This window comes from Hymenobacter sp. HD11105, assembly GCF_054051685.1.
The window spans coordinates 1,029,864-1,087,534 of the sequence record NZ_JBSWBR010000001.1; the positions used below are offsets into that span (position 1 = coordinate 1,029,864).

Annotated in this window: 43 protein-coding genes and 1 tRNA gene (2 of these 44 cut by a window edge); 22 read left to right on the top strand and 22 right to left on the bottom strand. The window is 54.5% G+C overall.

Annotated features, from left to right (window positions below; translation table 11 throughout):
• Window positions 1-1,522 carry the 3' portion of a TonB-dependent receptor domain-containing protein gene (locus tag ACW9KT_RS04615; protein ID WP_457078193.1) on the top strand. The gene continues 950 nt to the left of window position 1, outside the view, so the window shows 1,522 of its 2,472 coding nt (coding positions 951-2,472); its start codon lies off the left edge, out of view; the stop codon is at window positions 1,520-1,522.
• 102 nt (window positions 1,523-1,624) lie between these two features.
• Here the strand turns inward: ACW9KT_RS04615 and rlmB are convergent, their stop codons facing one another.
• The 5 genes from rlmB to ACW9KT_RS04640 form a co-directional block, all read right to left on the bottom strand.
• Window positions 1,625-2,551 (bottom strand): 23S rRNA (guanosine(2251)-2'-O)-methyltransferase RlmB, encoded by a 927-nt coding sequence (gene rlmB, locus ACW9KT_RS04620; RefSeq protein ID WP_457078194.1) that lies wholly within the window; start codon window positions 2,549-2,551, stop codon window positions 1,625-1,627.
• Window positions 2,512-3,726, bottom strand: a complete 1,215-nt coding sequence (locus tag ACW9KT_RS04625) for a GWxTD domain-containing protein (protein ID WP_457078195.1) — start codon at window positions 3,724-3,726, stop codon at window positions 2,512-2,514. Before ACW9KT_RS04625 ends, rlmB begins: the two co-directional genes overlap by 40 nt.
• Window positions 3,727-3,897: 171 nt before the next feature.
• The gene (locus tag ACW9KT_RS04630; RefSeq protein WP_457078196.1) at window positions 3,898-6,882 is read right to left on the bottom strand and encodes a glycosyltransferase family 117 protein; all 2,985 of its coding nucleotides are present in this window, start codon (window positions 6,880-6,882) and stop codon (window positions 3,898-3,900) included.
• A 167-nt stretch (window positions 6,883-7,049) separates the two neighbouring features.
• Window positions 7,050-7,637 carry a T9SS type A sorting domain-containing protein gene (locus ACW9KT_RS04635; protein ID WP_457078197.1) on the bottom strand — a complete coding sequence of 196 codons (588 nt, stop codon included), beginning with the start codon at window positions 7,635-7,637 and terminating at the stop codon, window positions 7,050-7,052.
• A gap of 295 nt (window positions 7,638-7,932) precedes the next feature.
• Window positions 7,933-8,697: a biotin--[acetyl-CoA-carboxylase] ligase gene (locus ACW9KT_RS04640; RefSeq protein WP_457078198.1), complete on the bottom strand. Its 765-nt coding sequence runs from the start codon at window positions 8,695-8,697 to the stop codon at window positions 7,933-7,935.
• A gap of 44 nt (window positions 8,698-8,741) precedes the next feature.
• On the opposite strand from ACW9KT_RS04640, the gene rsfS reads away from it, so the two are divergent.
• Window positions 8,742-9,152 (top strand): ribosome silencing factor, encoded by a 411-nt coding sequence (gene rsfS / locus ACW9KT_RS04645; RefSeq protein WP_457078199.1) that lies wholly within the window; start codon window positions 8,742-8,744, stop codon window positions 9,150-9,152.
• Between the two features lie 47 nt (window positions 9,153-9,199).
• Window positions 9,200-11,311, top strand: coding sequence for an ATP-dependent zinc metalloprotease FtsH (gene ftsH, locus ACW9KT_RS04650; RefSeq protein WP_457078200.1), 2,112 nt, complete (start codon window positions 9,200-9,202; stop codon window positions 11,309-11,311).
• Between the two features lie 100 nt (window positions 11,312-11,411).
• Here the strand turns inward: ftsH and ACW9KT_RS04655 are convergent, their stop codons facing one another.
• Both ACW9KT_RS04655 and ACW9KT_RS04660 read right to left on the bottom strand, forming a co-directional pair.
• The gene (locus tag ACW9KT_RS04655) at window positions 11,412-12,500 is read right to left on the bottom strand and encodes a hypothetical protein (RefSeq protein ID WP_457078201.1); all 1,089 of its coding nucleotides are present in this window, start codon (window positions 12,498-12,500) and stop codon (window positions 11,412-11,414) included.
• Window positions 12,501-12,611: 111 nt separating this feature from the next.
• Window positions 12,612-13,595, bottom strand: coding sequence for a sulfatase-like hydrolase/transferase (locus ACW9KT_RS04660; protein ID WP_457078202.1), 984 nt, complete (start codon window positions 13,593-13,595; stop codon window positions 12,612-12,614).
• Window positions 13,596-13,751: 156 nt separating this feature from the next.
• Between ACW9KT_RS04660 and ACW9KT_RS04665 the strand changes: the two genes are divergently transcribed.
• From ACW9KT_RS04665 to ACW9KT_RS04685, 5 genes are all read left to right on the top strand, one after another.
• Window positions 13,752-14,405 (top strand): LutC/YkgG family protein, encoded by a 654-nt coding sequence (locus tag ACW9KT_RS04665; protein ID WP_457078203.1) that lies wholly within the window; start codon window positions 13,752-13,754, stop codon window positions 14,403-14,405.
• Window positions 14,380-15,162: a UDP-2,3-diacylglucosamine diphosphatase gene (locus ACW9KT_RS04670; protein WP_457078204.1), complete on the top strand. Its 783-nt coding sequence runs from the start codon at window positions 14,380-14,382 to the stop codon at window positions 15,160-15,162. Before ACW9KT_RS04665 ends, ACW9KT_RS04670 begins: the two co-directional genes overlap by 26 nt.
• On the top strand, window positions 15,122-16,078 hold the full coding sequence (locus ACW9KT_RS04675) for a hypothetical protein (protein WP_457078205.1): 957 nt from the start codon (window positions 15,122-15,124) through the stop codon (window positions 16,076-16,078). The genes ACW9KT_RS04670 and ACW9KT_RS04675 overlap by 41 nt, the downstream gene beginning before the upstream one ends.
• 188 nt (window positions 16,079-16,266) lie before the next feature.
• Window positions 16,267-17,427, top strand: coding sequence for a zinc-dependent alcohol dehydrogenase (locus ACW9KT_RS04680; protein WP_457078206.1), 1,161 nt, complete (start codon window positions 16,267-16,269; stop codon window positions 17,425-17,427).
• 271 nt (window positions 17,428-17,698) lie between these two features.
• Window positions 17,699-20,365, top strand: a complete 2,667-nt coding sequence (locus tag ACW9KT_RS04685) for a S8 family serine peptidase (RefSeq protein WP_457078207.1) — start codon at window positions 17,699-17,701, stop codon at window positions 20,363-20,365.
• A gap of 138 nt (window positions 20,366-20,503) precedes the next feature.
• Here ACW9KT_RS04685 and ACW9KT_RS04690 read toward each other — a convergent pair whose 3' ends face one another.
• Window positions 20,504-21,316 carry a M57 family metalloprotease gene (locus ACW9KT_RS04690; RefSeq protein WP_457078208.1) on the bottom strand — a complete coding sequence of 271 codons (813 nt, stop codon included), beginning with the start codon at window positions 21,314-21,316 and terminating at the stop codon, window positions 20,504-20,506.
• Between the two features lie 993 nt (window positions 21,317-22,309).
• On the opposite strand from ACW9KT_RS04690, the gene ricT reads away from it, so the two are divergent.
• Both ricT and ACW9KT_RS04700 read left to right on the top strand, forming a co-directional pair.
• The gene (gene ricT / locus ACW9KT_RS04695; protein ID WP_457078209.1) at window positions 22,310-23,911 is read left to right on the top strand and encodes a regulatory iron-sulfur-containing complex subunit RicT; all 1,602 of its coding nucleotides are present in this window, start codon (window positions 22,310-22,312) and stop codon (window positions 23,909-23,911) included.
• A 3-nt stretch (window positions 23,912-23,914) separates the two neighbouring features.
• Window positions 23,915-24,394 carry a gliding motility lipoprotein GldH gene (locus ACW9KT_RS04700; RefSeq protein WP_457078210.1) on the top strand — a complete coding sequence of 160 codons (480 nt, stop codon included), beginning with the start codon at window positions 23,915-23,917 and terminating at the stop codon, window positions 24,392-24,394.
• A 170-nt stretch (window positions 24,395-24,564) separates the two neighbouring features.
• Here ACW9KT_RS04700 and ACW9KT_RS04705 read toward each other — a convergent pair whose 3' ends face one another.
• Both ACW9KT_RS04705 and ACW9KT_RS04710 read right to left on the bottom strand, forming a co-directional pair.
• Window positions 24,565-24,759, bottom strand: coding sequence for a cold-shock protein (locus ACW9KT_RS04705; protein WP_084446316.1), 195 nt, complete (start codon window positions 24,757-24,759; stop codon window positions 24,565-24,567).
• Between the two features lie 219 nt (window positions 24,760-24,978).
• Window positions 24,979-25,170, bottom strand: a complete 192-nt coding sequence (locus ACW9KT_RS04710; RefSeq protein WP_133271788.1) for a cold-shock protein — start codon at window positions 25,168-25,170, stop codon at window positions 24,979-24,981.
• A gap of 286 nt (window positions 25,171-25,456) precedes the next feature.
• Here ACW9KT_RS04710 and ACW9KT_RS04715 point away from each other — a divergent pair, with 286 nt between their 5' ends.
• Together ACW9KT_RS04715 and ACW9KT_RS04720 are read left to right on the top strand one after the other, a co-directional pair.
• Window positions 25,457-25,720, top strand: coding sequence for a hypothetical protein (locus ACW9KT_RS04715; RefSeq protein WP_457078211.1), 264 nt, complete (start codon window positions 25,457-25,459; stop codon window positions 25,718-25,720).
• Window positions 25,721-25,781: 61 nt separating this feature from the next.
• On the top strand, window positions 25,782-26,903 hold the full coding sequence (locus ACW9KT_RS04720) for a hypothetical protein (protein WP_457078212.1): 1,122 nt from the start codon (window positions 25,782-25,784) through the stop codon (window positions 26,901-26,903).
• Between the two features lie 76 nt (window positions 26,904-26,979).
• Here ACW9KT_RS04720 and ACW9KT_RS04725 read toward each other — a convergent pair whose 3' ends face one another.
• Window positions 26,980-27,861 carry an SDR family oxidoreductase gene (locus ACW9KT_RS04725; protein WP_457078213.1) on the bottom strand — a complete coding sequence of 294 codons (882 nt, stop codon included), beginning with the start codon at window positions 27,859-27,861 and terminating at the stop codon, window positions 26,980-26,982.
• Window positions 27,862-27,934: 73 nt separating this feature from the next.
• Window positions 27,935-28,807 carry a hypothetical protein gene (locus tag ACW9KT_RS04730; RefSeq protein ID WP_457078214.1) on the bottom strand — a complete coding sequence of 291 codons (873 nt, stop codon included), beginning with the start codon at window positions 28,805-28,807 and terminating at the stop codon, window positions 27,935-27,937.
• A 167-nt stretch (window positions 28,808-28,974) separates the two neighbouring features.
• Here ACW9KT_RS04730 and ACW9KT_RS04735 point away from each other — a divergent pair, with 167 nt between their 5' ends.
• Window positions 28,975-29,781 (top strand): phosphatase PAP2 family protein, encoded by an 807-nt coding sequence (locus tag ACW9KT_RS04735; RefSeq protein WP_457078215.1) that lies wholly within the window; start codon window positions 28,975-28,977, stop codon window positions 29,779-29,781.
• 36 nt (window positions 29,782-29,817) lie between these two features.
• Here the strand turns inward: ACW9KT_RS04735 and ACW9KT_RS04740 are convergent, their stop codons facing one another.
• Window positions 29,818-30,813 carry a ComEA family DNA-binding protein gene (locus tag ACW9KT_RS04740; RefSeq protein ID WP_457078216.1) on the bottom strand — a complete coding sequence of 332 codons (996 nt, stop codon included), beginning with the start codon at window positions 30,811-30,813 and terminating at the stop codon, window positions 29,818-29,820.
• Between the two features lie 203 nt (window positions 30,814-31,016).
• Between ACW9KT_RS04740 and ACW9KT_RS04745 the strand changes: the two genes are divergently transcribed.
• Window positions 31,017-31,625: a DinB family protein gene (locus tag ACW9KT_RS04745; protein WP_457078217.1), complete on the top strand. Its 609-nt coding sequence runs from the start codon at window positions 31,017-31,019 to the stop codon at window positions 31,623-31,625.
• A 3-nt stretch (window positions 31,626-31,628) separates the two neighbouring features.
• Here ACW9KT_RS04745 and ACW9KT_RS04750 read toward each other — a convergent pair whose 3' ends face one another.
• Window positions 31,629-32,387 (bottom strand): fatty acid desaturase, encoded by a 759-nt coding sequence (locus ACW9KT_RS04750; RefSeq protein ID WP_457078218.1) that lies wholly within the window; start codon window positions 32,385-32,387, stop codon window positions 31,629-31,631.
• A 348-nt stretch (window positions 32,388-32,735) separates the two neighbouring features.
• Here ACW9KT_RS04750 and ACW9KT_RS04755 point away from each other — a divergent pair, with 348 nt between their 5' ends.
• Complete coding sequence (locus ACW9KT_RS04755; protein ID WP_457078219.1) at window positions 32,736-38,942, top strand: alpha-2-macroglobulin family protein; 6,207 nt, start codon at window positions 32,736-32,738, stop codon at window positions 38,940-38,942.
• A 151-nt stretch (window positions 38,943-39,093) separates the two neighbouring features.
• On the top strand, window positions 39,094-39,516 hold the full coding sequence (locus ACW9KT_RS04760; RefSeq protein ID WP_457078220.1) for a hypothetical protein: 423 nt from the start codon (window positions 39,094-39,096) through the stop codon (window positions 39,514-39,516).
• A 128-nt stretch (window positions 39,517-39,644) separates the two neighbouring features.
• On the opposite strand, the gene ACW9KT_RS04765 is transcribed toward ACW9KT_RS04760, so the two are convergent.
• From ACW9KT_RS04765 to ACW9KT_RS04790, 6 genes are all read right to left on the bottom strand, one after another.
• Entirely contained in the window at window positions 39,645-39,974 is a 330-nt protein-coding gene (locus ACW9KT_RS04765) for a 2Fe-2S iron-sulfur cluster-binding protein (RefSeq protein WP_457078221.1), read from the bottom strand.
• A gap of 202 nt (window positions 39,975-40,176) precedes the next feature.
• Window positions 40,177-41,193 carry an NAD(P)/FAD-dependent oxidoreductase gene (locus ACW9KT_RS04770; RefSeq protein WP_457078222.1) on the bottom strand — a complete coding sequence of 339 codons (1,017 nt, stop codon included), beginning with the start codon at window positions 41,191-41,193 and terminating at the stop codon, window positions 40,177-40,179.
• Window positions 41,194-41,426: 233 nt separating this feature from the next.
• Complete coding sequence (locus ACW9KT_RS04775) at window positions 41,427-44,114, bottom strand: FG-GAP-like repeat-containing protein (RefSeq protein ID WP_457078223.1); 2,688 nt, start codon at window positions 44,112-44,114, stop codon at window positions 41,427-41,429.
• 423 nt (window positions 44,115-44,537) lie between these two features.
• Window positions 44,538-44,611, bottom strand: a tRNA-Arg gene (locus ACW9KT_RS04780).
• A gap of 115 nt (window positions 44,612-44,726) precedes the next feature.
• Window positions 44,727-45,446 (bottom strand): TVP38/TMEM64 family protein, encoded by a 720-nt coding sequence (locus ACW9KT_RS04785; RefSeq protein WP_457078224.1) that lies wholly within the window; start codon window positions 45,444-45,446, stop codon window positions 44,727-44,729.
• Between the two features lie 69 nt (window positions 45,447-45,515).
• The gene (locus tag ACW9KT_RS04790) at window positions 45,516-46,451 is read right to left on the bottom strand and encodes a DUF2167 domain-containing protein (protein WP_457078225.1); all 936 of its coding nucleotides are present in this window, start codon (window positions 46,449-46,451) and stop codon (window positions 45,516-45,518) included.
• A gap of 168 nt (window positions 46,452-46,619) precedes the next feature.
• Here ACW9KT_RS04790 and ACW9KT_RS04795 point away from each other — a divergent pair, with 168 nt between their 5' ends.
• Window positions 46,620-47,822: a cystathionine gamma-synthase gene (locus tag ACW9KT_RS04795; RefSeq protein ID WP_457078226.1), complete on the top strand. Its 1,203-nt coding sequence runs from the start codon at window positions 46,620-46,622 to the stop codon at window positions 47,820-47,822.
• Window positions 47,823-47,916: 94 nt separating this feature from the next.
• On the opposite strand, the gene ACW9KT_RS04800 is transcribed toward ACW9KT_RS04795, so the two are convergent.
• Complete coding sequence (locus ACW9KT_RS04800) at window positions 47,917-48,972, bottom strand: hypothetical protein (protein WP_457078227.1); 1,056 nt, start codon at window positions 48,970-48,972, stop codon at window positions 47,917-47,919.
• 1,064 nt (window positions 48,973-50,036) lie between these two features.
• Between ACW9KT_RS04800 and ACW9KT_RS04805 the strand changes: the two genes are divergently transcribed.
• Both ACW9KT_RS04805 and ACW9KT_RS04810 read left to right on the top strand, forming a co-directional pair.
• Window positions 50,037-52,862 carry a TonB-dependent receptor gene (locus ACW9KT_RS04805; RefSeq protein ID WP_457078228.1) on the top strand — a complete coding sequence of 942 codons (2,826 nt, stop codon included), beginning with the start codon at window positions 50,037-50,039 and terminating at the stop codon, window positions 52,860-52,862.
• Between the two features lie 116 nt (window positions 52,863-52,978).
• Window positions 52,979-53,494, top strand: a complete 516-nt coding sequence (locus ACW9KT_RS04810; protein ID WP_457078229.1) for a hypothetical protein — start codon at window positions 52,979-52,981, stop codon at window positions 53,492-53,494.
• Between the two features lie 71 nt (window positions 53,495-53,565).
• Here ACW9KT_RS04810 and ACW9KT_RS04815 read toward each other — a convergent pair whose 3' ends face one another.
• Entirely contained in the window at window positions 53,566-54,558 is a 993-nt protein-coding gene (locus ACW9KT_RS04815) for an OmpA family protein (RefSeq protein WP_457078230.1), read from the bottom strand.
• A gap of 172 nt (window positions 54,559-54,730) precedes the next feature.
• On the opposite strand from ACW9KT_RS04815, the gene ACW9KT_RS04820 reads away from it, so the two are divergent.
• From ACW9KT_RS04820 to ACW9KT_RS04830, 3 genes are all read left to right on the top strand, one after another.
• Entirely contained in the window at window positions 54,731-55,780 is a 1,050-nt protein-coding gene (locus ACW9KT_RS04820) for a class I fructose-bisphosphate aldolase (RefSeq protein WP_457078231.1), read from the top strand.
• Between the two features lie 162 nt (window positions 55,781-55,942).
• Window positions 55,943-56,851 carry an acetyl-CoA carboxylase, carboxyltransferase subunit beta gene (accD, locus tag ACW9KT_RS04825; RefSeq protein WP_457078232.1) on the top strand — a complete coding sequence of 303 codons (909 nt, stop codon included), beginning with the start codon at window positions 55,943-55,945 and terminating at the stop codon, window positions 56,849-56,851.
• A gap of 211 nt (window positions 56,852-57,062) precedes the next feature.
• Window positions 57,063-57,671, top strand: partial view of an OmpA family protein gene (locus ACW9KT_RS04830; protein WP_457078233.1) — the 5' portion only. Its footprint extends 138 nt past the window's final position; only the first 609 of its 747 coding nucleotides appear in the window; the start codon lies at window positions 57,063-57,065; its stop codon lies beyond the right edge, outside the window.

Genomic DNA, 57,671 nt, shown 5'->3' on the forward strand with positions numbered 1-57,671 from the left:
TGCCTTTGTCCAACTTGGCCTCGACTACGACCTGACGCCCAAAGATGTATTCAACGTGAGTGCGCGGGGCAACGTGTTTGGCTACACCAATGAGCGGGGGCAGTTTACGTCCTATATCACGCCGCAGCTAGCGGATATCTACAGCCGAGATATTACGACCAAGGAAGGCGACAAAAACATGGATTTGAACGCCGGCTACACCAAAACGCTGCCTGGCCGTAGCGGACACGAACTGAGCGTGTTGGCCCTATACAGCGTAAACAAGGGAAACGTAGACTACGACCTGGATCAACAGCGCGCCGAGCGCCGCAACGACTATCGCGAAACCAGTTTCAACGACAGCCGCAACCGCGAAGCCACTTTGCAGACCGACTACGTGCTACCGATGGATAGTACGCGCACCGTGGAGCTGGGGGGCAAAATTATTCTGCGCACAGTTAGCAGCGACTATTTGATAGAGGCCGATAGCTTGGACGGACGCGGTCTGGTAGCCGTGCCAGAGCGCTCCAACGAGTTTCGCTACGACCAGGACGTGTACGCGGGCTACGCTAGCTATGGCTTTGCTATGGGCCGTAAGCTGACGGCTAAACTCGGCGCCCGCATGGAATACACGCGCATCAACGGCGACTTTATCACCAACAACCTGCGCTTACAGACCGATTATTCCAACTTCATTCCGAGTGCGCTGCTGGCTTACGATTTAGGTGAGAATCAGAAGTTGAAATTCAGCTACACCCGCCGGCTGTTGCGCCCCAGCATTTACTATCTGAACCCTTACATCAATACCAGCGACCGCCGCAATATCTCGGCCGGCAACCCCACACTCGACCCGGAACTAACCGACGCCTACGAAATTGGTTACAACACTTTCATCAACAAAAGCGCCATTACGCTAACCGGCTACTGGCGCCAAACCAACAACGCCATCGAAAGCCTGGCGCGCCTGGTGCCCGGCAGTCAGCTGCTGCCCACCGATGATACAACCCGAGTGCTCTTTACCACTTATCAGAATCTGGCCCGCAATGCCACGTACGGAATCAGCGCTTTTGGCTCAACTAAGCTTACTCCTAAGTGGAATTTGAGCAGTAATATCGACGTGTATTATATGCGTTTGACGAGCCCAGCTCTCAATCTGAGCAACGGCGGCGCCATGTACAACATCAACTTCAACTCAGGCTGGCAACTCGAAAAAGGCTGGAGCCTCCAGATGACGGGCTTGTTTCGCTCGCGGCGCGTGGAGCTGCAGGGCCGAGCAGCTGGTTACCGCACGTATAATATTGCCGTGCGTAAAGAACTGTTCGACAAGAAAGGCAGCCTGACGGTGGGCGTGAACAACCTGTTCAATCGGCAGCTAGTATTCCGCAACGACTTCGCCACCGACCGCTTCGAGTTTGCCAGTGACTCTTATTTCTACAACCGTACGGTGCGTGTAGCCTTCAACTACCGCTTCGGTAAGCTCGAAAACCGACCCGCTCGACCTAAGAAAAGCATCAGTAATGATGACCAGAAAGCAGGAGGCTAATACATATGCCTTTCGCAAAGGGCGGATGATATATCTAAAGCAACAAGCCCGTTGTCTACTGTTGAGGTAGGCAACGGGCTTGCTCTTAAGAAGGGCTCTGCTCTATTTGGTTTGCAGACGCTGACGCAGCACTTCAAACAACATAATGCCACTGGCCACCGACACATTCAGAGAGCCGATCTGGCCGGCCATCGGAATGCGAACTTTGTGGTCAGCCAGCCTTAGATATTCGGGCGAAATACCATCTTCTTCGCTACCCATCAGCACAGCTACGGGGCCAGTAAAGTCTACGGCGGCAGATTCGAGGCTGGTGTCGGCTTTTTCGGTACAAGCCACTACCTGCACGCCTGACTGCTGCAGAAAAGTGATGGTTTCCTTCAGGTTAGGCTCCCGACACACCGGAATCAGGTTGAGTGCGCCAGCCGAGGTTTTGAGCGCGTCACCGTTGATTTGGGCGGCGCCACGGCTTGGTACCACAATGGCATGCACGCCCAAGCATTCGGCATTGCGGGCAATGGCTCCGAAGTTCCGCACGTCCGTTACGCGGTCAAGTAAGAGCAGCAAAGGGGTTTTTCCAGCCTCAAATAAGCCTGCCAGGATACTATCGAGCGGGGCATAATCTATGGGCGAAACGAAGGCTACGGCGCCTTGGTGGTTTTTGCGGGTCAGGTCGTTAAGCTTCTCTAGCGGCACTAGCGACACGGGAATATTCGCGGCTTTGGCTAGCTCGGTTATTTCCTGAGTGATGCTGTTTTTGGTACCGCGCAGCAAGTATATCTTCTCTAGCGTCCGGCCCGCACTTAGTGCTTCCTGAATAGGGCGCAGCCCAAACAGCATATCAATGCTACGGTCGGCGGCCGGGCGGTGCGGGTAGCGCGGCTTATAGTCGGGCTTGCCCGCTGGGCTGCCTCCCCGACCGGCATCGGGCCGGTCACGGCGGGGCTCATGGCGGGTGCCATGTTCATCATAAAAAGTACGGCGCTGCTCGTTCAGCGGCCGGGACGGACGGTCGTCGGGGCTTTTCTCCATTGCTCCACGGCGGCATACCAAAGCATTTCGTGCTCAGGTCGGCGCACCAATTCATAGTGTTCGGGGGCAAAGGTACTGGGTTTGGCGCGGAACACATATGTGCTGGTGCCAACCTCTGGCTGACGGTAAAGCCACCGCTCCTCCGCACCCGTCCGATATACGACGTCGGGTGGCCCCATTACCACGTAAAGCATGCCCCGGTCGGTCATCCAACCTGCTTTATAACTCGAAAAAAGTCGGTTGGCGGCGGCCACCCGGCCGTAGTACGTGCGAATAAGCTGGCGCGCAGTCGCTTGTTGCCCATTGGCGGCGTCGAGCCAAAATTGATCTACGGCTTTCTTAGGAGAGGGCGCGTTGTACAGTTTTTTTCGCTCGATGGAAGAAGTAAGGTAGATAAGCGGCTGAATGAGGTCGGCGGCCGTGGTTACCTCCGGAAAGTTGTTTTCCTCTACCAGTAAGCTGCTCGCTGGCCCGCCGGCTCCGCTGGTGAGCAAGTACAAGCCCGCTCGCCCCAGGGCCACTAGCTGTACGGCCTGGAAGGTAAGTGAATCGCGGACGGCCAAGGTGCGTGCGGCCGGTGGCTGCCCGGCCGGATTGGTCATGGGGGGCAAAGCGGCGGAGAAATTGCTGTCGTAGCGCCGTAGTAGGCAGGGCTGTTCTAGGCCGTAAGTGCTTACTTCAAAGCCTTCGCCCGCGTGTACGTAGCGCCGGAGTAGCGGCACACCCACGGAGTCAACCAGCACAAAGGGCCGGGCCATGCGTTCATCCGTGAGTAAAATCCAGGCTTCATGGCCCGTATCATCGGCATCGGGGCCGGGCTGAATACTGAGCACTTGCCCGCTTCGCAGCTTGGCCATGGGTAGGCAAAATTCCAGGGAAGTCGTTATGCCTTCGCGCTTGGTGCGGCGGGCCAGTTGGGGAATGGTATCCTGCCAGAGCGGCTGTTGGGCGTCGTAGCTTGCCCAAGCCCGAATGCGTACGGGCTGCGCTGGACTCAGCACGTTGCCATCGGGAAAGCTTAGATACAGACGCAAGCTATCGGCTTCGCGGCGCGTATCAACGACTACCCGGCGGCCCGGCCGATACTGCCCGCTAAAGTCGCGGCGGGGCGCGGCGGGCCGGCCCGCTAATAGGCAAACAAGAATGAAAAGCAGCAAGTAAGAGCGTTTATTCATAGAAGTCGGCGTGGATTAACTTAACCAGCTTAAACGGATTTTGCTGGTGTGGACGCCATTGGTTTAACGGCTGAGCCTCGGTTTTAATTGGGAGATACTAAAAATGCCCCCCAGGTTGAGTCTGGGGGGCATTTTATACAGAAACGCTGCTTAATTCAAACGCGGGCTCGGTTAGCGCGGATAGTACTGGTTCAGCAGTTCCACCGCTTTGCTGGCGCGAGCCTGGTCGCCAATCTGCTCGGCGGCCTGATACACGCTTTGCAGGGTAAGCAGGTTGGTTTGAATCTCCATCTCAAACAAGCTGCTGTTATTGCGGGAGTAGTAGGCCAGCGCTTGCTGCGAGCGATTAGTCATCGTATCCAGAATGTCGGTGGCCTTTTTCCGCTCGCCCAGCGCTACCAACGGCCCCACAAACTGCGGCGTATAATAGTCGTAAGGAATAGACTTGTCAGGCATACTGGAGAAGGCCTTATCCAGCACCTGCTTGGCTTTTACTTTGTCGCCGGCCTCAAGATAGGCTTGTGTCAGGCGCGAGAACTTCTCGCGGTAGTTAGCTGGAAAGCGCAGGCTGTTCTCGTCGTAATAAACGTTCGGGTTATCAAGATTTCGGAAGGCAAACTTCTTCATCATGTTTTCGAACATGAGATCTTTCGCCACATACCCTTCATTGCCGCGCGGATCATAATCGGGGTCGCGCGCAGGCAGGATGCGATAGGCCATTCCTTCAAGCTGAAAGTAAGGCTGCAAGTTCATCATGTCGGAAGGCACGACGGTACTGGAGAAGTAAATGGGGCGCTGCCAGTTGTTGCTAGCCAGCATATCCAGAATCACCAGGTTTTTCTTCTCGATAGCGCCGCCGCCCATGCTCCACTCCATAGTGGAAACAAGCTGCTTGCGACGCTCAGCCGGAATGATGCCCGAGCGCATGACAGCCGCCGTATCGATAGGCAGGAAGAACTTCTTCGTGGGGAAAGACAGCAATGAGCGTCCGCTCTGCGTCTGTACTTGCAGTAACTGGCTATTCTCGTCAACAAGCTCAATGAACTCCTTCAGATTGACTTGCTGCACCGCCGGATTTTCCACGTAAGGCAGATAATCATTTGTGCCCTGCACGTAGTTCTGCGGCTTCATCGAAATAGGCAGCGGCTGCGACTTGTAAGCGCGGCGGCGCATCTGCTCAATGTACCAATCGGTGTTCAGATAGCTCAATACAGCCACACGCACGTCGGTTCGGATGCCTTCTACTTCCTGAGCGTACCAAAGCGGGAAAGTGTCATTGTCGCCGTTGGTGAACAAGATAGCATTAGGCGCCAATGAATTGAGTAGGTTTTTGGCCGAGTCTACAGAGCTATACCGGTCAGAGCGGTCGTGGTCGTCCCAGCCTTGGGCAGCCATGATGCCCGGGGCCAACAGGCCTATAGCCAAGGCTACACCCGCCCGCACCGTATCGGCTTTCAAAATGTTGCGCAACAGCTCAGCCAAGCCAATTACACCCAAGCCAATCCAGATAGCAAAAGCGTAGGTGGAGCCCGTGAATGTATAGTCACGCTCCCGCGGCTCGATGGGTGGCTGATTCAGGTACAGCACAATAGCTAAACCTGTGAACAGGAACAGCAAGCCAACGATAAACGCATTGCGACCGTCGCGCTGCGCGTGAAAGAATAAGCCAATCAAACCTAAAATTAGGGGAATGGCGAGGAAGTTATTGTGGGCTTTGCTATTGCCGATGCGAACCGGCAGTTCACTAGCGGGCGCGCTCGTTGGCCACACTACGCCGGCCTGCTGCACGTCGCTTTCGCGGCCCACAAAGTTCCAGAGGAAATAGCGCCAATACATGTGGCCCATCTGATAGCGGAACAAGAAAGCTAGGTTCTGACCCATGGTAGGCTTCACATCTTTCTGCACATCCACCCACTTTTGGTAGTAGCGAATGTGGTCAGGCTGGGGGCTGTAGAGGCGGGGCAAAAGCATTTTGTCCTCCGCCCGATAAATCGTCTCAAGGCGGCGCTCCGCAATTACATACTTGTCGCCCTCACGCACGTAGCGGGGTGCACCTTCAGTCTGGTCGATGGGTTGGGCGCTGAACTGCGGGCCGTAGAGCAAGGGCCGGTCGCCGTACTGCTCGCGCTTGAGGTAGCTCACGAAGGAAAGTACATCGTCGGGCTTGTTCTCGTCAATAGTCGGATTGAAACCAGAGCGAATCGGGACAATCAAATAGGAAGAGTAGCCAATGAGGATGAACACGAATACCAGCATACCCGTGTTTACAAGCTTGCTGCCTGTGCGGAAAGAGTAGCGAAAGCCAGCGTAAATAAAGCCTAGTAGCAGCAGCACGAAAATGATAACTCCCCAATTAAAGGGTAGCCCCACGGAGTTCACGAAGAACACCTCGAAGCCGCCAGCAATTGTGGGCAGGCCCGGTATAATACCTGCCAGGATAGAGCCGACAATGATCATGCTGATCGTCAGTGTCAAAATGCCCCCCAGCAACGTGGGATTAGTTGTGCGGCGGTAATAGTAGATAAAGCCTAGTGCCGGCAATGCCAACAGGTTGAGTAAGTGAACCCCAATTGACAGACCGATGATGTAGGCAATTAGAATCAGCCATTTATCGGAATCGGCCTGATGCGCGCGGTTTTCCCACTTCAGCATTATCCAGACGACGACAGCCGTACACAGTGACGACATGGCGTATACTTCGCCTTCCACAGCGTTAAACCAAAACGAATCGGAGAAGGCAAAGGCTAAGGCGCCTACCACACCCGCGCCGAGAATCAGCAGCGTCTGGCCAAAGGTGGGCTCCGAGTTGGGCTCTAAATTAGGAAGAGCACGGTGCAGCACTAGCTTCTTGGCTAGCATCGTGATGGTCCAGAACAGAAACAGCACCGTAAATGAGCTGCTCAATGCCGAGAGTGCATTCACCAGCACCGCTACTTTGGTCACGTCGCCGAAGGAAAACAGCGAGAAAATGCGGCCCAAAAGCAGGAAGGTGGGGGCTCCAGGAGGGTGCGGTACTAGTAGCTTGTACGAACAGGCAATGAACTCGCCGCAATCCCAGTAACTGGCCGTCGGCTCTAGGGTAATCAGGTAAGTAAGCGTGGCAATGGCGAATACGAGCCAGCCAACTAGGTTATTCAGACTTTTATAACGGTACATACTTGCTTGGTCAGAGAAGGGCCAAAAGTAGATAATAAATCCGGCCGCACCGCAGATTTGCCCCCCAACGTGCCTACAGTGGGTTTTAATGGACACAAAAAAAGCAGCTGAATAATTCAGCTGCTTTTGCCATAAAGCAATATCAGGGCTTGCGAACGACTACAGAGTTAGTTCTGCAATACCAGTCGCTTGGTGCTCACTACTTTATCGTTTACGACTAAGCTGTAGAAATACATGCCTGCCGGTAGATCAGAAAGATTCATTGCAATGCCAGAAGTGGCCAAATCGGGGCGCAGGGGTAGGGTGCGAACTTCGCGCCCGATGATGTTGCTGAGGCGTAGTTTGGAGTCGGGGGCCGGAGGCTGCGATAAGCTCACCATCACCATGCCACGCGCCGGATTAGGGTATACGCTGAGCGTGGGCATATTAAGCCGACTGTCCTGGGCGGGTGCGGCCGGCGTGCTTACAGCCTGTGCTGCCGATTTCTTGTTTGAGCCAGAAAACGGGCTGCGAAAGGCAAAAATGGTAGGTGCTGGTAGATTGCTAAAGGGGGTATGACGGAAAATACTAGTCGAGAACTCCGTGCGCAAGGGGGTAGTGAGGCGAGCCGTGCGGCTGCCTAAGCCCATCTGCAACTGCTGGCGTCCGCTATCGGCGGGTGGCTGGTAGAGGGGTGGGTGCACCGAAGTGGCCACCGCCGATAGCTGCGCCAAAACTAGCGTCAGCACTAATAACAAACGAGTAGAGATATACATGTTGAAGTAGCTAAATTGAGTACGGCCTCTAATAGAAGCCGTGCGACGATACAGAGGTAAAATGCCTCCTAGACTGTGTTTTGACTGCTTAAGACAAGCACCATGCCTGCTTCTGAATGCTGCCAATAGTTCAGCCATAGAGATACCACCTTAGATGCAAAGGTTGCAGGAAGGTTTATTGTTCAAATAAATTATTTCAATATAATCAAAAAAATAGATATTGTAGCTATTGAGAGTATTACTGCGTATTTATCTCACTAAATCATTTATAATCACTTTATTTGCTTTGGTGGGCTTAGGAAGGCAGGTATTTTATTTCCTGTAAACTGAACTGCCGAAGCTCTCCTGCTATTTCAACTTCAAGTTGGCCGGCATCATTTACTCCCCTTATCTGGCCCAGAATACGCCGTCCATCTACCTCGTAGGGGCATAAGGCTTGGGACCGGTACAAGGCGCTTAAGTAGGCTTGGCGCAGGCTAGCTACCTGCCCGGCCCGCAGTTGCAGATAGCGTCGCTCGAGGCATTCCAGCAAGTGAGAAGCCAAGGCCGGCAGGCCGTATTGGCGACCAGTCAGATAAGCCAGTGAAGTAGCCGTAGGTACGCCAAATTCACGTTGGTTTATATTTAAGCCCACTCCAACGATGCTAGATTGAATTTTAGGACCGTTTAGCGTGTTTTCAATTAAAATGCCCCCCAGCTTCTGTTCACCGAAAAAAATATCGTTTGGCCACTTCACCCGAAGCGCGGGGTCGGGGCCGAGCAAGCTGGTGGCCCAGTCATGAACGGCTAAGGCTACGGCTTGGCTGAGCTGAAACTGTTCGGGGGCGGCCAAAAACGTGGGACGCCAGACGACTGACAGCGTCAGGTTTTCGCCAGGCTGGGCTTCCCAGCGGTTGCCACGTTGGCCGCGGCCAGCCGTCTGTTTGTCGGTAATGACCACGCAGCCGTCGGTGGCGCGGTTTTGGCCAATTAAGCGCTGTGCCTCCGTGTTTGTAGAGGCACATTCAGGCAACCAGATTAGCTGTTGGCCCGTGAAGAGGGTTTGGGGGGAAATAACCACCGCCTGATTTTCTTACTTTGTGATTTCAAACCTAACAATACCCTATGAAAAGTACCCTGGTTCGGCAAGATTCGGACAGTTTGGCAGACGTGGTTGTGCGCGGCATGCAGGAGAAAAAGGCAGTTGACATTGTAGTGCTAAATCTTAAGGAACTTAAGAACGCCGTTGCCGATTACTTCGTTATCTGCTCCGCTTCCTCCGACACCCAGCTTGATGCTATTGCCCGCTCAGTAGAAGAAGAAGTAGAAAAGATAACCGGCCAGAATCCTTGGCAAACCGAAGGTCGCACCAACCGTGAGTGGGTGCTGCTTGACTACGTAGACGTAGTGGTGCACGTTTTTCTGCGCGACCGTCGTCAGTTCTACGCTCTGGAAGAGCTGTGGGGCGATGCCGATATAAAGTATTTAGAGGAGGAAAACGTTACTATTCCTAACGCAATGGGACCGAACAAATAGCGTAGGCGGCGTGTTCCGCCTTTGTCTTTCCCTGACATATCTTATTCATGCCAAATACAACACCCAAAAAGAAAAAGCCCATGCTGCCGACGCCTACGCCTCGGCCGAGCATGCAGCTTTTGGTGCTGGGCGGGTTGGTATTGTTCATCTTCGCGATGTTCTACTTCAACCGCAGCAACTCTACCGTCGACATCAATCAGCAGAAGTTTGAACAAATGCTGCTGGCTGGTGACGTGCGCGACGTTACACTCGTGAACGACCGGGCTGTAGAAGTAACGCTGAAGCCGGAAGCTGCCAAAAGCACCCGTTATAACACGGAGCTGGCTCGCCGTGGACCGCTTACGCTCGACCAAGGACCGCAGTTCGCGTTTCGGGTCGTGGATGGTAAAACCTTTAAAGAAGACCTTGACAAGATTCAGGCAAACTTGCCGCGCGAGCAGCAAGTGGGGCTGAATATTGACCAGCGTCAGGATGGCTATGGCCTGCTTTCAAGCTGGGGCCTTATCATTCTGTTAATGGTTGGTTTCTGGTTCCTGATGCGCCGCATGAGCGGCGCAGGCGGAGCCGGGGGGCAAATTTTCAACATCGGCAAGTCGCGCGCGGCCCTGTTTGAGGGTGGTGACAAGGTGAAGATCACCTTTAAGGACGTAGCCGGTTTGGAAGAAGCCAAAGAAGAAGTAGAAGAGATTGTAGAGTTCTTGAAGAACCCCTCGAAGTTTACGGTTTTGGGGGGCAAAATTCCGAAAGGCGCACTGCTTGTAGGTCCTCCCGGTACGGGTAAAACCTTGATGGCGAAAGCTGTAGCCGGCGAAGCCGATGTGCCTTTCTTCTCGCTTTCGGGTTCCGACTTCGTAGAAATGTTCGTGGGTGTAGGTGCTGCTCGAGTACGTGACTTGTTTAAGCAAGCCAAAGCCAAGGCACCTTGTATCATCTTCATCGACGAGATTGACGCCATTGGCCGTAGCCGCAGCAGCGGTAAGATGCCCGGTGGCAACGACGAGCGTGAGAACACGCTGAACTCCCTGCTGGTAGAAATGGACGGTTTCGGAACAGATTCTGGCGTTATTATCCTCGCTGCCACTAACCGCCCCGATACCCTTGACTCCGCATTGCTGCGTCCCGGTCGTTTCGACCGTCAGATCAGTATTGACAAGCCCGACATCAATGGCCGCACCCAGATTTTCCAGGTGCACTTGAAGCCCTTGACTTTGGGCCCTGATGTGGATGCGCGCAAGCTAGCTGCTCAAACGCCTGGTTTTGCTGGCGCTGAAATAGCCAACGTTTGCAACGAGGCCGCTCTTATTGCCGCTCGCCGCGACAAGAAGATGGTAACGATGCAGGACTTCACCGACGCCGTTGACCGCGTAATTGGTGGCTTGGAGAAGAAGAACAAGATTATTTCGCCCAACGAGAAGCGTATTGTTGCCTACCATGAGGCTGGCCACGCTATTGCTGGTTGGTTCTTGGAGCACGCTGACCCGTTGGTGAAAGTAAGTATTGTTCCGCGTGGTGTAGCAGCATTGGGTTATGCTCAATATCTGCCCCGCGAGCAGTTCCTATACAACACGGAGCAGCTCACTGATGAGATGTGCATGGCTCTTGGTGGCCGCGCTGCCGAAGATCTAGTATTCGGTAAAATCTCGACTGGTGCGCTGAGCGACTTGGAGCGTATTACCAAGATGGCGTACAGCATCGTGACTATGTATGGTATGAACGAGAAGCTAGGCAACATTTCCTTCTATGATTCGAAGGGACAAAACGAGTACGGCTTCAACAAGCCTTATTCTGAAGCGACTTCACAGATGATTGACGAGGAAGTGCGGACCATCATCTCTGATGCTTATGAGCGCACGAAAGCGCTGCTTACCGACCGTCGTCATGAACTGGAAATTGTAGCGAAAGAGCTGCTGGAAAAAGAAGTGCTGCTACAAGACGACTTAGAGCGTCTGGTAGGTAAGCGTCCTTACGATACTCAGACTAGCTACCAGGCCCATATGGCCGGCACCGACCGCAGCGAAACCCTGAGTGAGCGCAAAGGTGAGCACGCCATTCCGCTAAGCGACGACCTGCCCGAAAGCAACTTGCCTGGCTTGGATTTCGGTCCTGATGGCAATAGCAATGAAGGTCGTCAGGATACCCCAGTTGGCACTACGCTCTAGGGGCATTTGTAGTAACAGCCACAAAAAAGCCAGTCTGTTTCTAGACTGGCTTTTTTGTGGCTGTTACTTTCTAGAATAAGAGAGCAGAATTGATTCACGTTTATTTCAAGCCTTTAACATTTGTGTAGGTCTTATCATTTTTTTGCCCGATGCGCACAATGTGACGCTGAAAGTCTTTGGGGTCATTTAATACCATATAAAATTCTTCTAAATACTTGGTAGCAAAGACTTTCTCTTGCTGAGTAAGGTATGGGCACAAGAGATAAACTTTATACATATCTCCGCGCCGCGAGTTGAATAGGTTACGCACGTCGTCATACATTTCTGGGGTGAAGCTGTAACCTCTGAACAGGCGCTCCCTCACGGAAGTAATGCCGAGTTGTGCGGGAGGCACCGCATACGGAGCCATCACCAAACCAGAGTAGTCGAAATCGTAAGGGACCGGAATGGGTTTAGCCTGCTGGTTCAGCATCAGCATTCGAGTGTTGTGCCGATAAGGTACTGACCAATCCGTATTGCCAATCATGTATTGGAAGACAGCCATGGTGGCCATTGCTTTCGGCTCCATGTGTTGCATGCCTATAAAGAAAGGCTTCGGAACAATGGTTGCCTGACTGCGCAGGGCCATAGCTTTGGCATCTTCCAGAAAGAAGGCATAGTACACCATTGCTTTGCCCTTGCGCCTAGTATCCTGATAAGTGATGCGACACAATCGGGCCCGGAAGCTCTTATCAGTCAAAATATTGTAGAGCTTGTACACCAGATACTCTCGTAGTGTATAGGTGTCTTCCAGGCAATGCGTGGTGAGTTTTAGCTCATCTACTTTCCCAAAAATGCTGCTTTCTACTAATTGCGGGGGAAACTTCACCAGCAGCGGTGGAAATCGACATACAGCAGGGTCTTTGCGCCGGTTGCCGCGGACTTTTACCTGAACATCCATCGTTTTTGGTGTAGCGCTGGAGTCGCGGTAAGTGAGAAGGGCTGAGTGGAAAACGGGCGCATCGCCGCGGTCAGCAAGGATCTTGTCCAGTGGCAGCGTGAGGGTAAGCTCGACTAGTTCTTGCTTGCTAAAGAATGAGCTATCGTTGGGGACGGCGTACAGCTGTTCCTGGTTGCCGGCCGGTGCAGATAACGGCGGACAAATCAGCAGGCTTAGGCTTGCCAGAACCGATAGAAGTCGGATCGTCACGGCGAAACGCCATCGTATAACTACCGTTTTTGGATAGACGGTTTAAAAAGGCGCCCCAACGGTAGCACGAAAGTAGTTTTCGTTTGAGAGCATAATGAAAGTAGCTAAAGATCAGCGCTTAAACAAGCTTTCAAGCACCTTTCCTTGACCCTGTTCGAAGCGAAATCCTAGCAAATAGGCTACTGTGGAGGGAATATCTAATAAGGTATGATGCTCGGTTTGAGTAAGACCTTTTTTGAAGTCGGGCCCCAAGGCAAGCAGACTAATATGACGGCACCCTTCGCAGTCGTCACCATGATCAACGAAGCCCGTGCCGATGCCGTCGAGGTGGCGGCCGTGGTCATTCGTGATGAACAGGGCCGTGTTGTTTCTATATGACTTGCTCTGTTGCAAGAATTCATACAGCTGTGCTACGTACTGATCATCACGCGTTATCCCCCGCAGATAGTTATCCCAATTATTAGCGTGGGCGTAGCCATCAGGCTCCATAAAATTGATCAGCACCAGATTGGGCTTGTGCTGCGTCAGTATCCGCTTGACGGCTACCAGAGTCAGCGAATCGGCGCGGTAGCCGCTGCCAGGTCCACTTATGCCACAATCGACGGAAGGCTGATATTGATCCTTCCATTCTGGATGTTGGGTATTAGCTAGAATGTGCAGCTTGTCTTTGCTGCTAATCAGCCAAGCAGCCGTTGCGCGCTTACCAGTGGCTTTGCGCCAGTATTGAAAAATGGAGGGCAGCTGCGGCAGTTCTGCCTCGAAATTGTCGATTGGTTGATTTATTCCCGTGGTAATGGCAGCGTGCCCGGAGTTGGTATAAGTAAATCCGTCGTTGTAAAAGCTGGAAAAGAACACACCTGCGGGCTTCAGCTTCGAGGCCATATTAGGGATTATGCCAGGAGTGTTGCCCCAGGTTTCAGAATAGCGAGGCCCATCGATGACGACGATAATGACGTTTTTGGTCAGAAGCCGTTTTTTGGGAGGCAGGGGCGTAAACGAGAATATAACCAGCAACCAAAGGCTAAGCACATACTTTAACCGACTACTGCCGATACTATAGCGGCTCCACCGCCCAGGAGTTGTGAATAAGGCCATAATACGTGGCTGAAATAGCAATTTTACATTTAATAGATCTGAGCAGTAAATTGATGGCGAACTATATATAACTGATAATCAATATATCAAATAATCGCCACTTGTCCTACAGAGAATAAGGCGTTGCTTGGTTTGACTCTGCTACCTTTGCCTATCATGTCTGATACCTCCCGCGACCGTATGCTGCGCCGCATCCGTGAGGCGCTGCTGCAACCGGCGCCTCAGCCGGCTGCTCCCGATTTTTCTGCTCCGCTGCATCCACCGATAGCCGGCGATCTGGCCATACACTTCGCCCAGAGCTTTGTGCGGGTCGGGGGGGCATTTTATTATTGCGAATCGGAGGAGCACTTCTACGACCAGCTGTTTGCTTACAAAAAAGATAAGCAGCTCGATAACCTGTTTGTGTGGGAGCCCGAGCTGAAAAAGATGCTGCACGCAGGTGGCGTGGCTTACAGCGGCGACGAAACCAACTTTATCAAGAAGGCGGATGCGGGCTTAACTACCTGTGAAGCCCTTGTAGCCCGCACTGGCAGCATACTGGTAAGTGCAGCATCGGCGGCCGGCCGACGCCTCAGCATTTACCCCGACCAGCATCTGGTGTTGGCCCGCACCTCGCAAATTGTGCCTGATATTGGTGATGCACTCAGCGTGGTAACCGCGCGCTATAGCGACCGGCTGCCGTCCATGGTTTCGCTGACCACAGGGCCCAGCCGCACGGCTGATATTGAAAAAACGTTGGTGCTCGGGGCGCATGGTCCGCGTAGCCTCGTGTTGTTTTTGTTGGATGACGCGCCCCTTGCAACTACCTGACCTAGCGCTGCCGCCCGGCCGCAAAGTGTATTTCGCCTCCGATTTCCACCTCGGTGCCCCTGACGCCGCCAGCTCAGCCGCCCGGGAGCGCCGTATCGTGCGCTGGCTCGATACCGTGGCCCAAGATGCTGGCGCCATTTATCTGCTGGGCGACATTTTTGACTTCTGGTTTGAGTACCGCCACGCCGTGCCGCGCGGATTTATTCGCCTTCAGGGCAAGCTAGCTGAACTCACCGACGCCGGCTTGCCGGTGACTTTCTTCACGGGCAACCACGATATGTGGATGTTCGACTACTTTACCAAAGAGCTGAACATTCCCATTCTGCGCCACCCGGTAAGCCAGCGCATTGGCAATCAGCTATTTCATATTGGCCACGGCGACGGCCTTGGCCCGAAGGACTACACCTATAAAGTGCTTAAGCGCATTTTTGCTAGTCCCGTATCTCAGTGGCTTTTTGCGCGCTTGCATCCTAATTTTGGTATCGGTTTGGCCAACCAGTGGAGCCGGCGCAGCCGCATTCAAAACGCGGCGGCTGATGAAAAGTATTTTGGCGAGGACGAATGGTTGCTAGTGTATTGCCGCGAGCTAGAGCAGCGCCACCACCACGACTACTACGTTTTTGGTCATCGTCACCTGCCGCTTGATGTGGCCGTGGCGCCCGGTAGCCGCTATTTAAACTTGGGTGAGTGGGTCAATTATTGCTCCTACGCCTCGTATGATGGACAGCAGTTGGCTTTGCAACACTTTGAGCAGTAGAAGTCTGGGGGGCAAATATGTCGCTCTGCTTGGTGCCTTGCTATTGCTAGCCCCCAATCTGTACGCGCAGACCACCGCACCCGCTGCCGGCTCGGTAGCGCCGCCCGCTCGCACCGCTCCTGATTCCGTCAACAAAGGAAAAATTGCCCCCCAAAGTACCCCTACCGCCGCCAACGGCTGGACCTTAGTGCGCACTATCAGCCTGCGGGGCACGGGAGCGGCTTCGCTTGATCGGCGGGGCAATTTGTATGTGGCCGATGGGCAGGACAACATTCACCAATATGGCCCCGATGGGCAGCCGCTGAACGTGTACTCGCCGCCCTTGCCGGGCCACACCGCCCAACTCGAGGCTTGGAACGTGTCTAAAATTATGGCCTTTTACGACGACCGCCAGGAGATACGCCTGCTCGATCGGTTTCTGGCTCCCATTACTCAACTCCGGCTCGGAGATTACTTCGACGGTATGGTGCGGGTAGCTACGCTGGCCCCTGATGATAAGCTTTGGCTGCTCAACGAGAGCGACCTGACCCTGCGCCAGTTTGACCCCGCGCCCCAGCGCTTCGGCCAAACTACGCCTCTGGATTTGATCATTGGCCGAAGCAAGCCCGACTTCCGCTTCCTGCGCCAATACCAAAACAACCTCTACCTCGTCGACCGCAACAGCGGAATTTATGTGTTCGATAACCTCGGCAACTACCGCAAGAAACTGCCCTTTGCTGGTTTAACTACGGTAGGTTTTCGCGGCGACGAACTATATTACCTGACGAATAGAGTTCTACATTTCTTTCAGCTATACACGTTGGCTGAGCGCACGCAGGCACTGCCGAGTGCTCCGGCCGGTGTTCAGCAAGTGCTGATAGGGGAGCAGTTTGCTTATCTGCTGACGCCTGCGGCGGTATTGGTGTATAAACTTTAAAACTAAGAGCCTAAGCTGCTTACATAAGTAACCTTTCTGCTTTTTCAGGAAGGTTTTTTTGTGACTGTGCCCGACCCTTTCCCATCCCAGTTGGGGTAACCTCATCCGGAGCCTGCCCGTTAAGCCTACAAGTACCCTGGGCGCTTGGCGCCGCTTTCTGCTCTTTTTCCAAAACCAAACCTATCATTATGAAAGCACTCGTGTATCACGGGATGAAAGACGTTCGCGTTGACAACGTGGATGATCCCCAAATTGAAGAGGCCCGCGACGCTATTATCCGCGTAACCAGCACCGCCATTTGCGGCTCTGACCTGCACATTTATAATGGTGGCATTCCCCAGCCCCGCCCCATGGTGCTTGGCCACGAGTTTATGGGCATAGTGGAGGAAGTAGGGAAAGGCGTTGGTAACCTCAAGCGCGGCGACCGGGTGGTAGTGCCCTTTCCCATTGCTTGTGGCACATGCTTCTTCTGTAATCACGAGTTGCCTGGCCACTGCGAAAACTCCAACCCCGACCATTATGGCCCCGAAGGTGGCGTAGCTACCGAAAAAGGTGGTGCCCTGTTTGGCTACACCGATTTGTATGGTGGCTACAATGGCGGGCAAGCAGAGTACGTGCGCGTGCCTTATGCTGATTTTGGCCCCCGCAAAATTCCGGACAGCCTTACCGACGAGCAGGCGCTGTTTCTAACAGACATTTTCCCTACAGGCTATTCTGGTATCGACTGGGCTGAGGTGAAAGGTGGCGAGTTTGTGGTCATTTTTGGGGCTGGACCGGTAGGTATTATGGCCGCCAAATCGGCGTGGTTGCGCGGTGCGGCCCGCGTGCTCATTGTTGACCCGCTAGAATATCGCTTGGATAAAGCTCAGCAGACTGCCAATTGCGAAGCCCTGGTGTGGCACGATTACAAGCAGGTAGTGGAAGTAATCCGCGAACTGACCGGCGGCCGAGGTGCCGATGTGTGTGTAGAGGCAGTCGGCTTTGAGCCAATTCGGACCTTAGCTGACCGTGCTAAGGCCGTTATCAACTTCGAAAAGGGCTCCGTGAAGGTGTTGGAAGCCTGCATGAGCGCGGTGCGTCGGGGCGGTATTGTCACGGTGCTAGGCGTGTACGGCTCGCCTTATGACAACTTCCCCGTGCATCAGTTCTTCGATAAAGGAATTACCCTGCGTGGTGGCCAAGCTCCAGCCCACAAGCACATCGACAAGCTGCTCCAATATGTAGTAGATGGCAAAGTGAAGCTCGATGACATCATCACGCACAGCCTGCCCCTTAGCGAGGCGGCCCATGGCTACGATATTTTTCGCAATAAGAAAGACAACTGTGTGAAAGTGGTGCTCAAGCCTTAATCTGGTAAAGCAGTTGATTATTCTAAAAGCGCCTGTCACTCATGACAGGCGCTTTTTCGGTAGAAGGGAGGCATATGCGGGCTTAGTAGCTAATCGTACTCAATAGCTATTGGGACTCAAAGTAACCCAGTCTTTATTTTGCAAGATGTTGATAGTCAATCATTTGATGTAAAATTTGAACATCGAAGCGCTGACTGGATTCTGGTTATATTTGGTCACAGATCTTAATTATAACTAGGCTGCGGTTGCTGCCATTTTATACGTTCAGTGAATGGGAAAACACTACGGAGCTAGCGTGGCGAGATTGGGGGGCAAAATGCAGCTGTGGCTGTTGTGTTTGCTGTGCTTACCAGCCTTAAGTCAGGCGCAGGATCGTGCGTTGGTCCTATCCGCAGAGCAGATGAAGTTGGCGCCGCCGCTTCGCTCTGATGCCGTACGACCGGCTTCTAAAGCGTATCGAGTTAGTGTTAAGTCGGCCGCAGAGTTTAATGCCTGGATGCGCCAGCACCTGTCTACTGTGCGTATCATGCAGCATACGGCCCCCGGTGGTTCCTTCACACTATCCGGCGTGAATGACCGTCAGCTAACTAGGTTGCTGGCGTGTCCCTGGGTCACTTTTGTGGATGTGCCTAATCGGCGGGCTCACGAAGAACGTCCCCTGAACAACTCAGATCTAAACGCCAACAACATTACTCCCCTGCATACTCGTTTTCCCAGCCTGTCTGGTAAGGGTATGACGGTATCGGTAAAGGAGCGACCTTTTGACCCAGCCGATATTGATTTTCGGGGCAGGGTGGTGGCCGCTGCCGGCCCAGCGCAAACGGCCTCGGCCCACGCTACGGCTATGGCTACGCTTATTGCGGGCGGCGGCAACTCAGCCCCTTCCGGCAAAGGCGCTGCCTGGCAGGCCCGGCTAGCTACTGCCGATTTTGCCGAGCTGTTGCCCGACGATGGCGCCCAGCTAACCCAAGCGGGCGTGTCGGTTCAAAACCATTCGTACGGCGTCGCTATAGAGAACTATTATGGGCTGGAAACTCGTGCTTACGATGCGCATGCTACGCAGTATCCGCAGCTGCTGCACGTGTTTTCCTCCGGCAATGATGGCATCAAGACTAGCCCCACTGGCCCCTACGCCGGCTTGCCGGGCGTGGCGAACTTGACCGGTCAGTTCAAGATGTCGAAGAATACGTTGAGCGTGGGTGCCACCGATGGGCGTGGTCAGGTGGTCCCGCTCAGTTCGCGCGGACCCGCCTACGACGGACGGGTGAAACCAGAACTCGTGGCCTACGGGGCTGATGGTTCATCCGACGCGGCGGCGCTGGTATCGGGTGTGAGCTTGCTGGTGCAGCAAGCTTATAAAGAGCAGTTGGGGGGCAATTTGCCCCCCGCCGCTCTCGTGAAAGCAGTGTTGCTGAATAGCGCCAACGACGCCGGCCGTCGCCACGTCGATTTTGTTAGCGGCTATGGGCAAGTTGATGCGCTGGGGGCGGTACAAACGGTGCGGGAACGGCGGTTTTTTACTAATGCCGTTACGCAAAACACCGAACAAGTATTCACCATCACGGTGCCCACCGGCAGCCCAGAGTTGAAAGTAACCTTGGCCTGGCACGACCCCGCCGCCGCTCCGGATGCCAATCAGGCCCTCATCAACGATTTGGACCTAGAACTGGTCCGGCGCACTACCGCGCAGCGCTGGCAGCCGTGGGTATTGAATTCGTATCCTCATCTAGATTCACTGGCCCAACCGGCACGCCGTGGCCCCGACCATCTCAACAACGTAGAGCAGATAACGGTGACTGCACCCCAGCCCGGCGTGTACGAGGTACGCGTGCGCGGCTTTCGGGTGCCGCAAGGGCCCCAAACGTTCAGCGTAGCCTACGAGGTTGGAGAGGCTGGTTTTGCTTGGCATTATCCCGCGGCGGGCACAGCATTCCAAGCCGGTAGCACCCAAGACTTACGCTGGCACTGGGGCGGTCCGCCTACTACGGCCCGGCTTGAGTACCAAGTAGTAGGTCAAACATCCTGGCAGCTACTCAACCCCACGGTAGACCTAGCCCTAGGCTATACCGCCTGGACAGCTCCCAACGCAGCTACGGTGGCGCAGCTGCGGCTCGTAACGGCTACGGATACGTACTTGACGGAGAGTTTTGTGCTGCATTCGCCCTTGCGCTTACGGGTTGGCTACGCCTGCCCTGAGGAAGCCTTACTTTATTGGTCGCCTGAGCCCGGTGCCACTGCCTACCAGCTGTATCGCCTGGGCGCAGCTGGCTTGGAGCCCTGGCGCCGCACCGCCGATACGGTAGCTATTGTCACTCAAGATGAGCTTGGGGCGCGCTATTTCGCTGTTAGCCCGGTTCTGGGGGGCAAATTAGGTGCGCGCAGCCCCAGCGTGGAGTACAGCCAGCAAGGCACGGGCTGCTATGTGCGCGCGTTCATTCCGCGCCAAGCAGTAACCGACACCGTATTGCTTGATCTTGAGATCGGCACCATCTTCGGCCTGACCAGTATGCACTTGGAGCGGGAAACTCCCGATGGGAGCTTCGAAACACTGCAAAGTCTCGGCCCCGTGCAGGAGTTGCGCTTTGCTCTGAATGACCCGGCGCCGTACTCCGGCCTCAACCGCTACCGAATCCGGTTGAATACGGCTGGGGGGCAAATTATTTATAGCCAAGTAGAAGAAGTGCAGTATACCCTTCTGGGCGAGCTACTAGCGTATCCCAACCCGGTGCAAGCCGGTGAGCGCCTACAGCTCATCACTGGGGCCAGCGGCTCCGTTCAAATTCAGCTCTATGACATGATGGGTCGGCTGGTGCGCGAGACTACCGCTACTGGCACCATCAATACCCTGGATACCATTGGTCTGCGCAGCGGCACTTACTTAGTACGAGTAACGCCCGAAAGCAGCCGCACCATCACCCGGCGCATTATAGTATACTAAAATGCGCCCAGTGAGGCTTCTGCTCAAAACGCAAACAGCCCCGACTAGTTGAGTCGGGGCTGTTTGTTGGCATCCGTTCATGCACTTGTAAGCGGTGATGCCCGCAGGCATCGGTACTCAACCAGTGGGTGGACTGGCTTAGTACACGTAACGAAGCGCCGTGCGGTCGTTGGCGTTGAAGTAGCGGTTAGCACCCGTGCCGATGCAAGCCAGCATCCAAGAGTTAGGATCTGCGCCGCTGGGCGTGCCGGGGATCAGGACAGCGCCAACGGTGCTAGCTCCTTCGTTGGTGTACTGCCCGCCGCAGCTGTAGCTCCGATCCATGTAGTCGGTGTGGCGGAAACCGATGCAGTGACCGACTTCATGAGCCAAAATAGTAGCCAAGTAGTTTGTATTAGGGCTTGAGCCGATGGCGCCTACGTTTACCTGCACCACGTTGTGAGGATTGCCGCCCGAAGGAAAGCCAGCCGAAGCCAGGTAAGTAGAGCCGCTAGGAGCCGCCGTCATTAAGATGCCATAGTTAGACGATACGCGCTGGAAGCGAATCAACAAACCCTCCGCATTATAGCGACGAATAGCCTCGTCAACGGCAGCTACGTAGGTGCTGGGCAAGCTAGTGGAAACGGCGATGCCAATAGTACGGCCTGAACCTACGCTCACCAGGTTGTTGGTCCGATACTGCTCTTCCTCGCCTACGCGGAGCATTTTGTAATCAGGCTTGCTGTCCAGGTCGGCATCCGTTAGCATGATGTCGCCTTCTACCAAGTAGCCACCTTCTACACGCTGAGCGTTTTGGGTACTGAGGCCTAAACCTTGAATTTTGCTGATGGCTTCCGCCGAAATCTCATTTTTAGCTACCACTTGGTTGCCGTCTTCTTTCTGGCAGGAAGAGAGGGCTACTACCGAGCAGGCAAGCAGGGTAAGCGAAGAGAGGTACTTTTGGATTTTCATACAGAATCGGTTTGGTTTTGGATTGGGGTGGGTGGAAGTAGTGAACGGATGAGGTGAGCGTATGCGGAAAATGTTCTAAAAAAGAGGGGGCCTAACGATTGGGATTATGCATAGAAAATCCCTCCTGGTTTTCGCAGCCGCGAAACAGGCTTGAAAGCAAAAAAACGAGGTGCCCAGATGCCTTGGTAAAGGCAACAGCAGGCGCGAGAAGCAGCCCGACGGTAGCTTAAGCGACGATCGGTGGCAGCTGGTAAACAGAGAAAATGGGCAATGGAACCGCCTGGGGCTTAAAATGAAAGTCGCTCCAGAGGGCTAAATTGAGCTGCAAGCGTATGGGCAAGCAAGCCGAACAAGTAGTGCGTAAACGGGCTGGCCGGACTGAGGCAGTGCGTTTAGCAGAAATAAATTGTAAAGAAGGGCCCATAGCACACCTTTAATCAGACGAGAAGTTTCGCCGGATGGTACTGTTGCCGGAAAGGTGTGGGTGGTAGCGGGGCGGAGGAGAATCAGAATAATCTAATTCTGAGTTGTTGTACGAAGTAAGTATTTTTTGGTGACGTTTGAAGATAAAAAAAGTAAAATACTTTAGTCATGAAACCATATCTGCTTGATAATCTGCAAGATTATTTTTTCGCCTCAGATCATTATTGCCATAACCGCTTTGCTTAACCTCCACATTATTAGTCTGCTGCTGGCAATACAGCCGAGCTCAGCGACCGCTGAGAAAGCGTTATGCTAAGCAAAGTTCTGTGGCGTTTTTCTGCCTTAGCGGACGAGCTATAGAGTGAATTGGCCGGGTAAAGAAAGATCGTCAAGGGCGCAAAGGGAATAAAATATAGCTTTCTAGTGTTAGGCGGCCGTTATTAGAGTAGTGAAGTGCTTCTTGAACGGCCTCAGGGCCTGGTCCGGAAGCGCGCCTGCTAAATGACTATCTTTGTTCATAATGGTTTCCGTGCGGATTTTAATGCCGCCTCACGATATATACTTCAAGCCGTGGCTTGCACTTCTTGTTCCTCCGGTGGAGGCTGTTCTACAACTGCTAAGGGCTGCGGCTCGAAAGGCAGCTGTAGCTCCGGCTGTACCCGCCTCAACGTATTCGACTGGCTTCAGGACGTAGCCCTGCCCAGCGATTTTAAAGAGTTCGACATTGTGGAAATCCGCTTTAAAGGCGGCCGCAAAGAATTCTACCGCAACAAAACCCGCTTGCCGCTGGTCACCGGCGATGCGGTAGTGGTTGAAGCCGCTGGCAACGGCTGGCACTTAGGCCATGTGTCGCTGAAGGGCGAACTGGTGCGTTTGCAAATGCGCAAGAAAAAGGCTGAAGTCGATGCAAAAGACATGCGCAACATCCTGCGCGTAGCTACTGAGCAGGACGAAGAGCGCTGGCAGGCCGTCCGCGACCTCGAAACGGGCACCATGTTTCGGGCCCGCTCGGTAGTAGAGGAATTGCGCCTTAAAATGAAGCTGTCGGATGTGGAGTACCAAGCCGACCGCACGCGCGCCACTTTCTTCTATTCGGCCGAAGACCGCGTCGACTTTCGTGACCTTATCCGCCGCCTCGCCGATGAATTCCGGGTGCGGGTCGATATGCGTCAGATTTCGCTTCGTCATGAGGCCGGTCGCCTAGGAGGCATTGGCTCCTGCGGCCGTGAGCTGTGCTGCTCCACTTGGCTCACCGATTTCAAAAGCGTAAGCACGACGGCCGCTCGCTACCAGAACCTTAGCCTGAACCCAGCCAAGCTCTCGGGCCAGTGCGGCCGTCTCAAGTGCTGTCTCAACTATGAGCTGGATACCTACCTCGATGCTCTGAAGGATATTCCGCAGGTGCAGCGTCCTTTACTTACCGAAAAAGGGGAAGCCTTCCTTCAAAAGACGGACATCTTTAAAAAACGAATGTGGTTTGCCCTACGCGGCGATAATAACTGGATAATGCTGGGCACGGAGCGCGTGCGCGAAATTCAGGACATGAATAAGCGGGGCGAAAAGCCTGAAAGCCTGCTGCCGCCCGTCCGCGAAGAGGAGCGCGCCCCCGAGGTATCGGCCCACGTGGAAGGCAACCTCGACCGCCTCGATGACAAAATTAAAGGCGGAAAGCGTACCAAGCGCCGGAAGAAAAAGGAAGGTGCGGAAGGCATCGTAGCTCCAACTCAGCCTGCCGCCCGCACGGCTGTTTCTAAGTCAAATCCCGAAACCTCAAAAGGTATAGAAGTGCCCGCTGCTACTCCTCCCGACGAAGCTCGTCGGCCTCGGGGAGCGGCGGCTCGCCCTCTCAACCGCCGCAACAACCGCTCTCGGTCGGAAGGTGGGCGAGAAGGCGGACGCTCCGCCGAAGCACGCTCCGAAGGAAAGCGCTCCGATGCGCCCCGCCCCGAAGGCAGCCCTACCCCACGCCCTCCGCGGGGCGAGAATCGCCCCCCACGCGAAGGTGGGAGCCGACCCGTCGGCGACGCAAGTGCCAATGGTTCCAATGGCGCCCGTGAAGCAAGTGCCGGCCGTGAGCAGCGCGAAAATCGTCCGCCACGGCGCGGTGCTCGTCCGCCCCGCCCCGCTGGCGACAACGGTGCCGCTCCTTCTCCTACGCCCTCAGCTTCCTAACGTATGCTGCGTTTATTCCGACTCTGGCCGGTACTTGCCTTATTCGTCTTCACTGCCTGCGATCCTAACCAAGTATTTGAAAAGAACACCGACTTCGACAACTATACCTGGACGGTACAGCAAAAGCCCTCGTTTGAATTTGAGATTCAGGATACGACGCAGCGCTACGATGTGAGCTTCAACGTCCGCAATGCTTCAATGTATGGCTACTATAATCTATATGTGAAGCACCGCTTACTCGGGCCCGATGGCAAGCAGGTTTCTATGCTGCTTCATCAGATGCTGCTTATGGATCCGCAAACTGGTGAGCCCCGCGGCAAAGGTACCGGCGACATCTACGACCATCAGTTTCTGGCCCTGCGCAATCAGCGGTTTAGCCAGCCCGGCACCTACAGAATTGTGCTGGAGCAGTACATGCGCCAAGATCAGCTGCCCGGTATCATGGCCGTGGGCGTACGCGTAGCTAAAGCAAAAGCCGAATAAGGCACGTTGTTAAAAAAGCCCCCCAGCGCCAAGCTGGGGGGCTTTTTTTGGTTTTAAAACTTGGCAAAGCTCTAGGTTACCCTTCAACGCGGAACTAGAGGGAATAAAAAATCCCGTTCCAGCAAGAGCGGGAACGGGATTCAGAGTGCAGCGTTAGCTGTCCGAAAGGACTATTGTACGATGCGCACGTTTACGGCATTCAGGCCTTTTTTGCCTTGCTGAACCTCAAACTCTACGCGGTCAGTATCGCGGACGGGCTGCATGAGGCCGGTAGCGTGAACGAAGATGTCCTCGCCCCCGCCGTCGGGTGTGATGAAGCCAAATCCTTTGGTTTCATTGAAAAATTTTACGATACCGGTGCTCATAAAAAAAAAATGTGGTGAAGAATGGGGTAAAGATAGCGTTAATTCCGGTTTGTAGAAGTGAACCTTCCTCATAACCTATTTAGGAAAGAGAAAAAGCGTATCAAAACCGGATCTTTACTATTAGCAAGGCGTTTAAAACGACCTTAAGCAGGAAAAAAATAATAATTGCTTCAGCTTCAGTAACAAAGAACTCTATGGTAGAAACCAGGTGAGGTGGCACTAAATGCGCTCTACCTTCACTGCGTTCAAGCCTTTCTTGCCTTCTATTATATCAAAAGATACCCGATCGTTCTCGCGAATTTCGTGGATCAGGCCCGTCTGGTGCACGAATATTTCTTGGTTGTCCTCATCCTGAACGATAAAGCCGAAGCCTTTAGACTCATTAAAGAATTTTACTTTGCCCGTTTTCATTGATTAACTGATGCTAAGGTTGGGGTTAAATAATGGCCAAAATTACGGCTATTTTCTTATCTGACTTACTGCTTGAGCTGATAAATACCCGGATATAACCCGATCGAAAAGCTGACTGGGCTCGCGGTAAGTCGTCCCAGTAGTCTGCTAAGGCACTTTTGCGGTAGGTAGCAAGGGGCAAATTTGTTGGCTAGGGTGAGCATCAATGCCAACCAACTCTGTGCTAGGGGGTGCGTATAGTTCTGGTAGTGTATCCCCTGTTTTTGTTCACCTAAACGCCCATCCCATGCAAAACGAACCCATGAACCAGAACGATAAAGCACAAGAGCCGAATACCAACCCAGAAGGCACTGCCCAAGCCAACCGAAGCGGCGCCCCCGGCGACCAGCACACTGCCGCCTCCAGCGAATCGTTGGTTGACTCAGAGATGAGCGTGGGCCGCGGTGCTGTGACTGGTGAGAAAGGAACGGTGGAAAACAAGGAGGCCAACCCCGTGATGATGGGCGAGAACCCTGACCGGGAACGCTTGTCGGGAAACAGGTCAAACTAAAACTGCCAACGGCGCCTGGAGCCCGCGCCCCGCAGCTCCGACCCACGCGCTACCAGAATTTATGGAAAACGAATCGCAAGATCAAAACGCCAAGCTGAACCCCGATGCCGCTAACTCGCTAGCCAACAGCCGTACCCAGCCCGAAACGCCGGGTATGACGGGCCACTCGGCCGCGGTAGGAGATGCCATCCCCAAAAACGCCCCAACAGCTGCCTCCAATCCTGAAAAGATAAACGAACAGCCCGCTATAAGCGTGGAAGCCAACCAGATCAACGATGATTCTTCGGGTGAGATGGTGTATGGTGGGAATTTCGGTAACAGTAAGGAGCCTATTTTCAACGATGCCGACCGCCGCGAAAACCAGCTGAGCGGCCCGGCCCGAGGCGAATTTGGTCCCCAGGATGTGGGCTCCACGCAGGGCGGCTACGGCAACCAATTCCGCGCCGATGAAGTGTACGGCGGAAAGCTAGGAACTCAGCAGTCAACGCGTGGTGGCTATGGTGGAGGACTTCCCAAAAATAATACCGCTCCCACCGACGCTCAGTATTCCAGCGCCCCACAACCCGATCGTCCGGAAGGCAGCACTTTTGGTACCGAGCCCGGCACGCCGCGTACTGGCACCACCGTCGACCCGCACTACGAGAACGATAACGACTCGCCTCGAGTAGGAACCGGCTACAGCGAGGATTACGGCCGCACTTCGCTGGGCGGTGGCGCTGCCTCCTCTACCGCGGGGGCCAACTTGCCCCCCAATCAACGTAACCAAACGGGAGACGAAGAGTATTTGCCTTCTCAGGATGGGCATGATGATGACGGCATAGCTTATCAGCCCGCACCCACCGGCCAGCAACGCAACACAGAGCTTGGTGGCCGCGACGAGCCCGGTCCCAAGGGTGAGCCTGAGCCAAGCGCCGCCGATGGTGGTTCTGCCTCGCGCTCCGGCTACGTAGAGTCGGATGGAGAGCGCAGCCACGGCGGCGACGTAGCCGAAGGTATTGGTTCGGAGGGCGGGTCATATAATGACTCCAATGCCAACAAAAACACCGGCGGCGCCACGGCTGAAGAGTCGAGCCGTGCCGACGACAATAAGGCCCCCGTGCCGCCCCACGCCGGCGAAGAAACGGACTACGGCACTATGCCCCGCCGCAATGCCGGCCGTGACAACGACGAAGATCGTCATTAGCCATTGCCGGCTATACGGCACACAAAAAGCCCCCCAGCTCGTATCTGGGGGGCTTTTTGTGCTTTAAATTCCTGCGCTATTCAGCTGCCCGAAAATGCTGTTTGTAGTCGTGAGCAAACTGCTCGAAGGTGAACGGGGGATGGCCGGTAAGCTCTTGTACGGTCGAGGTAGTAGCGGCCGCATAGCCAGCTTTGGCCATGGCGTGCAACTCCAGTAGGGCGTCGGTCATCCAAGCAGGGAGTTGGGCCATGGCCTGGCGGGCAGCCTCCTCCGGAATATCCACATAGAAAATAGACCGGCCGGTAGCTTGCCTAAGAGCCTGAGCTGCCTCGTGGCCACTAAGTGCGGCCGGGCCAGTGAGCGTGTAAGCCTGGCCTTGGTGCTGACCAATATCAGCCGTGAGAATACTGGCGGCTACGGCGGCAATATCGCGCACGTCGATGTAGGCGATTTTGCCCTCTCCAAGAGGCAGATAGAATTTACCATCTTGTCGGATGGAGTGACCGTATTGCTCTACGAAGTTCTGCATAAAGCCACTTGGGCGTAAGAGGCTGTACGGTAAGCCGCTTTGCTCCAAGTATTTCTCTACTTCGCGATGCCAGCGTCCAAACTGGAGTCCCGGCTCAGCCTCGGCCCCAATCACCGACAACCGCACAATCTGCTGTACGCCCGTCTTCTTGGCGATATCAATGAATTGTTGGCTGATAGCCACCTGATCGTCGGTAACAGGCGTAATCATAAACACCCGGCCCACGCCGGTAAGCGCTACGTGCAGCGTTTCTGGTTTATGAAAATCCATTTCTACCAGCTGCACTCCCGAGGTGATATGGCTGAACCGGTCGCCCTTGATGATGGAGTGCACACCAGCGCGTACCGTTACGCCGCGGTTAGCCAAGGCCAATACTACTTCGGTGCCCACGGTGCCCGTGGCGCCCGTAACAAGAACAGTCTGAGACATTAGGTTAGTCAGTTGAGGATTAGATTCTATTTGAAACATGCGCCGGACTTAGCGCAGCTACCAGCACTTTTTCTTACTTGTTTTCTGAGTGCGTGGCCCGAAAAATCTTGCCTTTTTCATTGCTCATCACAAAGTCCTGGTCATTTACAAAAACCAAGGCTTCGGCCTGACCGGTTTGGGGTAGTGGCAAGCAACTTTTATTGCCGTCGAAAAGCCTACGGCCGGCTACGCGCTCAATCAGGTAAGCGTGGCCATAGCCCAGTAGCGCCACCGTGCGTCCGTCAGGGCTGATGTCGGCGGCCGTAATCCAGGTGTTTATTTGAATACTATCGGCTAGGCGAGCTTTGTATTGACCGGGAGTCGCAGGCAACACGTAATACTTGACCCAGTTGCCCTCACCCCGATTCTTGGTGAACAGGTGGAGGCTATCCTGGTGGTAAAAAAAGGCTTCGCAGTCGAAGTTGCGACCCACTTTTTTGGGCGGAAACTGCCGCTGGTCCGGGTACTCAAATTGAATGGTGTCGATTTGCTTTAGCTCGGGGCCGCCAAGGCGATAAATGGCTAGGTTGCGCCGCTTGTTCTGGTTGTTACCAAAGTCGCCGATATAAAGCTGGCCGTCCTCATCCTGCGCCAGGTCTTCCCAGTCGATGTTTACCAGCGGAGCGAGGTTCAGCTCCTGTAGCCGGTCGCCCTGCGGAGTCACTTTGTATAGCTTGGCCGTATTGCCCCCGTCGCCATGAGTCCAAAGGTCGCCCTCGTCGCCGGCCGTTTCCAGCCCGGAGCTTTCTACCACCTTCTCTTTGTTTATGCGCCCTACTTGCTTTACCGTGTAAGCCTGACTTACCCGCTCGAAGTCGCCGCGGCCGCGGTCGTTGGCGCAGCCGCAGAGCACCGACTGCAAAAAAACGAGAATGGGAAAAATTTTGTCACGTAACACGAAAATCATAAGCAACAGAGTTAGGAAGACGCAAGCCAGCCTCTACGAGCCGGCCGACACCTCCAAGGGTTGACAATCCATACGAAAGCTTGCCATCCATCGGCTAATTCAGCCAAAGAAGCCGGAGCTTTTAAGTAGCTTTCTATTTCTTCCCAAGCCAATAATATTCTTAGTCGATGGTGCGCGTATTCAAGGGGCTTATCGTGGCCTTGCTGCTACTGGTATCAGTGCTGACTCAAGGCCAAAACGTAACGCCCTCATCCCTCACCCCTGACTCAGTGCTGATGCCCAAGAGGGTATCGGGTGCGCCCCGGCTGCGCCTTACGCCTGCTATGTGGCACGTAGCGGTGCCCGTGGCTCTTATCGGTGTAGGCTACGTGGGTGGGCACAGTGAAAACTTTTTGGATGAAGCTAAGGAAGCTATTCAGCATGAAACCCGTGAGGCCTTTCCCCGCTTTCATACCCACCTCGACGATTATTCGCGGCACGCGCCAATTGTAGCCGCTTTTGCTTTGACGGCCGCTGGTGTGCATGGGGCGAGGGGCGTGGTGCCTTTCACGCTCATCTACGGCCTTTCGCATGTGCTAAACGCCACCCTAACCAGCAACCTCAAGCGCCTAAGCCAGGAACGCCGCCCCGATGTGCTCACCGATTTTTCGTCTTTCCCCTCCGCACACACCAGTGAGGCCTTCATGACGGCCACGCTGCTGCACGAGCAATTTGGCAAAACTCATCCCTGGCTAAGTGTGGGGGGCTATTCGGTGGCGGTAGCCACTGGCGCCATGCGTGTGCTCAACAATCGGCACTGGGTGTCCGATGTAATGGCCGGCGCGGCAGTGGGCTTCCTGTCGGCTGAAACGGCCTGGCGCCTATACCCCTTGCTAGCCCGGCAACTACCGGCGCATTGGGGGCAAAAGCTGCTGCTAGTGCCCACTTACACGCCCGGCGGCGCGGTGGGCGCAGCCCTGGCAGTGCGCTTGTAAGCTCCTCAGTCCGATTAAAATAGCTCCTAGCGTTACTCAGAACCGCAGATAAGGCTGAAGCTTTTCAAAAGTTGCGTCGTCGAGAATGCGGATTTTGCGCAAATCAGTGGCCTGCTGATACGGTCCGTGCTGCTGCCGGTAAGCTACCAGCACCCGGCCCAGCCGCAGGCCCACGTAAGGATGCTCTTTCAACTCGGCTAGCGTGGCGCTGTTTACATCGATGGGTGTAGGAGTGAAGCCTGCTGCCACAAAGGTGTACTTGCGGAGGCTGTCCACCAGGTCGGGGGGCAAATTATAGATTTCGCTCAGCTGTTCTTCCCGCGAAAAGCCCCCCAGCCGCGTCCTGAATGCTACTACCCGACTCGAAAGGCCGCGCCCGATACCCCGAATCTGCATGAGCTGGGTGGTATCGGCCGCGTTCAGGTCAAAGGGCACAAGGTTGCTAGGCTTGCGGGGAAATTTGCTGGCCAGAAATGTCGAAGGTCGATCGGGATATTTGGTTTTCGTTGTGGCATAGGCAGCGCGGGCCGGCAGTTCATCGGGCAGCTGCATATAAGGAGCAAGGCGGGCGTACACCGAATCGGCCAAGCCATACGTGCGCCGGATCTGGGCTTTGGCTTTGAATCCCCCAATAACATCGCGGTACTTTATCAGGCGCTGGGCTACATAGTGGGGTAGGCCCCGCGCCTCCCAATCCGTGGCCGATAGGCTGTTGGGGTCGAAGAGAGCAGGCGCAACGCGCTTAACGGGAGGCTGGGGGGCATTTTTGCGCGGATAGCGCGAAGCATATGTGCGGGGCTGACGGGCCGCAGCCAGCTCGGCGGCTAGCTGATCGAGGTGCTGCTGATCGGGTCGCGGGTCGTAGTGAGAAAGCGTCGGGCGGAGCAGGCCCGGTAGCACCAACCACAGCGCGAGTAAGATAAGCAGCACCACAAAGCCGGAGGTCTCACGCCGTGAGAAGCCAAAATGCCGCCGCACCGCGTCGCGCAGGGCGAGGAGCGGAGCTTTGCGCGGACGCTGATATTTAGACACGATTGCTAACTGGATAGGCTAAAAATAGACAGCCGCCCGTTGCATAAATCAAGCCCTAATCCGAGCCATTTCCGCTAAGCCAACACCTAACAAAAGAATTGGCCTGATAATCGAAAAAGCGAGGGTAGTTAAAATTGGCGGAAACCCTGCGAGCACGTATCATTACGTATTCATTCTCGTTCTGCCGCTCACCACCTCCACCTATGTCATCCGTTGCTGTTCGCACCACCGAGTTTTTCGATCAGCTCGCCGCCGCCGTGCAGTCGGTGCGCGACATGGTGGCAAAGCGGTTGCGCCATCTGAGTGAAGATCAACTCAACCGCCGCCCTTCGCCTGATACCTGGAGCGTGGGTCAGTGTTTGGAGCATCTCAACATTGTGGGTGGGCATCACCTGCCTATTATCGTTCGCAAGCTCAAAGCCGCAACTGAGCGCGGCTCCCGGCCCGCCGACACCGTAAAATTTGGGTTTATCGGCCGCCGATTGGTAGAAGGCATGCGCAGACCAGCCAGCCAGAAAGCACTCAAAACGCCCCAGCGCTACGCTCCCAGCGGCAACCGCTTGCCACGCACCGTAATAGAAGTATTTGGACGTCAGCTAGATGAGCTGCTGCATCTGATTGAGCAAGCCCGCTCCGTAAATGCCAACCGCGTGCGCATTCCCAACCCGCTTATTCCCCTGCTCCAACTGCGCCTCACCGATGAGTTTGACTTCCTGATTGCTCATATGGAGCGTCATGTAGCTCAAATAAAGCGCGTGTTGGAAGCCACTAAGCGTCCCCAGGACGAGGCGGACGCAAAGCTAGCTGAATAGGAGCTAGTGGTGGTCGTGCTCAGGCGGAGCCGGTAGCTCGGCGGCCGCGCGGGGCAAAAGGGCCGTAGGCACACGCGGATAGTGGTGGTGCACATGGTGAAATGCAAACGATGCCACCACGGGTGTCCATATTTGCGCTATGGCGGCCGCGGCCCGCGCCGCTGGGTTGCGTACGGCCAAGTGGTGCGGAATATAAGACGCCCAAATCGGCATGGTAGCGCTCATAAAGAAGGCCACGCCCCAATAAACTAGCCCAACCAAGGAGCCCGCAAAAATATACAGCCCCACAAAGGCTGCCAGCAAAGCCACCGTATAGCCCGTCTCGACAAGTTGCTTGCGGCGGGTGTGTGGGGCAATTTTCCACGACTCGCGGCGCAAAGTCAGGATGTGGTAAGGGCCTTGCCACAGCACCCGCGAAAACCGCCAATTAGCGGGCGCGCCTTCAGGGTCATCCTCCGTAAGGCAACGGCCATGGTGGCGCAGATGGGTAACCTGCATGGCGTGGCCGCTTTTCAAAATGAGCAAAGCACTCAGCGTTAATACCCGCTCATTAGCAGCTTTCGATAAGCCCAAGGCGTTGTGCATAGCATCGTGCATCTGCACGAAAGCCGCCAAGCATACAGCTATTGCCAGCGGCACCGCCACCCACCACCAGCCTGCTAAAGCCGCGGCTACATATAGGGCTGCCAGTACCCACGGGCGAGCCAATTCAATGCGGCGCTGCTGGTCGGTGAGTTGTAAGTGAGCGGCAATTTTACTCATGTTATTGGATTCGTTGACTAGACTGGGAAGCAGGCAGTTGCAAAAGAATTAGCGCTGTGAATCGCCGTAATTTCTATTCAATCTCGCTTTTCTTTCCAACAGGGCAATGCATATGCCGGAATCCGTTTATGAGCAAATCTGGCCATTAAAGGTGGGAAAACCTGTGTAATGGAACTGCTTTCTGATCGTTTGGACAGTGCATGCGCCTTTTGTATTATCTGTCTTTCATCGAAAGTCTGTTTAGTGATATAGAGTCAGTAAAAAATCTTTTACTGCTTATGGAATTGAAGCGATTTGCGCATCTGGTTTTTGCCAACTTACTCCGCCGCTTTTCCTTATTGTGCTCCTATGCGTCTCCTCGGCTTCTTATCCTTCTTATTACTCGTCGTGTTTAGCCCCACTTCCACCTCGGCGCCCGACCCTAAAAAGTGGCGGCAGATAGATGCGTTTCTAGCCAAAGACCAGACCGAGTCTGCTGCTAAGCTCATTGATGAGATCTACTTGCACGCCCGGCAACGCCAGGATACGCCGGAGTATCTGCGGGCAGTGCTGTATAAGCTGCGCGTGCTAAGAGCCAAAGAGGAAGAATCGGACGAAAAAGCCATTGCCTTGGTGGAGGCGGATTTGAAAACGGCCAAGTTTCCGGCCCGCCCTATTTTGCACAGCCTATTGGCTCAACTCTACGGCACCTATTACGAACAGCACCGCTACCAACTCCACGACCGCACCACCCAAGCCTCTGCCGACTCAGCTGATATTCGCACTTGGGATGCCGCCCGCCTGGGCAGCGCCGTGGTGCGGCACTACCGCGCTTCCCTGGCTGATGAGCCCCAGCGCCAGCAGCAACTCACCCTAAAGGAGCTAGACTACACTGTGCGCCTGGGCGATGCGGAAGGCCAAGCGCGCCGCCCCACGCTCTACGATTTGCTGGCTCACCGGGCGGTGGATAACTTGGGAAACGATGAATTTTACGTTACCAAGCCAGCCCAACAGTTCGAGCTTAGTGATAAAGCTCTGTTTGGCCCTGCCGCCGATTTTGCTCGCCTAAAACTGACCGCGCCCGGTGCCGATTCCTTGAACGGGCAGTTTCATGCCCTGCAGATATTGCAGGCGCTCACCACAATTCGGCTGCCAGATACCAAAAATCTGACGTCCCTGGCCGATGTGGAATTAAAGCGCCTACGCTATGTGCATGAGCACACGGAGCTAGCCGACAACGACGAGCTATACCGCGCTGCTATGGCCCGTAGCGCGGAAACATTCAAAACCCTGCCGATATCAACGGAGTTCTTGGTGGCACAGGCCGAGAATCTGCAGGAAAGTCAGCCAGGCCAGGCACGAGAATTATTGTTAGAAGCAGAAAAACGCTTTCCAAAGTCGCGTGGGGGGCAAAATGCGCTGGCTTTGCGTCGGAGTATCGAGGCGGTGGAAGTAGCTTTTACTACGGAAGATGTAGTGCTGCCAAAGCAACCGTGGCTGCTGAAGCTGGAGGTGCGCAACGCTGCTACGCTCTATGCCAAGGCCTATCGGGTGAGCAACGCCTTAGTCATGCGCCAGCAGGAGCGCCCCGAATCATATTCAAACCAGCCGTTTCAGAAAAAATATGCCCGCGCGCTGGCTACTGCTCCCACCGCCGCCTGGACGTTAAACGTGCCCGGCCCGACTGATTACAAAAGCCACTCCATACAGTATGCCGGTCCGGCGCTGCCGCTGGGTCAGTACTTGATTGTGCTAAGCACGGCGGCCGAAAACCCGACGCAGAAGCGGGCCGGCGTGACGACCGTATTTGCGGAACTGAGCGTGAGTGAGCTAAGCCAGGTTCGGCGAAGCGCCCCTACTCAGGAGGGCCCAGAACTACTGGTATTGCACCGCCAAAGTGGTCAGCCGCTGCTTGGAGTGCAGGTAACGCCCTTTTTTCGATACTTTGACCAACCGAGTCGGGAATATAAGAGCCGTCGGGGAGCGGTACTCACGACCTCAGCCGAAGGCCTGACTCCGGTACCAATAGGCTCCACGACAGGACAGGACACCCAACTCGGCGGCATCCTGCTCACCAAAGGCCCTGATTCGCTGCTGGTACGGGATGGCAACTACTATTTCCCGCGCCGCGGCCGCAACGCTCAGCTCGAGCAACCCCAGCGCCGCACATTTCTCTACACCGACCGCGCCATCTACCGACCCGGTCAAACGCTTTATTTCAAAGGTATCCTGACCGAAAGTACCGCCGGTAAATCTCGCCTGCTAACTCAGTTGCCTATATCGGTGCGGCTGGTAGATGTAAATGCGCAAACCGTGCAGACTTTGCCTTTCACTACTTCCAAGTTTGGCTCTTTCCACGGCTCCATCGTGCTGCCTACGGGCCTATTGAATGGCGAAATGAGCCTGCAAACCGATCATGGCAGCGTCAGCTTTGCGGTGGAAGACTACAAGCGGCCCACTTTCCAGGTTACGTTTGAGCCGGTGCAAGGCACGCCCGTGCTGGGGCAGGAGGTAACGATGCGCGGCAAGGCCACCGCCTACGCCGGCCAGCCCATTGACGGCGCCGCGGTAAGCTACCGCGTCGTGCGCCGCACGCTGTGGCCCATGTTTAGCCGTGGGTTTGGCGGCGGGCGGCCCGAAGTGGAAATCATGAGCGGTACCGTACAAACCGATTCGGTGGGGGGCTTTTTGGTGAAATTCACCGCGAAAGGGGAGGGAAACAGCCAGCAAAAGCGCGGTCCCTGGGAGCCCAGTTACGTGTTTGAAGTAACCGCCGATGTCACCGACGCAGCCGGCGAAACCCGCACGGGTGTGCAGCGGGTGAGCGTGGGCAAGGAAGCACTCACCTTGCGCCTGGAACTGCCAGAGCTACTAAACCGCGAAAAAATGCCCCCCATCCGCCTGTTTAGCACCAACGCTACCGGCGAGCCGATGCCCATTCGTGGCACGCTCCAGCTTTACCGCCTCATGCCCCCGGCCCGCGCGTTGCGCCCCAGAGCCTGGGAACGACCCGAGCGCGAAGCCCTGAGCCCGGACGAGTTCAAGCGCCTGTTTCCGCTGGATGCTTACGCCAAGGAAGACAACGACAGCACCTGGGCCCGCACGCTGGTGCTAACCCAGGAATTTGACACCGAAAAATCGCCGCTCCTGCCGCTGCTGGCCGCGCCACTAGTTCAGCAACCTGCAGGCCGCTACGTGCTGGAAGCTACTGCGACTGTCACCAACAGTCAGCCAGCCAAAACGGAGCAGCGGTTTACCCTGTATGCGCCCTCAGCCAAAACGCTGCCCGTCCCCACGCCTAACTGGTTTGTTACTCTTCAGGACAGCGTGGCACCCGGCCAACCGGCTCGCTTTCTAGTAGGTAGCTCGGAAACTGGTGCGCGCATTTTGCTGGAAGCAGAGGCTAAAGGCGAAACGCTGCGCCGCGAATGGCTCACGCTGGCGGCTGGCGAACAGCGCTTAGTAGAAATTCCGGTGCCGGCAAGCCTCGGCGAAACGCAGATGTACGTGCACACTACCCAAGTGCGCGACAACCGCCTCTATACCCATTCGGCCATGATGCAGATAGCCACGCCACCCGCCCCGCTGGTGCTCAGCATAGCCACCTTCCGCGATAAGCTGCAACCTAGCCAGCGTGAAACCTGGCGCATCACCGTTCAGCAAACGAATGGTAAGCCCGCCGACGCCGAGCTGCTCGCCACGCTCTACGACCAGTCGCTGGACGCATTCCGCCCGCATAGCTTCACGAATCTAGACTTTCCAAAACCTTATTATCCTGCCTTGCTGGCCTGGCAAGGCCGGTTTGAGATGCGGGAATCTGAAGGGCTGATGAACCAGATCGTGTACGGGCCGAATGTGCGCGGCATTGATTATCCGCATATCAATATGTGGGGCTTCGACGGGGAGGATGCGGATCATATTCAGAAAGTCGGAGTCGGTCAGAGAGTAAAATTTACTCCTTTGGTTGTAAAGCGAGACGAAGAAGTTCAGATACATGGTAATACCGACGATATGGCAATGGCAGCTGCGCCACCAGCGGCTATGTCGAAACAGGCGCTTAATGAGGTGGTCGTCGTTGGCTACGAAACGCAGCAGGAAAGACAGCTGACAGGTAGTGTAGCTACCGTTACCCCAAAGCAACCGAACCTTACCGCCGTCCAAGCCCGCAAAGACTTCCGCGAAACGGCCTTCTGGCTGCCCGACCTCCGAACCAACGCCCAAGGCGAAACCGTGCTGGAATTCCAGATGCCCGAAGCCGTAACGCGCTGGCAGCTCCTAGCTCTAGCCCACAACCAGCAGCTGCACAGCGGCCTGCTGCGCCGGGAACTGGTGACGCAAAAGCAGCTTCAAGTGACACCCAATGCTCCGCGCTTCTTCCGCGAAGGCGACCAACTGCGCCTGACCGCCAAGCTCAGCAACCTCACCGACCAGCCCATGCAGGGAACGGCCCAGCTGTTCCTGCTCGATGCCCGCACCCAGCAGCCGCTGGAAGGCACCGTACTTATAAGCGCAGCAAACCTCCCGTTTGACCTCAAGGCCAACCAAAGCAGCGCCCTTGCCTGGAACCTCGCCATTCCCGAAACCGCCGAAGGCCGGGTGCCCTTGGAAGCCATCACCTACCGCGTAGTGGCCCAGACAAATGCACCAAAACAGACCAAGCGCAAAGCCAAAAAAGCCCCCCAGAGTGCCACCTACTCCGATGGGGAAGAAAATACGCTGCCCGTGTTGCCCAACCGCCTGCTCGTCACGGAGAGTCTGCCGCTACCGATAGTGGGACCGGCCACGCGGGAGTTTGAGTTGAAAAAGCTGACCAGCACCACCTCGCCCACGCGCCGCAACTACTCGCTCACGCTGGAGATGACCCAGAATCCGGCCTGGTACGCGGTGCAGGCGCTGCCCTACCTGATGGAGTTCCCCTACGAGTGCTCAGAGCAAATCTTCAGTCGGTTATATGCTAATCTGCTGGCAGCCAAGATTCTGCAAAGTAATCCGCGCTTCAAAACGATGCTAGCGGAATGGAATCGAGCCTCCCAAGCCGGCGACAAAGCCGTGCTGGCTAGCAAGCTAGAGCAAAACCAGGAGCTGAAGAACCTACTGCTGCAAGAAACACCTTGGGTCCGCGACGCCCAGTCGGAGACGGAGCGCATGCGCCGCCTCACGGAACTGTTCGACGAGCCGCGCCTGAAAGCAGAAACCACCCGCTCCCTCACCAAGCTGGCCCAGATGCAAAAGCCTAACGGCGCCTTCCCTTGGTTTGAAAAAATGCCCGATGACCGTTATATCACCCAACTCATAGTGGCGGGGTTTGGCAAGCTAACCAAGCTAGGTGCCTTTGATGCCAGCCAAAACCAGATTGGGGGGCAAATTTTGCGCAACGCCCTGCGTTACCTCGATGAGCAAATGCAGCGCGACTATGACAATCTGCGCAAGCAGCCCAAGATTGACTTAAAGCAAAACCACCTCGCCGATCTGCACATTCAGGCCCTATACGCGCGCAGTTTCTGGCCAAACGAGGCCGTAGCTAAGTCGGTGCAGCCTGCCTACGATTATTACCGCGGGCAAGCCGGCACCTACTGGCCCGCCCAGACGCGCTACCTGCAAGCCCTCACAGCACTAGCCTTGCACCGCGGCAAAACGGCCCCCACGCCCGTGCGCAATATTATGCAAGCCCTCACCGAAAACGCGCTACATTCTCCAGAATTAGGTATGTACTGGAAAGAAGTACGCGGCGGCTACTACTGGCGCGAGGCACCCACTGAAACCCAGGCTACCTTAATTGAGGCCTTCGACGAAGTGCAGAACGACCAGAAGTCGGTGGATGAAATGAAGCTTTGGCTGCTCAAGCAAAAGCAAACACAAAACTGGGAAAGCACCCGCGCCACCGCCGACGCCTGCTACGCCCTGCTGCTGCGCGGCTCCGACTGGCTGCAGCAACCCACCGCGCCTATTCAAGTAACAGTCGACGGCGCGCCTGTCCAACCTACCAATCAGCAGGCCGGCACTGGCTATTTCAAAACGACGTTCGCAGGCGCCTCCATCCAGCCGGCCCAGGGCAAAGTGACTGTGAAAAAGACTGACGCGGGCGTGGCCTGGGGGGCAATTTATTGGCAATACTTCGAGCAGCTGGATAAGATAACGCCTGCTGCCACACCTTTACAGCTAGAGCGTCAGCTATTTCGGGAGCGGCGCACCGCCGGCGGACCAGTACTGGAACCGTTCACGTCCGCTACGCCATTGCGGGTAGGAGAGGTACTCGTAGTGCGCCTGACGCTGCGCACCGACCGTACTCTGGAATACGTGCATCTGAAGGACCAACGGGCCGCCGGGCTGGAGCTGATCAGCCAGGTGTCGGGCTATCGCTACCAGGGAGGTTTGGGCTATTATGAGAGCCCGCGCGACGCGGCGACCAACTTTTTTATGGCACAATTGCTCAAGGGAACTCATGTGTTTGAGTACCGATTGCGGGCGGCTCAAAGCGGCGATTTTTCGGGCGGATTAAGCCAGATCCAGTGCCTTTATGCCCCCGAATTTACGAGCCATTCGGCCGGGCAAAGACTGCAAATCGGGGCTAACTAAGCTCCTTAGTCAGCCAAGTTTTTTCACCCCTAAAAACAGCCTCGACAGCACGGAAACCGCGTTTGCAGGTTGCTAAGGCACATGGCTACTTGTCTGGGCACCATTTAGGCTCTACTTTTGCGTCCTCTTAGCCCATTTTAAAGCTATGTTGATGCGTAAAATATATGTGCTTGCCGGGCTGCTTTTGTGCAGCGCACCGGTGCTTGCCCAAGGCAAGAAAACTACTCAAGTTCCTAAGTCTTCTGGTCACTTTACAGTACCTGTTACGCCTGCTTTGCCGGGTGAGGAAAAGCTCTCCGCTCGGGAGCGCGTCGAGCGGGATCTGCTGATGCCAGTGCGCCGCAAACAAGCTGCCCTGACTCTGCAAGAAGCCAAACAAGCCTCCGCCAACATTACCGCTCAAGGTGTAGCAGCAGCCGAAGCCACCGTTGCGGAGGAAGTTAAAAAAGCCCCCCAGGTACCCGCCACGGAGCCCCACGTTATTTCTACTACATCCCAGTCTCAGCCTAAAGTGGCTCCTGCTGTCAAGCGGAAATCGCCCATCAGCCACAAAAAGTTTCGTCGCCGCAGATAGGAGGTCACCCTCAAAGCCAAAATAGAGAAGGCTGATTAACCTCCGTAGTTACTTAAAACACAAAAAGCCCCCCAGACTAATTCTGGGGGGCTTTTTGTATAGTATGATGGGTCGAAAGATATGCGGAGTTAAATAACTGGCATCAGGCGCACTACTAGCCCATCGAGGCGGGGCGTGATGCGGATCTGGCAGGAAAGGCGGCTGCCTGGACTGAGTACGGGCAGCGTTTCAAGCATGTACATCTCGTCGTCGCTGGGGTCATTGAGAGCCGGGCCAGCCAATACTTCTACGTGGCAGGTGGCGCATAGCGCCATGCCTCCGCAAGTGGCCTGAATGTCGTAGCCGCTGGCCTTGAGTACCTCCATCAGGCTCAGGCTCATGTCGGTAGGAGCCTCTATTTCGCGCCGCTGGCCCGGCGCCTCCTCCACGTACACTCGAACTTCGGTAGCGTCAGTCATCTATTTATTGGTCCTTGAGGGTTGGTCGTCAGTCGTCGCAGCACCAAACTTATCAATTAAAATTGGTGCTCAGCAAATAAATCATCCTCCTGACAAACGAAGGACCTTCTCACATTAGCACGAAGCGTTTGTACGCTTGTCGTTCTTTTGTGAGAAGGTCCTGCTTTGGGTACGCTGTGTCAGGGCTGACAATGAGCCCAAATTACATGGTAGGCACGCCGTTTACAGTTGTGTACTTAAGCACGTACTTCTTATCGGGGAACATGTACTTGTAAGCACCTTGCGCCATGAGCGCCGCTTCGTGAAAGCCGCACAAAATCAGCTTGAGCTTGCCCGGATACGTGTTTATGTCGCCGATGGCAAAAATTCCGGGTACCGAAGTCGAGTAATCGAGGGTATCAACCTGTACCGCGTCGTTGTCTAAACCTAAGTTCCACTCGCCAATAGGGCCAAGCTTAGGTGTGAGGCCAAACAGGGGAATAAAGGCATCCACGGGCAAGCTCTCGGTGGTGCCGTCGTTGGCGGTGATGGTCACGGCCTCCAAGTGGTCGATACCATGTACGTGAGTCACATTGGATGAGAGTACGAGGCGGGCGCGGCCAGCTTCGTGCAGGTTCTTCACCTTCTCGGCCGAGTCGGCGGCGCCGCGAAACGTGGTGCCGCGGTGCACCAGCGTCACCTCTTTGGCAACATCAGCGAGGAAGATCGTCCAGTCGAGGGCCGAGTCGCCACCGCCGGCAATTACAATGCGCTTGTCGCGGAAGGTCTCGGGGTCGCGCACCATGTAGTACACGCCGCGGCCCTGCTCAAAGCGCTCCAGCTCATCAATGGCGGGCTTGCGGGGCTCAAACGAACCCAAGCCGCCAGCAATTGCTACGGCTTTACACAGCACCTCGGTGCCATCGGTGGTAAAAAGCTGAAAGGAGCCATCGTCGAGCTTAGCAAAGCGCTCTACCCGCTCACCTAACGTGAAGGTGGGGTGGAAGGGCTCAATCTGCCGCATTAGGTTGCGCACTAGGTCGCCGGCCAGCACCTCGGGAAAGCCAGGAATATCATAAATGGGCTTCTTAGGATAAATCTCGGTCAATTGACCTCCTACGGCGGGCAGCGCGTCCACCACATGGCAGCGCAACTTCAGCAAACCGGCCTCAAATACTGCAAACAGCCCCACCGGGCCAGCTCCGATTATACAGATATCGGTCGAAATAGTATTCACCATGCAAACAAGAATCAGCGAGAAACAATCAAACGGCCCACGGCCGTCTGAATAACAAACAAAGTCCCGGAATCGTTGGGCCCGCCCTTATTATTGGTGCAGACTGGCTTAGCTCCGAATTTGCCGCCGCAAAGATAAGTTCAACGGGCCGCGTTTTCGGCATTGGGGGGCAAAATGTACGGTAAGCTGGTCGCCAGCACGGCGCAGCCCTTCTTGCCATCGCCCTTTTGCCAGCCCTATTCTACTATGCAGCGGCTATGATAGCGAACTCCCTCGCTGTGGTAGCGCACTACATACAGACCGCTGGGTAGTCCAGTCAAGGAAAGATCTCCCTCGCTGGTATTGTTCAGAGCTAGCGTACGCACCACTTGCCCCCGCTGATCAATCACCTCCAGAGTAGCCGCGCTGGTGCGGCCAGTATAGCGATAGTAGGCCCGCCCGGCTGTAGCCACCGTGGGGTACACCTCAAAGCTGGCTTCGGATTTAGGTACGGTGACGGATCGCACGGGCGAGTAGCTCAGGGTGCCATCAAAGTCGGTTTGACGCAGACGGTAGTACAGTATGGCTGCCCCAGCTGGCAGCTGGTCATCACGAAAAGTGTAGCGCTGCAAGGTGTTGTTGTTGCCGGTCCCTTTTATCTTGCCTACCGAAGTGAAGTGCTGACCTTCAGTGCTCCGTTCCAGCGTAAAGCCCGCGTTGTTCTTCTCTGAAGCAGTAGTCCAGGCTAAGTGTACGGCCGTTGAGCCTTCTGCTCTAGCAGTAAAGCTGGCCAACTCGACTGGGAGCGGGGTCGTACCGCTGCCGTAGTATAGGTACACCCGCCCCTGGTTTCGGTTCGTGAACGGGGCGCCCACAAGTATGTCACTGAAGCCATCTTTGTTTACATCGCCAGCCGCAGCCACTGTAACGCCAAATAGCTCGCCGGTCGTGCCTGGGGGCTCATTCAATATGACCGGCTTGGTAGTTTCGAGGCCAGTGCTGGAGCCGTGGTAGAGATAAGCCCGCCCTCGGTTTCCTCGGGTGCCGTACGCCCCGATAAGCACATCTGCATAGCCGTCCCCATCTACATCACCAGCTCTAGCCAAATCCTGACCAAACGAGGTGCCAGGTGTTAAGGTAGGGTCGGTTAATGTCAACGCTGGGGTTGTGTGCAGTCCAGTGCTACTGCCCTTATAAAAATAGACCCGGTTTAGGGTACCGCCTTGCCCGGCTAATATTCCAATTATAACGTCATCATAGCCGTCTTTATCCACGTCACCGGCGCCATCGACGCTCACACCAAACTGCCGGTACTGGGCTGCGCCGGGCTCAACTAAAGTAGTGTAAGTAGTCGTGACCAGGCCTTCCCTCGAACCATAGTAGAGGTAAGCCCGCCCCTCGGTGTTGTTTGAAGCATGGGCACCAATGATAATGTCTGCGAAGCCGTCCTTATTTACATCGCCAGCTCTGGCTACGTGGTACCCAAACCAAGACCTGGAGGACAACTTAGAATCGATGAGCATGGTAGGGTCTGGGTTCAAGCCGGTATTGCTGCCATAGTACAGGTAGGCCTGCCCATTATAGTCGCTGGAAGTATAAGCTCCCACTAGAATATCGGCATAGCCATCGCCATTCACATCGCCGACCCCGCTTACGCTGTGCCCGAAGGAGTCGTGGCCGCTACCGTAAGGGGTTGTTAGGGTGATGGGGCTGCTTGTCATTAACCCAGTGCTGCTGCCCAGGTAAATAAAGGCCCGCCGAGTGCCCTCCGCTCCAATAATAACGTCAGCAAACCCGTCACTATTGACATCGCCAGCGCTGGCCATACTCTCACCGAAGCGGGCCCCGTCAGGCGCCATGAGTACGGTTGGGTCGGTTGAAACTAGTCCGGATTTGCTCCCGTGATAGAGATACACTCTGCTGGGGTAATTGAGCGTATCGCCGGCCCCAATCAGCACATCAGCGTAGCCGTCACGATCAACGTCGCCCGCGCCCGCTATCACCCGACCAAAGCGGGTTCGCTTTTTAGCGCCTGGCTCGGCAATAATCGTTGGAGTATCTAATAGCGGGTCGATGATCAGCGGATAGGTGGCGTGGGCGTCGTCGACTACTAGGGCCAACGATTTGCCCTCGTTGCTTAGCTCCATGTGGGCTGGCAATACTCGACCAACTGCGTCCCAGGCAAGCAAACTGGCATAACGCGCTACTTCGCGCCCTGCCTGCCGCAAGCTTAGCGCCTGCCCGTCGGCTTCGGCCTTAACTTGTAACTTGGTATGTAGATCTAGCTTTACCTGTACTGGTCCGGTTGGCCCGTAGGGGCGTTGGTACAACGTATAGTTCTGACGCAGGCCAGCGGGCGTATTATCATAATCCACAGCAAAGGCGGCCCCATGTGGATAAACTACTTTGTTCTCGTTTAAAGAACTACTCGAAGTCGCCTGTGGAAGAATAGTGAGCTTGTCGCCGCGCCCAATACCACGGAGCGTAAAGTGAAGCTCCCACGCCGGAGCAGACCCGGCACCAGAAGCCGCCACGCTATAAGCGCTGGCGTTAAGGGTAGCCCTCAGTCCTTGTTCAGGATTATGAGCGGCTATAGCAGCAGAACTCGACCCCGCTGTCGGATAAAGAAAATAAGTTCGGCGGTGTATATCGGCCAAAACGACTCCTAGGCCCATAGCCGAGGTGTCAGCCGGTACGGAGGCAGTCGTAGTTTGCCGCTTGGCAGAATTAGGGGGAGATGGCTTACCCACATAACCATCTAGCTGATTCGGATATAAGTATTGGGGTTGGTAAGGAAGTACTTGGCCTTCGGTGGGAGCGGCAGAGGTAGTTAGGGGTCGAAAAGAGAAAGTGAGGGTTGATATTCCACCTGCAACGCAGGTCGCAATAAGCCAGCCGGCCAGCCAGAAACGGTGGCTTCCCAGAGAAGAGAAGAGGTGTAGCATAACTAGGGATACTACGCGTAACAATAATACAATCAACAGCCAAAGATCCCCGTAGCCCCTGATAAGCGGATAGGTATAAAGGCGCAAGCAATTGGAGTGCGCGGGCCCCTCCACCAGTGTAAATGGGCGTCAGATAAAACTAGAAACGCGTTCCTAGGGTGGTTATATTAAATGTAATACGCTGCTTGTATGGAGTCAAGAAATAGTTTGACTAAAAAGTTAGTCGCATGATTTCCCTCTACAAATTATGACTTAAAGGAATGCGAATTAGTCTTGCCTGTAAGACTATTTTGGGCTGCTAGTCTGTGTAAAGGTCACTTTGGTCCTGACTAGACTAAACATTTTTAAGGCTGCGGTAGCCCGAATCAAACGAAAGCATTTTAAGCAAAAAGCCCCCCAGCGCAGTGCTGAGGGGCTTTTCTGTGGTCGTGTAAGGAGTCGAACCTTAAACCTCCTGATTCGTAGTCAGGTGCTCTATCCAGTTGAGCTACACAACCATTATCCCGCTTGGGGAGCGCAAAGATAAGGGCTAAAATTTCAGACGTCCAAGCTGGGGGGCTTTTTTAGCGTAAAATTTCGCCAAAAAATATGCAAGCGGCTGATAGTCAGATTTTATTTTTCTGCTGTTTGCTCATTGCCGCGGCTCAGGGCGCGCTGCAAAGCCCGATTGAAAATATAATACAGACCAAAAACCGACACGATTATCAGTCCCACAACCAGCAGTTTGCCCGCCGTGCCCGTATCAGGGTCGCTTACGAGGCTAATTACATCTTGAGCTTTGGTACCCAGCCAGTAAAAAAACAGGCTGCGCGGCAGCATTCCCACCACTGACGCCAACAAAAACTTGCGCCGGTCGATGCGCATGACGGCCAGCACAAAGGTCATCAGGGCAAAGGGGAGCACCGGCGAGATGCGAGTAAGCACAATGAGCTGCCAGCTTTCATTTTTCAACTCTCGCATCACGGCATCGGCCTTGGGGAAGTGATGTAGAAAGTTGAGCATGCGGCCGTGGTCGAGGGACGACGCTACCTGGTAGCCAACAAGCGCGGCCAGAGCATAGGCCACCACCATGCCTGGCAGCCCCGCCCACCCAAAGTAAAACCCCGTGACAAGGGCCACGAAGGTGGTAGGGGTAAGGGCAAAAGCCATAGTCACGGCAATAACCACGAAGTAAAGCAGAGTTTGGAAAGGCGACAACTGCTGCAATAACTCTTGATTGCGGTACAGCAGATACGTGAGGGAAGAGCTACCCAGCACCGGCATAGCCACCAGCAGAAACATGGAGACTAGGGTGGAGGCGTTTTTTTGGAAAAGCTCTTTAATCACAGACATAGGCAGCAAAAAATCGGGCCGACTGTGCGCAGCCGGCCCGAAGGTAGAACGTAAACTGTACGGTAAAGGCTACGCGCCGGGCTCAGGCAGAGCCGGTTGCTCGGCGTCAGGGGAGTCTTGGGGGGCATTTTCGGTGGTCTTTTTACCAAAAAAACGGCGAATGGCGGTGAAGCCTCCCGCCAACAGCGCCAAGCCCACTTTCCAGAACTTCAGGATCAGGGCAAAAAAGCCAACCTTAGCCAGGACCTTGCCCGCGACCAAACCGCCAATGGAATAAGCGGCTACCTCGTCAAGGTCGGGGTTGAAGTCGGCGTAGCGCAAGCCTTTGTTGAACAACACGCTCTGGATAACGCCAGGAATGCTCTGCCGAATTTCGGGCAACTGCGCGGGAATGCCCACTGCATTCAGCACCAATACGCCCTTACGGCCGAGCAGGCGCACGTTGTAGTTGAGCGTGTGCTGGTCGGAGTTGCCAAACTGTAGCTCCTTGGCCCAGTGCAGGGCTTTTTTGTCTTTATCGTAGTAAGGCTTGGCGGCCCAGCCAATGAGGGATAATGTTTCGTAGCCTTGCTCAACGCGTGCTTTGTTTTCTTCCTCCACATCGGCCTTCATCTCGGTAAGCAGCTCGTCGTAGTCGATTTCGTCAGCGTCATCGTCCTTCACGTAGCCCATCTCCTCGTAGCGAATAATGAAAGCATAGGTGCTTTCATCAAGCGGTCCCTGCGTAGTCGGAAAAAGCATGCCTAGCGACTCCCCGTTCGGATTACCCCATAGATTGGTAAGTACTCGTTGGCTCTGGGTAGGATCGAGGTAGCGAAAACCGACTGGAACGGTGATTTCGCCCACATTTTCGGGCAAAGTGACCAAGCCGGTTTGGTAATGCAGTGTAGCATGCACCGAGTCAACTTTAGCTTTCCAAATGGCCGCGGAGTCGGTCGGAGTCCCAGCCGTTAAGCTGCCTATTGCAAGCAGGCTGAACACAAATGAGAGTAGATGTTGTTTCAATCAAGTATAGGTTATGTAGTGAAAATATGTAGCCACGAATATACTAATTCCGAGATTTGCTCTTATGGGCTTCAAGCTCCTCACTAAAAAATAATCTCCCGCGACATTCTACCTTTGGATCCTCTTGTTCGGTACCCTATACTGTACACTTTCTATTTAGCTCTTCCTATGAAATTCGGCACCAAAACCATCCACGCTGGCGTGCATCCTGACCCCGAAACCGGGGCTATCATGACGCCCATCTACCAGACTTCCACCTATGTGCAGCGCTCGCCCGGCGACCACCGCGGCTATGAGTATTCGCGCACTCACAACCCTACCCGCACCCAGCTTCAAGACTCGCTGGCCGCTCTCGAAAACGGTAAGCACGGCTTAGCTTTCGCTACCGGTATGGCTGCCCTCGATTGCATTGTGAAGCTGCTCCAGCCCGGCGATGAAGTTATTTCAACGAATGACTTGTATGGTGGCAGCTACCGCATTTTTACGAAGGTATTTGCCCCCCTGGGCATCAAGTTCCACTTCGTGTCTATGCACGATATGACGGCCGTGCGCGAAAAGGTAAATGAGCGTACTAAGTTGATTTGGGTGGAAACGCCTACCAATCCACTGCTGAATGTGATTGATATTGCGGCCGCTGCGGCGGTGGCCAAAGAAGCTGGTGCCTTGCTAGCTGTAGACAACACATTTGCCACGCCTTACCTACAAACGCCCTTAGACTTGGGCGCCGATATGGTGATGCACTCGCTCACCAAATACATGGGTGGCCACTCCGACGTGGTGATGGGCGCCATCATCGTAAAAGACGACGAGCTGCATGAGCGCCTGCGATTCCTGCAAAATGCTTGCGGCGGTACTCCTGGCCCTCAAGATTGCTTCCTGGTACTGCGTGGTATTAAGACCCTGCACCTGCGCATGCAGCGCCACTCCGAGAATGGCCGTGCCATCGCCGAATTTCTGAAGTCGCACCCTAAAGTGGAGAAAGTGTACTGGCCTGGTTTCGCCGATCACCCTAACCACGACATTGCTGTCAAGCAGATGAATGATTTTGGCGGCATGATCAGCTTCGTGCTTAAGGGCGACCGCAAGGAAGATGCCGTGGCCGTGCTCGAAAAGCTGGAGCTATTTGCCCTAGCCGAAAGCCTGGGCGGCGTAGAAAGCCTCTGCGGTCACCCAGCTACCATGACTCACGCCAGCATACCTGCTGAAGAGCGTCGCAAGGCCGGCCTCTCTGATTCGCTTATTCGCCTCAGTGTGGGCATTGAAGACGTAGAGGATTTGATTGATGATCTGCGGCAGGCCATTGGAGATGAGGATGCTCGAAGCGTAACAGCTGTGAGCGAAACAATGACTGCTCAAGCCGAAGCCAACTGATTGTTGTCGATTGCCATCTAAGCCAACTTATAAGAAAGGGCAGCCATATGGCTGCCCTTTCTTATAAGTTGGCTTAGATGGCAATCGAGAGGAACTAATCACAGTGACCAGGGCCAATGGTACCTTCATTATAGGCTCCTAAAATCCCGGTAAGAGCACTAGTAGTCTTTGGTGCAAGAGAGCCACTACCAATTGGGGGTATGACCCTGCTGCCAATCAATGTGTTAGCGGCAGTTATAACATCAAGTATACTAGTTGTAGTACCACCACCCGGTAGTGCAGTCGGAGCAATCGTAGTAGAGGCTCCGTTCGCTACATTGAGCTTCGCGGCGATAAGCTGATGGGCCAAAGAAATCAAGCCATTGCCCTGCACAGGAGTTTCGAAGATTCTCTGGAGTTGAGATGCTGTATAAGTAATAGTGCCTAAAGTCATTCCAAACGTATTGGTATTATAATCCCATTCATTGGAATTGTTACCACTCGGATTTGGGCCGTGATTTTTCCAGAAGCCTTGAGTGTATGTGCAGGTCGGAGGATTAGGATTATTGTTGCAGCCGGCGAATTGGAAAACGAAATAGCGGTCGAAGGGATACTTGCCATTGCCAACCCGCGTTCCAGCCCATGCTTGACCACCTTCTTGGCTACCCGAAATTTGTGCTTCAGCTGTGATATAGAGCTTAGCTGCAAGGTCTTCATTATACAGATCCTCTACACTACTTAGGTTTAACAAGTCTCTTACTACCGTGAGAGGAATGCACTCCGAATGAGTAGGGGAATTTGGCTTGACATTAACAGTGCGGTAAAAACTCTTAGGGGAAGGCGTATTGTTTCGGTTATACAAGTCATCAAATGAGGCGAATAGGCCGATTTGAACCGAACCAATGTTTGAACCTGCTTTCGCTGTGTAATCAAAGCATATGTTATTATCGTCGCGGCATACTTTTACAGTACCTAAAACTACGTTCTGGCCTTTATTATCAACTCGTTTTATTAAGTCCAGAGGGCCCATACATTCAGGGCAACTCGTAAACCAATCCGCTGAAGTGCTCGTCTTCAGGTTGTCATTTTTAGTGATTTCTTCCTTAGAACAGGACAGAGAAAGGAAGCTGAAGAGCAGGGTCAAAAACCCAAGCTTGGAAAACATTTTCATTGCAGTAGGATGCTAAAATGGGAGGATACCGAATACGTTATAGAGTGCCCAAAGCTGCACGTGCATAGGGGGTTGACATCATGGAAAAGCCGTGCGGCAGCAAGGCTATCAAATGGTGCAGTTACAGCATGGGGAAACAGCCTCGAACTAGTAGGGAATTTTAACTAGTCGAAACACGAGGGGATGGGCCTAGCTTAGGTGCCAAGCTCTACTGCTGGGGAGTTGGGTGGTAATTTTTCGAATTGGGGCAAGGCAAGCCAATAACTCGCTGTTTTGCCTTCTAAGCCTCATTAAAAACTGAGAGATAATGAGTCCTCAAGTGTGCGCAATTCATATGCTGTTAGAGCACCGCCTAGAGACTAGAATTTAGGCGTGAGGTGTTTCCGAGCGGCAAACGTAATAGCGAAGCCACCGCAGTAGTGATGAGGTTAGCAATAATGATGAGTTGATGTAAGTAAACAGGGTGGTTATAACCTATTTGAAGATAATGCTTATAAAACAATTATTATAATTAATGTAATTATTTTTTTCAGAGGGTTATGCGTTATTGATTTATTCTAATTAATTACTAAATAAATTAAATTATTAAAGTATAGTAATAGCTTTGTAGCTTATTGATTTGAGGTGGACAATGTAACACAAAGTCAAAGGAAGCTTTCAATTCTTTAAAATGGTTGTTTAAACAGAACAACAATTTGTGCTAGCAGTTATGAAAAGCCCCCCATATCAAACTGGGGGACTTTTTTGTGTTCGGAAAGTTTTGATTTTAAAATATATAGAGATAAATCGTTTATACTAGAGCTAGAATTTCAACTTCAAGTCGATTACGCAGTTTCGTTTCCGAAATAATGCCTTCTTTCTCAACATCAACTTACACTTGCCTCGCCGTTCTACCCGGCGCGTGTTGTTGCTGCTGACTCTATTATAAGTCGACGCTTCTTAATTCTTTCTGGAAAATAAGCACGCAGTGCAAGTGCTTTTAAGTCCTTGTCCGACTGCGGAAGATGGCATGCTGCTGTTGACTATTGATTGGCGTTTTACCCTTCCAAACCCTTCTGTTCTTTATGAAAAAACTACTACTCCTTGTAGTGCTCATGCTAGCCATTGTGCCAGCGTGGGCCCAAAACATTGCTGTAACCGGCCGCGTGTTGGGGGGCAATGGCTCTGCTCAGCCAGGCGTGACAGTGCTACAGAAAGGCACTACTAATGGCACCAGCACCGACAACGACGGCCGCTACCGGATTCAGGTGCCCACCGATGCAGTGCTTGTATTTTCGGCTATTGGCTCGGGCACGCAACAAATCAATGTAAACGGCCGCACCAGCATCGACGTGCGCCTACAAGACGCTACTACCGACCTGAATGAAGTGGTCGTGACAGGTTCGCGCGCTACCGAAGGCCGCTCAAATATTCTGACCACTTCGCCGGTAGATGTCATCTCAGCCCGCGAGATAAAAGCCTACGCCCAGGTGGATGTAGCGCAGATTCTAACGTATGTAGCGCCGTCGTTTCAGTCTTCGCGCCAAGCTATTTCCGATGGTACCGACCACGTTGATCCAGCCTCATTGCGCGGCCTTGGCCCCGATCAGGTGCTGGTGCTGGTGAATGGCAAGCGTCGCCACAGCTCGGCCCTGGTCAATATTAATGGCACAGTAGGCCGGGGCTCGGTGGGCACCGACCTGAACACAATTCCTAATGCTTCCATCAAGCGCATAGAAGTGTTGCGTGATGGAGCAGCCGCTCAGTATGGCTCCGATGCTATTGCCGGCGTGATCAACATTCAGCTGAAAGATGATACCACTGGAGTTCAAGCCAGCAGCACCATCGGCCAAACCTACGAGGGCGACGGGGACTTGCATCAGGCGGATGCAAACGTGGGCATTGGCCTTAACGGCCGAGGCTACCTTGATATAAGCGGCCAGTTCAGCAACCGGAGCTATACCAACCGCTCGGGAGTGGATACGGCTCCGCTGATTTACCTAGGTTCGAATGGTGGCTACCCCGCTAGCGCTAATACTGAGCAGGCCCGCCGCGAACTAAAGGCCCAGGATGATGCGCTGGTGGCTCAAAACGGCTACGACCGCCGCAACCTGCGTCTGGGACAATCGGAGGCCCGCAACTATGGTGGCTTCGTGAACTTTGGCTACAAGTTGCTGCCAGCCATTGGGCTAGAAGCCTACGTAACGGCCGGCGGCACCCGCCGCACGGGCCGAGCAGCGGGGTTTTACCGTCTTCCCAACCAGATTACGCAGACAGATCCAACTATTTATCCCAACGGTTTTCTGCCATTCATCAACACTACTATTGTCGATCAATCCATTATCACCGGCTTGCGGGCTCAAGTGCTTGGGTTTGATGCAGACCTGAGCAATACCTTCGGGCGCAACGAAATTCGCTTCGATATCAGTAATACGCTCAACGCGTCGTTGCCTATTGGCCTTAGCCCCACCAACTTCTATGCGGGCAACATTGCTTTCCGGCAGAATACAACCAACCTGAACTTTACGCGGCACTTCGATAATGTAGCGGGTCTGAGCACGTTGAACGTAGCCTTTGGGGGCGAATACCGCGATGATAATTATCAGATACAGGCAGGGGAGCGTGGGTCCTACGAAAACTACGGCCGCCTCATATCGCCTGGCACGCCAGCTGCTGCCGGAGCGCAGGTGTTCCCCGGCTACCAACCCTCCGATGCTGTAAACCGCTCGCGTACCAATACCGCGGGCTACATTGACCTAGAAAGCGACCTAACGGAAAAGCTACTCGTGGGCATAGCCGGACGGGCTGAGCGCTACAGCGACTTCGGCAACAACGTAAGCGGCAAGGTAGCCGCCCGTTACAGCATTCTGCCTGATGTTGCCGTGCGTGGTGCCCTCAGCAATGGCTTCCGGGCGCCTTCCCTACAGCAGCGCTACTTCACCAACACCAGTACCCAGTTTGTGCAAGGCGCGCCCAATCAAGTGCTTACCGTCAACAATGACAATCCGATTGTCCGCAACGGCTTCTCGCCCACTGGCACGGGTCAGCAAGGATTTGGTATCCCCGCGCTGAAGCAGGAAAAATCGGTGAACTATAGCCTAGGCCTTACGGCGCGGATTCTGAAAAATGCTACGCTCACCCTTGATGCTTACCAGATTGATATCCGGGACCGCATTGTGCTGTCGTCGCAGTTTAGTAGAGCCAATCCTACGGTAGCCGCCATTCTGGGAACGCTGCCCGTGAGCCAGGTGCAGTTCTTCGCTAACGCTATCAACACGCGCACTCGTGGCATCGACATTGTGGCCAACCAACGCATGGAAGTGGGTCCGGGCCTCTTGGGCCTGACGGTGGCTGCTAACTTCAACCAAACCCGCGTGCGCAAAATCAACAGCTCATCAACCATCGATGCCGACCAGACGGGCCTGCAGAATACGTTGTTTGACCGCCAGCAGCGCAACCGCATTGAGTCGGCCCAGCCCCGCAGCAAAATTAACCTGAGCGCTAATTATACCTTGGGAAGGTTTACCCTCGAAGCCCGCACTGTGCGCTTTGGAGCTGTAGAGTTCAAGGATGCTCGCCTGGGTAGCCCCGCTGGCAACCCTAACTTCCTCTTCTCGTCCATCGACCAGACCTTTTCGGCTAAGTGGGTCACTGACCTAACTCTGAGCGTGCAGGTAGCCAAGCAGCTAAGCGTTATGGTGGGTGTCAACAACCTGTTTGATGTATATCCGGATCAGTTTAAGATTGACCCTCGCAACAGCGCTACCAACTTCGCTGTCGATCCGCTGCTGAACTACAATTCCAGCCTAGACAATACCAACCGGGGCCGCACGATCTACAACCCAAACCAGTTTGGCTACAATGGCGGTTTCTACTTTGCCCGCGTGAATGTGACCTTGCCCACAAACTAAGCATTGGATTGTACAGTACTAAAAAAGCCCCCCAGAACAGTTCTGGGGGGCTTTTCTTTTGGTCAGATCTTTGGATGAACAGTTCACTGAATAAACAGCGCCAAAACGTAGCCTAAATGCCTAGACAAAAATTGCTATGGTCTCTAGTATTAGGTAGCATAATCGGGTTTGCCAAGCCAGTTCAAGCCCAACAATTGCTTACTCAACCCTCCAAAGGCAGCAACATTGTGTGGGCCACCACTGCCGTGCCCACGGATTCGGTTTTGACCCAACTGACCCGGCATTTGCAGCAGCGAGGCTTCGTGCTAGATACAGTGGACCGCGCTCAGGGTATTCTGACGACTAAAGTGGCTTTGCCGGCTTCGAGTAGGGCCGGCGAAATGAAACTTAGAATCGTCAAAATAGGCTCAGATTGGAAGCTCACCGGTATTTACGTCGTGCCGGCGTACGGAAGTGGAGTCGCGTACCCAGCTGAGTTTATCGGGATGGAGATGATGCCGGCCAAAAGTGCCTTTCGCATCGTGGAGGAAGCCGCGCGGGAAATCAGTGAGAGCAGTTTGCGATATGATAGGGCCAAAGTAAAATTTGGCGTACTCACCAAAATGGAAGAAGCATTGAAAGTAGTGTGGTAGTTTACTGTCGCCATAAAAAAGCCCTCCAGAACTGTTCTGGAGGGTTTTTTTATGGGGATTGACGAGCCGAGCTATTTAGCAGTAGTGCTGGAATTGGAATCTAGAATCTGAAACAGCTCGTCGAGCTTGGGCGTGAGAATAATTTCGGTGCGACGGTTTTTCTGACGAGCCACTGGGGTGGTAGCCGCATCGATGGGCACGTACTTCGAGCGACCTGAAGCCGTTACACGCTCCGGCGTTACGCCACTGGTCGTCAGCAGGCGGGCAATTTCGGTGGCGCGCAATACACTCAGGTCCCAGTTGTCCTGCATGCCGGCGGTGCCTCGGCTGATCGGCACATCGTCGGTGTGGCCTTCTACTACTACGTTCACGTCGCGCTGCTCCTGCAGCACGGCGGCTAGCTTTTTCAGGGCGTCCTGGCCTTTGGGGTCAACTTTGGTGGAGCCCGATTTGAATAGCAACTGCTCGGAGAGCGATACATACACTTTGCCGTCCTTGAGTTTTACTTGCAAGTCGCTGTCGTTAAAGCTGAGCAGGGCCTTGCTCACTTTGGCGCGCAGGTCGTTTACGGCTTTGTCTTTTTCGGCCAGGGCTTGCTGTAGCTCGGCTAGGCGGGCCTCGCGGGTTTTCAGGTCGGCGGTTAGCTTATCGATTTCCGTCTGGCTTTTACCCAACTCGGCTTCACGGCGGGCTAGGTCCTGGGCTACTTTGCTGTAGTCAGCCGATTTGTCGGCCAGGGCGCGGTCGGTGTTTTTAAGTAATTTTTCAAAACTGCTGTTCAGCTCGCCGTAGAGGTTTTGGGTTTTGCGCAGCACATTGCCGGTTTGGGTCGAGTCGGCTACTAGGCGCTTGTTGTCAAGGCGGAGCTGGGCTAGCTCGTCGCTGGCCTTTTTTAGTTCCGCCACGGCTTCGCGCTGCTTGCGCTCCAGGTCGCTTTTGGCTTGTTCAGTGGCCGTTTGGCGGGCGCGCAGGTCGTCGTATTTTTTTGAAGCAACGCAGCTGGGTAAGAAAGTAGCCGCCGTCAGGCACAGCGTTCCGAGAAAGAGCGTAGAAGTTTTTTTCACGATAGAAGGGTGATTAGCAAAGAGCTGGGGGGCAAATGTAACCGAGCGCTGTCCCCCGCGGCAAGGTAGCCCCACAGTGTCCCAACTTCCAACCTTCATTCTTGCGAAGAGATTTTCGACCTATATTTGCCCTTCGTAGTTTTTCGCCCCCGTCTCACCCAAGAAACCCCGAATGGCCACGTACGCTGACTACAGCACCGACACGCAGGCACTGCTCCAGCACGAGTGCAAGACAATTGATAAGAGCCTGCTGCATCAGCCCGGCCCCGATTTCTTGGATCATTGCTTTGTGCCTTCCAATCGGTCGCCGCAGGTGCTCCGCTCTCTGGGTCAGCTTTACAATCATGGTCGGTTGAGCGGGACGGGCTATATGTCTATTCTGCCCGTCGATCAGGGCATTGAGCATACGGCCGGCGCTTCTTTCGGGCCCAACCCGATGTATTTCGACCCCGAAAACATCATTAAGCTAGCCGTGGAAGGCGGGTGCAATGCCGTGGCTACTACTTTCGGTACGTTTGGTACGGTGGCCCGCAAATACGCTCATAAGATTCCGTTCCTGGTTAAAATCAACCATAACGAGCTACTGACTTATCCCAATAAGTTTGATCAGGTCATGTTTGGGTCGGTAGAAGAAGCTTGGAACCTCGGCGCTACGGCTGTGGGAGCTACTATTTATTTCGGCTCCGAGGAGTCAAATCGGCAATTGGTAGAAGTAAGCCATGCTTTTGAGCGCGCCCATGAGCTGGGTATGGCTACGGTGCTGTGGTGCTACACGCGCAACAACGCCTTCAAGACGGGCGAAAAAGATTATCATGTTGCTACTGACCTCACGGGGCAGGCTAACCACCTGGGCGTGACCATTCAGGCCGACATCATCAAACAAAAGCTGCCCGAAAACAACGGCGGCTTCCGTGACCTGAAATTTGGCAAAACCCACAAGGCCATGTACGAGAGCCTGTCGGCCGATCACCCGATTGATTTAACCCGTTATCAGGTAGCCAACTGCTACATGGGGCGCATTGGGCTGATTAACTCGGGCGGCGAAAGCCTCGGCGACGGCGACCGGGAACAAGCCATCAAGACGGCCATTGTGAACAAGCGCGCGGGCGGGCAAGGGCTAATTTCGGGCCGCAAGGCCTTCCAGCGGCCTTTTGCCGAGGGAGTTCAGCTGCTCAACGCCATCCAGGATGTGTACCTCGACAACGAGGTGACCCTGGCGTAAGATTTAATTGAGAAGTAGTAAGTAAGAAGAAAGCAAAGCAGCCCCCATCAGCCTACAGCGTGTTTTAAAAGCACAAGATGCAAGATGTATAGTAGGGTTTGAGCAAACTTCGTTCTTGATACTACTACTTAAGTAGGAACTGTTACTTATTAATGAAGCAAAATGTCCTGGTTTAAGCGCGTAGAGAAAGGCATCGTCACTCCGACGGAAGAGAAGAAAGAGACCCCGGACGGCTTGTGGTACAAGTGTCCTGAGTGCAAAACGGTGGCCGCTATGGCAGAGCACAAGCGCCGGCAATACACCTGCGCCAAGTGTAACCACCACGCCCGCATCGATTCGGCCGAGTATTTCGAGGTGTTGTTCGACGAAAACCAATTCAAGGAGTTGGATGCCGACATGAGCTCTGCCGATCCGCTGCACTTCGTCGATACGAAGGGCTACCCGCAGCGCATAGCCGCCACACAGCAGCAAACCGGTCTGCGCGACGCGGTGCGCACGGCTCACGGCCACCTGAATGGCCAAGATCTGGTGGTAGCCTGCATGGATTTCAAATTTATTGGAGGCTCGATGGGCTCGGTAGTAGGTGAGAAGATTGCTCGTGCCATCGACTACGCCCGCCAGCACCGCATCCCGTTCCTAATGATTTCCAAGTCGGGGGGCGCGCGCATGATGGAAGCAGGCTACTCGCTTATGCAGATGGCCAAAACGTCGGCCAAGCTAGCTCTGCTTTCAGAGGCGGGCATTCCGTACATCTCCCTGCTCACCGACCCCACCACCGGCGGCGTAACCGCCTCCTACGCCATGCTCGGCGACTTTAACATCTCCGAGCCGGGCGCGCTGATTGGTTTCGCGGGCCCCCGGGTTATCAAGGAAACCATTGGTAAAGACTTGCCTAAGGACTTCCAAAGCGCGGAGTTTGTGCTTGAGCACGGATTTCTCGACTTCATCGTAGACCGCAAAAACCTCAAAGCTCAACTGACGGATTTGCTGATGATGCTTCGGCCCATGCCGGAACTAGTGGCAGAAGCGCCGAGTGCGCGGCACAGCCTACGAACGGCCGGTACTACCTGAACCTGAAACGATAAGCACCTAAAATGCCCCCCAGAGATAAGAACTTGCGCTCTGAGGGGCATTTTGCCTTTCGGGTTTGGCTGCATAGTTGTAGCAAGGTTTTTGTTAGGCATAACCTGACAAACCACAAACTTTTTTAAGCAAAGTCCAGTAAGCAGCACTGAAATCATTCATTTCACCATTTAGTTTCTGTTTCACCAAGTACACTCCCATGAAATCCTCCAATTCAATTTTTTCTCTCTTCTTAGCTCTCACCCTGTTCCTAGGCTCGTGCGCTACCTCTCAGCAAGGCTCGACCACTACCGGCCCCGATACGACGGGCAACGGCACTGGACCTCGTAAGACGGGCATGAGCAAAACCGCGAAGGGTGGCGCTATTGGTGCAGGTAGTGGTGCCATAGCAGGTGCTGTATTAGGTCGTGTAATCGGTGGTAAGTCGGGTACAGCAGCAGGCGCTATCATTGGTGCTGCAGTAGGTGGCACGGGTGGTGCCCTGATTGGCCGTCGCATGGACAAGCAAGCTGAAGAGCTGCAGCGCGACATGCAGAACGCCAAAGTAGAGCGCGTAGGTGAAGGCATCAAAATTACTTTCGACTCGGGTATCCTGTTTGACACGAACGCTGCTACGCTGCGTCCGGCTTCAATGACCGAAATCGACAAAATGGCTGCTACTCTCCAGAAGTATCCCGATACCAACATCTTGGTGGAGGGCCACACGGATGCTAGCGGTTCAGACGCCATCAACCAGCCACTTTCTGAGCGTCGCGCTCAAGCCGTAGCTAACTATACCACCTCTAAGGGTGTAGATGCTTCCCGCATC

Coding starts and splice junctions, on each gene's coding strand:
- rsfS (WP_457078199.1), top strand. CDS start 8,742: ATGAAAAGTACCCTGGTTCGGCAAGATTCGGACAGTTTGGCAGACGTG.
- ACW9KT_RS04795 (WP_457078226.1), top strand. CDS start 46,620: ATGAAATTCGGCACCAAAACCATCCACGCTGGCGTGCATCCTGACCCC.
- ACW9KT_RS04800 (WP_457078227.1), bottom strand. CDS start 48,972: ATGAAAATGTTTTCCAAGCTTGGGTTTTTGACCCTGCTCTTCAGCTTC.
- ACW9KT_RS04625 (WP_457078195.1), bottom strand. CDS start 3,726: ATGAATAAACGCTCTTACTTGCTGCTTTTCATTCTTGTTTGCCTATTA.
- ACW9KT_RS04700 (WP_457078210.1), top strand. CDS start 23,915: ATGCTGCGTTTATTCCGACTCTGGCCGGTACTTGCCTTATTCGTCTTC.
- rlmB (WP_457078194.1), bottom strand. CDS start 2,551: ATGGAGAAAAGCCCCGACGACCGTCCGTCCCGGCCGCTGAACGAGCAG.
- ACW9KT_RS04765 (WP_457078221.1), bottom strand. CDS start 39,974: ATGACTGACGCTACCGAAGTTCGAGTGTACGTGGAGGAGGCGCCGGGC.
- ACW9KT_RS04665 (WP_457078203.1), top strand. CDS start 13,752: ATGTCTGATACCTCCCGCGACCGTATGCTGCGCCGCATCCGTGAGGCG.
- ACW9KT_RS04750 (WP_457078218.1), bottom strand. CDS start 32,387: ATGAGTAAAATTGCCGCTCACTTACAACTCACCGACCAGCAGCGCCGC.
- ACW9KT_RS04705 (WP_084446316.1), bottom strand. CDS start 24,759: ATGAGCACCGGTATCGTAAAATTTTTCAATGAAACCAAAGGATTTGGC.
- ACW9KT_RS04690 (WP_457078208.1), bottom strand. CDS start 21,316: ATGAAAATCCAAAAGTACCTCTCTTCGCTTACCCTGCTTGCCTGCTCG.
- ACW9KT_RS04710 (WP_133271788.1), bottom strand. CDS start 25,170: ATGAAAACGGGCAAAGTAAAATTCTTTAATGAGTCTAAAGGCTTCGGC.
- ACW9KT_RS04775 (WP_457078223.1), bottom strand. CDS start 44,114: ATGCTACACCTCTTCTCTTCTCTGGGAAGCCACCGTTTCTGGCTGGCC.
- ACW9KT_RS04715 (WP_457078211.1), top strand. CDS start 25,457: ATGCAAAACGAACCCATGAACCAGAACGATAAAGCACAAGAGCCGAAT.
- ACW9KT_RS04635 (WP_457078197.1), bottom strand. CDS start 7,637: ATGTATATCTCTACTCGTTTGTTATTAGTGCTGACGCTAGTTTTGGCG.
- ACW9KT_RS04675 (WP_457078205.1), top strand. CDS start 15,122: ATGATGGACAGCAGTTGGCTTTGCAACACTTTGAGCAGTAGAAGTCTG.
- ACW9KT_RS04685 (WP_457078207.1), top strand. CDS start 17,699: ATGGGAAAACACTACGGAGCTAGCGTGGCGAGATTGGGGGGCAAAATG.
- ACW9KT_RS04820 (WP_457078231.1), top strand. CDS start 54,731: ATGGCCACGTACGCTGACTACAGCACCGACACGCAGGCACTGCTCCAG.
- ACW9KT_RS04670 (WP_457078204.1), top strand. CDS start 14,380: ATGACGCGCCCCTTGCAACTACCTGACCTAGCGCTGCCGCCCGGCCGC.
- ACW9KT_RS04630 (WP_457078196.1), bottom strand. CDS start 6,882: ATGTACCGTTATAAAAGTCTGAATAACCTAGTTGGCTGGCTCGTATTC.
- ACW9KT_RS04735 (WP_457078215.1), top strand. CDS start 28,975: ATGGTGCGCGTATTCAAGGGGCTTATCGTGGCCTTGCTGCTACTGGTA.
- ACW9KT_RS04720 (WP_457078212.1), top strand. CDS start 25,782: ATGGAAAACGAATCGCAAGATCAAAACGCCAAGCTGAACCCCGATGCC.
- ACW9KT_RS04745 (WP_457078217.1), top strand. CDS start 31,017: ATGTCATCCGTTGCTGTTCGCACCACCGAGTTTTTCGATCAGCTCGCC.
- ACW9KT_RS04760 (WP_457078220.1), top strand. CDS start 39,094: ATGCGTAAAATATATGTGCTTGCCGGGCTGCTTTTGTGCAGCGCACCG.
- ACW9KT_RS04805 (WP_457078228.1), top strand. CDS start 50,037: ATGAAAAAACTACTACTCCTTGTAGTGCTCATGCTAGCCATTGTGCCA.
- ftsH (WP_457078200.1), top strand. CDS start 9,200: ATGCCAAATACAACACCCAAAAAGAAAAAGCCCATGCTGCCGACGCCT.
- ACW9KT_RS04725 (WP_457078213.1), bottom strand. CDS start 27,861: ATGTCTCAGACTGTTCTTGTTACGGGCGCCACGGGCACCGTGGGCACC.
- ACW9KT_RS04770 (WP_457078222.1), bottom strand. CDS start 41,193: ATGGTGAATACTATTTCGACCGATATCTGTATAATCGGAGCTGGCCCG.
- ACW9KT_RS04730 (WP_457078214.1), bottom strand. CDS start 28,807: ATGATTTTCGTGTTACGTGACAAAATTTTTCCCATTCTCGTTTTTTTG.
- ACW9KT_RS04755 (WP_457078219.1), top strand. CDS start 32,736: ATGCGTCTCCTCGGCTTCTTATCCTTCTTATTACTCGTCGTGTTTAGC.
- ACW9KT_RS04785 (WP_457078224.1), bottom strand. CDS start 45,446: ATGTCTGTGATTAAAGAGCTTTTCCAAAAAAACGCCTCCACCCTAGTC.
- ACW9KT_RS04810 (WP_457078229.1), top strand. CDS start 52,979: ATGCCTAGACAAAAATTGCTATGGTCTCTAGTATTAGGTAGCATAATC.
- ACW9KT_RS04660 (WP_457078202.1), bottom strand. CDS start 13,595: ATGGCCTTATTCACAACTCCTGGGCGGTGGAGCCGCTATAGTATCGGC.
- accD (WP_457078232.1), top strand. CDS start 55,943: ATGTCCTGGTTTAAGCGCGTAGAGAAAGGCATCGTCACTCCGACGGAA.
- ACW9KT_RS04680 (WP_457078206.1), top strand. CDS start 16,267: ATGAAAGCACTCGTGTATCACGGGATGAAAGACGTTCGCGTTGACAAC.